The organism is Pseudonocardia sp. ZF1 (genome assembly GCF_056835605.1).
Map to the genome: position 1 here is coordinate 4,258,994 of NZ_JAJNBY010000001.1, position 56,154 is coordinate 4,315,147.

The following is a 56,154-nucleotide window of genomic DNA, read 5'->3' on the forward strand; positions in this document are numbered from 1 at the left end:
CGCTCCACCGGGGCCGTTCTGGCCGAACGGGAAGGCGAGATCCTCGCCCCGTGCGGCAACCGCCGCGCGAGCGTGTGCCCCGCGTGCTCGGACCGCTACGCCTCCGACGCCTACCACCTCCTGCGCTCCGGAATGGCCGGCGGCAAGGGCGTCCCCGACACCGCCGCCACCCACCCGCGGCTGTTCGTCACGCTCACCGCGCCCTCGTTCGGACCGGTCCACACCCGCCGGGTCACCGCCCGCGGCCTCGTCATCCCCTGCCGCTGCGGCGACAAGCACCACCGCGACGACCCCCGCATCGGCTGCGCACTCGATCCTGAGTCGCACGACTACGTGGGTGCGGTGCTGTGGCAGGCGCATTCCGGGGTCTTGTGGAACCGGTTCGCCATCCGGCTCCGCCGCCTGCTCGCCCAGGTCCTCGGCGTCCGGGTCCGCGACTTCCGGGATCACGCGCGGCTGTCCTACGCCAAGGTCGCCGAGTACCAGCGCCGCGGACTGGTCCACTTCCACGCCGTCGTCCGCCTCGACGGCCCCGACGGCCCGTGGACCACGCTACCGGCCGGGATCACCGCCGACGCACTGCACGCGGCCATACGGGACGCCGCCCACGACGTGTCGCTGACAGTGAACCGGCCCGACGGCTCCCCGCAGGTGCTCGCATGGGGCACCCAGGTCGACACCCGACCCATCACCAGCACCACCGCGGCCTCGCTGGAGAACGACGACGGCGAGATCACCGACTCAGCGCTGGCCGCCTACGTCGCCAAGTACGCCACCAAGGGCACCGGCAAGTCCGAGGCCACCGACCGACCGATCCGCGATATCACCCACCTCGACCACCTCGACATCACCCCGCACCACCGGCGCCTGATCGAGACAGCGTGGGAGCTCGGCGGACGCGAGGAGTACGAGGGGCTGAACCTGCGCCGGTGGGCGCACATGCTCGGGTTCCGCGGCCACTTCCTCACCAAGTCCCGGGCGTACTCGACGACCTTCGGTGCGATCCGCGGCGACCGACGGACCTACCGCCTTGGGGAGACCCTCGCCGCTCTCGACACCCCCACCGACACGGGGGCGGTGCTGGTGGTCAACGACTGGGCCGTCGTCCACATCGGACACCGCAACGACGCCGAACGAGAGATCGCACTCGGCATCGCCGAACGCCGACGCGAACAGTGCACGACGCGATCCCGGAAGGAGACGTCATGACCGCGCACTACCTGACCGTCCCCGAGGCAGCGGCCTACCTGAACACATCGGTGCGCTTCGTCCGGCGGCTGATCGCCGAGCGTCGCATCGCCTTCCACCACATGGGCAGGCACGTCCGCCTCCGTGTCACCGACCTGGAGGCCTTCGTCCAAGCCGGACGGGTCGAGCCGGTGGACGTCTCCGCCGTCCGTCGACAGCTTCGGAAGGTGAGCTGATGGCACGCGGCAACCGCCCCGGACACCGCCGATTCGGCCTGATCAGAAAGCTGCCGTCCGGGCGCTACCAGGCCTCCTACCTCGGCCCCGACGGTCGACGACGAACCGCACCCGACACGTTCGCCCGCAAACGCGAGGCCGAGCAGTGGCTCTCGACGGTCGAGACCGAGCTGCTGCGTGACGACTGGACCGACCCGGCTCTGGGCAAGATCCCGCTGCGTGACTTCGCTGAGCAGTGGATCGCCGAGCACAAGATCAGCCGTAGGACCCGCGAGGAGTACGCCAGTCTCTGGGCGCTGCACCTGGCCCCGTACCTCGGCGACTACCCGCTCGGCCAGATCAGCACCGACCGCGTCCGATCCTGGCGTTCCGCTCTCCTGAACAACGGACGGTCAGAGGACCGGACCGCCAAGGCCTACCGGCTCCTGCGCGCCATCCTCAACACCGCCGTCGACGACGGACTGATCAAGCGCAACCCGTGCCGGATCAAGGGCGCGGGCCAGCACCGGACCCCGGAGCGACCGACAGCGACGGTCGCACAGGTCAACCGGCTCGCCGGGCTGGTGCCTCCGCGCTTCCGGGTGCTCGTTCTCGCGGCCGCGTTCACCGGACTGCGCTGGGGTGAGCTGGTGGCGCTGCGGCGCTGCGACATCGATCTCGACGGCGCAGCGATCCACGTCTACCGGCGCCTGGCCGAGCACAAGAACGGAGAGATCGAAGCGGGGCCCACCAAGTCCGTGGCCGGGGCCCGCACAGTCGCCCTGCCCGACGTGCTGGTGACCGAGCTGCGCGAGCACATCGCCGAGTACGCCGAGGAAAGCACGGAGGGCCTGGTCTTCACCGGCGACCGCGACGGCCCGCTACGCCGGAGCAACTTCCACCGCGCCACCGCCTGGACCCGCACGGTCGTCGCGGCCGGCCTGCCGACTGGCTTCCACTTCCACGACCTGCGCCACACCGGCAACCACCTCGCGGCCACGGCCGGGGCCAGCACCCGCGAACTGATGCACCGCATGGGCCACGGCTCGATGCGGGCCGCCCTCATCTACCAGCACGCCACCAGCGAGCGGGACCGCGCCATCGCGCGACGCCTCAACGACCTGGTCCAGTACGACGAGCACGACGACGGCTAGTTGCACGCTAGTTGCACGACAACGACGACGGCGCCCCTCCCAAGATCGGGAGTGGGCGCCGTTTTCGCTGGTAGACCTAGCTGAGCGGGCGACGGGAATCGAACCCGCGTAGCCAGTTTGGAAGACTGGGGCTCTACCATTGAGCTACGCCCGCATGCCCCGATCTCGTCGATCAGGACCCCCGCAGCGTATCCCACTCCGCCCCTGTGAACACCCCCGCCCCCGGGTGCGTACACACCGGGGACAGGGACGTTCAGGAGGTTCGCAGACACCGATGAAGGCGCCCCACCGCAGGTTGCGCTCCGTCGACGCGCGCCCCGCCGAACCCGGGCTCGACTCCGAGCCGGGGCTCCGCGCCGCGTACACCGCGCACGGAGCCGAGCTCTACCGCTATGCCCTGCGCCAGCTGGGCGACGAGGGTGCAGCCCAGGAGTCCGTGCAGGAGGTCTTCCTGCGCGCCTGGCGTCGTGCCGACTCGTACGACCCGTCGGTCGCCAGTCTGCGGGTGTGGCTGTTCGCCATCGCCCGCAACGTGGTCATCGACGAGATCCGTAGGGTCGCGGCGCGGCCCTGGCGCCGCGGGCTCACCGACGAGCCCGAGACCGGGAACGACTACATCGGCCCTGCCGACGACGCCCTCGTCGACGGTTGGCTGGTCGAGGAGGCGTTGCGGCGGCTCCGTCCGGAGCACCGGCAGGCGATCGTCGAGGCATACCTGCGGGGGCGTCCACACGCCGAGATCGCCGCGGAGGCGGGGGTGCCCGTCGGGACGATCCGCAGCCGGGTCTTCTACGGGCTGAAGGCGTTGCGACTGGCGATGGACGAGATGGGGGTGGAACCGTGACTCCGGACGAGCACCGGGCGATGCGGGAGTCGTTGGGTGACCACGCGATGGGCTGGCTGGAGGGCGACGAGCTGGCGACCCTCGAGGCCCATCTGCAGGGCTGTCCGGCGTGCCGCGAGGAGCTGGCCGAGGTCTCGAGTGTGCTGCCCGCGCTGGGCCGGGTCGCCCCCGACCGGCTCGACCACACTCCCGCTCCCCCACCGGATCTGGGCGACCGGATCGTGGCGGCGGCGCGGGCCGAGCGCGCGGCATCGGCCGCGGCCCGGGCACGGAACCGGTGGGCCCCGGTCGCGGCGGCGGCCGCGGCGGCGCTGCTCGTCGGCGGCGTCGCCGGGTACCTGGTCGGCGACCACGACGGGATCCCCCGCGAGCCGGTCGCGGTCCAGGCGATGGATCCCGCGGTGCAGGCCACGGCGGTCGCGATCCCGCACACCTGGGGCGTGGAGATCGTGCTGGACGGCGACGGGTTCCGCTCCGGTGCGACCTACCGCGTCGTCGTCGAGGCCGAGGACGGGCGTGAGGTGAGCGCGGGCGAGTTCATCGGCACGGGCACCGCCCCGATGGTGTGCAACCTCAACTCCTCGGTGCTGCGGGCCGACGCGGAGGAGTTCCGGGTCGTCGACGGCGCCGGGTCCACGGTGCTGCGCGGCAGCCTGGCTACCTGACGCGGCGGGCGGCGTTGGCGACCAGCCCGAGCAGGAACAGGGTGCTGACCAGCGCCGTCCCGCCCGCCGACACCAGCGGCAGCTGCTGACCCGTCACCGGGAGCAGACCGACGACGTAGCCGACGTTCATCACGGCCTGCACGACCACCCAGGTCGCGGTCGCCGCCGTCACCAGCCGCAGGAAGGTGTCCCGGGTGCGGGCGGCGACGCGCAGCCCGACCCAGGCGAGCAGCAGGTACAGCGCCAGCACGGCGAGCCCGCCGACCAGCCCGAGCTCCTCACCGATGACGGCGAAGATGAAGTCGTTCGCGGCGTTGGGCAGGTAGTCCCACTTCGCGCGCCCCTGGCCGAGGCCGGTGCCGAACAGGCCGCCGTCGGCGAGGGACAGCAGCGCCTGGCGGGACTGGTAGCCGGCGCCGAGCTCGTCGCCGGCGCCCAGGAAGGTGCTGATCCGGTCGCGGCGGTAGTCCGCGGTGAGCCCCAGGACGGCGACGCCGAGCAGCGCCCCGCCGGACAGGCCCGCGAGCAACACCAGCGGCGCACCGGCGAAGAACAGCAGCGACAGCACGATGACGCCGAGCGCCACCGTCGTGCTGAGCGCGGGTTGCAGCATGAGCAGTGCCCCGGCCAGCAGGGCGACCGGCACCAGGGGGAGGACGGCGTAGCGGCCGTGGCGCACGGCGCGCCCGCGCAACGCGAGCACGTGCGCGCCCCACAGCAGGAGCACGACCTTCGCCGCCTCGCCCGGCTGCACGGTGAACCCGGCGACCGAGATCCACCGGCGGGCACCGCCGCGGACCTCGCCGATGCCGGGGACCAGCACCAGCACCAGCGCGGTGAGACAGGCGAACAGCAGCCACGGTGTCCACCGTCGCAACCGGGCCGGTGACACCCACATCCCGAGTGCGAACGCGCCGATCCCGAGCAGCAGGAAGATCAGGTGGCGGACGAAGACGGTGAGCACCATCCCGTCGGCGACGGTCCGCCCGCCCGCCGACGCCGACAGCACCATCACCACACCGACGGCCAGCAGGGCCCCCGTCGCGCCGAGCACGAGGTGCAGCGGCGGTACGGAACGCAGCCGGGCGAGCCGCGACGCCGGACGGCGCCGCGGCGTCCCGCCCGCTGCACGCGCGTCGCGCTGTCTCGGCACCGTCACCCGATCAGTGTCGCGCCGGACCGGGCACAACGGGCGGAACCGGACCGCACGGCGCGTCGGGCAACGGTCAGAGCATGCGGGCGTGCACGACGAAGTTGTCGACGTAGCTGCGCTCGCCGCGGTCGAAGTCGCCCGCGCAGGTCACCAGGCGCAGCAGGTCCGGGGACGCCGCGCCGAACACCTCGAAGGTCGGGAACGCGTCCTTCGGAACCTGCTGGGTCCGCTCGATCGCGTAGCGCAGGGTCGTGCCGTCGCTGCGACCGACCTCGACGACGTCACCCGGTCCGAGGTCGCGCAGGTCGAAGAAGACCGCGGGCCCGCTGCGCGAGTCGACGTGTCCCATCAGGACAGTCGGTCCGGGATTGCCGCCGCGGTCGAACCAGCCGACACGGTCGAAGTCCTGCGGGACCTCGGCGGTGTTGTCCGCGGCGACGCCGAGACGCACCAGACCCGGCTCGTCGACCCCGATGGCCGGGATCCGCACCGAGGTCGGCACCGCGGCCTCCCCCGGCTCGGCGACGACCGGCTCCTGCGTGACCGGGCCTGCCGGGCGCTCGGGCGCGGCGGGTGCGGCCGGCGCGGCGCAGCCTGCGAGGAGGAGGAGCAACGCGACGACGCCCGGGAGCAGCAGGGCTCCCGGGCGCCGGTCACGCGCGGTCTCAGCTCTGCGCACGACCCCGGCGGACCATCACGACGCCCGCACCGGCGGCCGCGGCGACGCCGGCGGCGCCGATCGCGTAGAGAGCGGTGGAGTCGGACGCGCCACCGGCGCCGGTCTCGACGCCACCCATCGGGACCTCCTGCAGCTGCCCACGGACGGTGCCCGCGGCGAACTCGGCGGTGTGCGTGTCGCCGGTGAACCCGGCCGGGTTCGCCTCGATCTGCTTGAGCGAGAAGCCGGTGCCGGTGTCCTGGCCGTTGTCACCCTCGAGCCCGGTGGTGAAGGGGCCCTGCATGCAGCCGGACGAGGTGCGGACGTCGCCGTCACCCTGGGGGTTCGGGAAGGAGATCCGCGGCGGGCCGGGCTGGCCGGCGGCCGCCTCGTGGATGTGCGTCGCGGTCGCGGCCGGGCTCTGGTACTCGCCGGTCACGCCACGCAGCGTGATGTCGTAGCAGATGACCTCGTCGTCGGAGTTGATCCGGAAGTTGAACTCTCCGGTGGCACCCGGCTGGCCGGGGACCGACGCGCCGTCGTTGTTGATGATGGTGTCCGGGGTGGCCATCACGGTGTACATGCTGGTGAACGAGTCCGGCTCGGGCACGTCCGCCTGCTGGGCGAAGGCGACGCCCGCGGTCGCGGCGAAGCCGAGGGCGGTCGCGGCGGTGACGGCGGCGAGACGGGGCAGGGTGCGACGCATCGGGGTGGGTCCTTTCCGAGAGTTTCACGAGGTTCGTCGTTCTTGCCCGTCTCTACGGACCTCGCAGTGGCCGCGTTCACGTCTCACCCGATCGTGGGTGCTCGATCACCTCAGGCATGGAGCGCTGCGCCCCGGGGTATAAAGCGTAGTTAGACTGCGGTCGACGGGGTGTGGCGCAGCTTGGTAGCGCACTCGCTTTGGGAGCGGTTTACGTGCTTCTGCCTACTACCCAAGATCGTCTTCTACGTCATACATGCTGGTCAGAGCCCACATTGACCAGGTGACCGTAGCACGCCGCAGAGCCTCAACAGCTCGTTAGGGCATTCGCTTCTACATGCTGTGCCGTCCACGACGTGATCTACCAGGCCGCATGGACCATGAGCCGTGTACGGGCCTCTGAGGCTTGCGCCTGCCCACGAGGTACCCGAGACACCAGGCCATCACGATGAGCGCGCTACAGGCCAATACAGACGTCCACACTCCCGTGACCTTACGGGACAACTGAGCCAACTGAGCCATCCCGGCCAGCTCGGCATACTGAGCCATCTGAGCTATCTACGCTGCACACGTGCCCGAAGACCTGCTGTCGACCACTGAGGCTGCCAAGGCCATAGGTGTCAGTAGGCGCACGCTCGCCCGGTGGGCAGCCGACGGAACGGTGAAGCCTGACCTTGTGACCGCAGGCAATCATTATCGCTTCAATGTCGAATCTCTACGAAGACAACTCAAAGATCTACAGCAGAAATAGAAAAAGAGCCACGCCCAAGTAATTAAACCTGAGCGTGGCTCTTCTGTTGTTCGAGAACAACTATATTATAGCACTAAACGTTACCCATCCATCTAACATTCAGATAGTTCTTACCGGCTACGTTAGATGCGTTAACTACCTTAGAGTTTGTAGCACTCTGTGCGAATCTTAGTCTAATGTAGTCGCCCGGTGTGCAATAGATCGTACCGGCGATAGCCATATTAAGACCACCGCCATATGCACCACCAGCGGGAATGTTGTTAATAACTTCAAACCCGCCATTCTTCCAAATCTCGATAGCACGGAAGTTTCCTACTGTCGGATCAGGATCACTAAACGCAAGACTTCCCAAGACTAAGTACACGCCGGCCGTGTTAATCGTTATTCTTGACGGCGCTCCTGTAAGGTCAGACATGTTATCGCTGTCCTGTAGAACAGTGTCAAAGTTAATGTAAGCCGACTGACCCATAGTCTGTGAAGCTGTCGCTGTAACTGTTAACCAGCATCTAGGTGGATTGTTAGCAAAGTCTGCTAGCGCACCCATCTGGTTTAGCTTTTGCGCGGTTGGAATCTCACCGGCGCTAAAAGTTGGCAATGAAGGTACTGTTGCCACTTCATATCAAATCCTTTCGTTTAATAAGCAAGACGATTAGCTCCGTCCAAAGCTCCATACTGAGAGTCTTCTAGAACCCACACTCTTTGATTAGCTGCCGGGCTGATATTGACACTTGTCTCCCATTGAAGAACGTCACCATCTCTAAAGATAGAGTGGTTCACCGATTCAACGTAGGCATCAATACTTCCTCCGTCAGCTCCATTCTCAAATACCAAGCTTCCGCTCAGTTTGTCTGAGATACGAACTGCTTGACAGAACTCCGCTGTTGCATCATTAGCCGTAGCCATGAATGTCAGCTCTGAGTAACGCGGGAAAGGTCTATTGCTTGTCGCTACGATCCACTCCCCTACTGCCTGAGCGTCAGCTAAGTTATAAAGATCAGTCGACTTATTCGCGCTGTGCCTTCCCCATCTCTTTACTGATGCTCTATCTATGATGTTAATCTTCTCTACTGATGATTCTACTGTCATTTCGTTGATAACCTTTGCATCATCGATTACCGCGGAAAAACCAGGCTCAGGCTGCAATGCCAACTCTCCGCCAATCTGCCATGTCTTAGCAGTGTTGCTTAGGCGCTTATCCTTCGACTCAAAGACAAGTGAGCCATTGCGACCATCGAATAGCAATCCGTTACCCGACGCAGCTGTTTCTCTTAGAACACTTTGAGCAGCTGTGTTAGATGACCAATCAAAGCCACTAACATTCAAACCGCCCGGTGCTGCATAACCATCTTGGTCTTGACAGTACTTCCTAACACCAGGCTGGTCAGTAATATTCAAGACAGTATTCAAAGCTCCTACTTCTTTAGAGCCGTAAATACGTCCCGTTCCTACGTTGTAATGAGTCTTAATCTCTTGCTCGGAAAGCACATGATCATACATAGCAAAATGCGCCATGTTTCCAGAGAACATGCTGTAGAAAAACTTGTCACCTATGTACGTTCCGATCAGCGTCTCATCAAAGTAGGGAACCTGTGGACCGCTGATAAAGTCCGGCATCTTGTTTCCATTAAGCCAGATCTCTACAATACCGGGCGTAGCAGTAATGACAAGATGATTAGGTAGACCATGAGTAACATACTCATCACAAGTAGCAACGAACTTTCCACCGCTAAATACAATCGTTCCTGTGTTAGTAATTCGCGCGGTGAATCCGTCAGCAAACAAGTTGTTTGACGTATCTCTCTGATTGAACAGAATCTCCGCACTTGTCGGTGGCAGTAGACGACTGAACCAAACCTCAGTAGTCCAGCCTAAAGACTTAGGCCATGTTTCCCAATAGTAGGGATGGCTTATGTCAATACCACGGGTCTTTACGGCTTTAGAAGCTGTACTCTCTGAGTACCACTTGTAGCTACCGCCCTCATCACTTCCGGCTAGAGAGACATCACTATCAGGCTTAATTCCCCATGTATCACTTGGAATACCGTAGCCCTTGAACTTCGGCTTAACGTCAAGCCTTCCTGCCAGCTCGGTAATTGAACCATCTGACGGGTTATCGTTCATTGGTAGATAGACCAGCGGGTTAGAAGCCATGACTGATTGTTCGTATGGACGTGCTAGCTCCACTCGGCTAAGAGCACCAAGCGGACCATAGCAATTCAATCTAACTTCGTAGTTTCTCTTACCGCTAATGGCCTGGCCGGCCCCTTTATCTTCTCTCTTTTCTACCCATCCAGTAAAGACCGGATTCTCTTGGATACCGGGCGTTGCCTGATATCCGTCAGGTCCAATGTATTCATCAGTGAACTTGTATCCGAATGTATGATATCCGGCCGGTAGATTGATAGACAAAACAGGAGCTACCGCACGCCACGGAACATCAGGACCAAGCGCTTCTACTGTGATTGATCCTGTCTCAGGAAGAGTAACGACTGTCTTGTAGTCATAGGCAGGAGAAGCCAAGAAGCTTCCATCTGGACCCGGATACTCACCTGTCGTAGAAGTCCACACGATAGCGGCAGTAGTTCCGGCCGGTACGTTCTGACCGATACTTGTAATCGTCGCCTTATAGCGTGTTCTTATCTTTCCACTGTGATAGCACTTGTCCATGATGTACTTACTTCTAGTCTTATCCCATCCGTAGTTGATCCACACTTCCTGACCTTCTGTTACAGCCTCAGTTGTGTAGACCTGCGTTCTACTTCTGTTAGGAGTATCGAACGATGATGAAGTCAGCTCCGCTCTTACCTTACGGAATCTGAAAGACTTGATCTGTAGGTTCTGCACACCGCTAGATGTACCTGTAAGTCTCACACCTATAGAAGCCGCTGAGGTTCCTGTAGGCACTTGAACAACGAAGCGGTATGTCTGCCACTGAGTAGTCAATGCAAGAGAAGGAGCGAGCGTATAAGCCGTTCCAAGAGCGCTCACATTAAACTTGCTCAGCAAAGCCACTGTTCCTGTAGATGTTGAAGTCTTACGTGCTTGTATCAGAACCTCGTAATAGCGTCCCGACTGAACAGGAGCGTTGTACTGATCAGTGAAGTAACTAAACAGAAGGTCAGCCGTAGATGACCCGTTTGCCTTAGTCAGCTGATAATACTTGTCAAATGAACTATCAGTACCGGGTTCGTAGTCCACAATAATCTTGCTTGTGCTGTACCCGAACTTCACCAAATCAGGAGTAGTCATACTGAAAGGATTGAACCAACCAAGAACGTCATCCTGCGGTTCAGGCTGGTCTACAGTGACTTGAACATTATCTATGGACAAGCTGTAACCAGCGGCACCCATACGGAATGTAAGCGCACCAGAACTAAGCTGTGCAGGTGGTCTCACGTCAAATGAGTAGTAAGTCCATCCCTGGTTAGCAGTCATAGTCAATGAACCGATACCAGGCTGAGCGCCACCTTCCGAATCAAAGAACAACGATACTGACGGCGCAGTACTGTTGTTATTGCGCATCCAAAAGCTAACTCTCAGCTCAGCATTGTATGACGTAGCTATCTTATAGAACGGAATGTTGCGGTACTGAAAGCTGGTAGACAGTCTGACGTCACGGGCATTAGCTGTGTTGGTATTGCTTGTGATTGTTAGACACTTAGTACCGGCCAATGGCGCGGAAGTGCTGATAGCAAATGCTACGTTTCCATTGTTGGATATGTAGTTACCTTCCTGGCCGGCCGTTATCTCTTCAAAGTTGAACCAGCTAGGTTGCAATACCCAACCATATGCACCGGCGAAATCTGTACCTCCACCTGTAACAAGCTTTGGATAGTCTCGCTCCATCTTGTACTGATTGCCACGAAGACCAGTCTTCACCGGTGTTCCTGCTTGTGGAGAGCGTCTAGATAGATCGTCAAGCGCGAACGGCTTCACCATCGTTCCGTTAGCAGCTTCGTAAGCCGCATCGTACTTATGAATCTGGAACTGATTCCATCTGAACTGTCTGTATCCCTTAGCTGTAGAAGCATATGGATACACGGAGTTTATAGACGATTCATTACCGATAGAAGCGAACGCAGCTCTTGCAGGAGCCTTAGCCTTACCGAATCTTCGGATAGCCGCTGTCTGTCTGTTCATCCACTGCTGATTGATAACTGTTCTACCGATGAACGCACCGGATTCGTCATACCAGTAAGCAATGAGTATGTCTAAGAACTGAGGCTCTGTGACAGTTATGTCTACCTCTTGGTAGTAATAGCTAAAGACATAGTCGCTGTACTCCTTTACCGGCGCGAACAGTGAAGAACCTACGTAGCGTGGACCAGGTCCAAGACGCCACGGTGTCACTCGATAGTTGGCAGTATCCGGAAGACGGAAGTTAATCATCCCTCTTCCCTGTACCAGCTCGACTGATGTGCCGGTGTAATGCATAGCCTGGTCAGTAGTAATCAGATAGTCCTGATTGGCTCTTGTTAAGCCGTTCAAGTAGTTATCTGTCTGCTGTTCATATACTGAGTCAAAGTTAGTAGCGAACATCTGATTGCCACGTTCAACGTCAAGCTGAATGTCACAGTCAGAAGCACCGAACTCATCACGCTCATAATCTCTACCGTTCTGAGTATCAATGGACACTACGTTTGCTAGTGATCCTTCATAAGCAGGGAACTGCATTATCTTGTCTGATCTATCTAGATCGATGAATAGTCGTGATTCGTCAATCATAATTCCTCCTATACCGGCGCCAATCTGCCGTTGTTTCTGTTCTTACGGTAAATATTCTGCTCGATAGAAGTAGTCAGCTCCTTCTCAGTCACAACACTTCCCTGCACTGTCACATAGACATTGCCGTTGTTGCCGCTAAGACCTGCTGTTCTACTTCCTCTTCCGTTCATATAGCTAGAAGCGTTAGCTGCTGCCATTAGAGGGTCAAGCATGTTCAGTGCAGCACTACTTACTACACCGGAGTTACCTTCAATACCTTGCGCTAGACCGGCTGGAATCCACTTACCAATACCTCTGAATAGCTTAGAAGGTGAGGCGATGCCCAGGAACTTCAATACCGGGCCGGGTACGAAACTGCGAATAAAGCCAAGGATGCTGTTCTTTAGGAACCCACCCATTGACTTAATACCGTTCCACAAACCTTGGATTACGGCTTTACCGGCACTAACTAGAAGATTACCGAGATTACCTATTCCAGAACGGATTTGTCCTGGCAAAGCTCGTACTAATGCAAGCACAGTTTGTATTCCGGCTTGCACTGTTGCCTTTATTCTTGTCCAAGCTGAACTAAAGAAGCTAACTACAGCATTCCAACCAGAACGGATAGCATTGCCGATAGCAGAAGTTACAGAACTTACTGTTGACTTAATCCAATTCCAAGTAGCTGCCGCTGCTGCCTTTATTCCATTCCAACAAGCAAGTAGGAAAGCCTTGATCTTATCCCAATTAGCAATGATCAAAACTACGATAGCTATAATCGCCGCTGCGATAAGAGCAATAGGATTAGCCGCTAACCAAGCTGCTGCAATAATAGCTGCATTAACTACTGCCGCTGCTGCCATTGCTATCCAACGTCCAATAGCTAGAGCAGCCTGACCTACCATTACCGCGCCGCTTGCTACGGCTCCTGCTGCCATAGAGGCCCAAGAAGCCAAAGTTGGTCCTACTGCTGCCGCTATAGAAGCGACCATAGGAGCTACAGCCATTCCGACCATAGCCAATGAACCAGCTATTGAAATAGCCTGTGGACCAAATGCACTAAGAGCGGTACCGAAAGTACCTATGATGCCCGGTGCTTGGGTTATATCCATAAGGAAGCCCTGCATACCGCGCTTCATTGCTTCTATCTTTGCTTCTGGTGCCTGAGCTAGAGAAGCGTTCATCGCGTCAGTAGCACCTTTAACGTTTCCTAGGCCAGAAGCCATAGGATCAAAGGCAGCAAGAGCAGTACGGGCAGTGTCTTCCCACTGAGTACCGAATAGCTCTACACCAATGCGGTTCTGCTCTACCGGGTCTTTCACGCCTTGAAGCGCTTGTACTACCTGAGACATAGCCTGCTGAGCACCAGGCCCACCAGCGGCAATTTTTGTCATCATCTGCTCGGCATTGAAGCCAAGAGATTGATAAGCATCAATGGTTGTCTTAGAGCCATCGATAGCTCTAATACCGAACTCCTTCATAGCGTCTGCCCACTTGTCAGTGTTCATAACGCCAAGCTCGATACCCTTGCTCATCATTCCGAAAGCAGCGGCACCATCTACACCAAGTGAAGATAGATAGGGTGTGTATTCACCGATGGTCTCTAGCATGTCGCCAGAAGCCACACCAGCCTTCTGCATTCCGGCTGTAATCATGTCCATAGCGGAAGTCATGTCAGGAGCCATGCCAGACTTGACTAGCTTTCCTGCCGCTGCAATAGATTCGTTTAGATCAGTGCCGAAAGCTTGGCTTAGACCAAGAGCACCTTCTGATACTTTGCGCAGCTCGGCTTGGCTGACGTTTCCGAAGCCGCCCATTTGCTGACTAACGTTAGCTAGAGCAGTAGTTACGTCTTCCATATTGGCGCCGAAACCGCTTTGATAAAGGTCACCTGCTAGCTGGCCGGCCCTTCCGGCTTCCTCTGTTGTAAGACCTAGCTGTGCCTTTAGTTTGGCTGTTCCGTTGCCTATATCCATAGCGCCAGATAGCGCGTTGCTTAGTGCAGCTCCAATTCCAGCACCGGCGATCATCGAACCAATGCCTGAGAAGGTTCCCTTTAGCTTGTTACCGAAACCAGCAAGACCCTTCTCTGACTTACCTACTGATCCATCAAGATCATTGAAGGCACCCTTTGCCTTATTCGCATCACCAGCGATTGTTACCCTAAGTGTTCTATCGTTTGCCACCCATGTTCAACTCCTTAATAGACTCCCTTTTTTAGTAGCTCATCCATCTTGGCTGACAATGAGCGCATCTCATACATTTTCAATGACTTCACGTCGTCGAGACCAATGCCGTAGAACCACATAAGCTCTGCCATTAGTTTCAGACGTTTTTCGCGTCGTCTTCTTTTGGGTCAGGGGTGTTCTCCATGACCAATTCGCTTACCTTCGTGTCACGCGCATCATCTAGCGTGAAGTCCGGGTTGTCTTTACGACCAAGAATCCATACAAGTGCCACCAAGTCTGTTGCTCGGTACTTGACGTGCATCTCTGGTCTTCCTCTTTCGTCTAGCACCTTCTTGCCGTCTACCATTACGGGTACGGGAGTGAAGGCTTCTTCCATTGTCTTTCCTGTGTGAGTCTCAAAGTCCTCTAGGTCTCTGAATGTCAACTCATCCTGATTTAGCACTAGCTTCATGTGTCTAGCTCCTTTTCTATGATTTACTTAGGGAACGCATCTCTTACGATCTTCTCTAGAGACTCCCAATATTGTTCTATGATTGCGTCTTCGTTCTCTCGGATAGCAGGAAACAAGTAGTAACCTGCTGATCCACTAAAGACGTCTTGTGATGGATTACCGCGCCATTGCTTGAACTGTCCGTACTTCAACGAACCCATCTCAGAACCGATGGCATACGGCGCTCTTGCTCCACCAAGCTGTACTGTTGCCTTTGAGGCTGCCTTACCGGCTTTGATAGAAGGTGAAGCCTTAGCGGCTGTAGAACCTTGTCCTCTAGCCTTACTGCTCGCCTTCTGTGCTACCTCGTTCGCTACTGCAAAGTTGGCATCCTTCAAGTCCTGCAAGTCACCTGCTGCTTGTTTCAGTGCCCTGCGGAACTGCTTGCCGCCTTCAATCTCTACACCAGCCATATATTCCACCTCTAGATAAAAGAAAAGGCGGGTAGCTACACGAGCTACCCGCCTAATCAGTAGTATTTTGTTATGCAGCGTCAGGTGTCTTGTAGACCGCTGTGATTGGGTTACCAGAAGCAGGGTGCATTACCTTTGCAGTAACTTCCTGCTCGATGATGCCCATGCCTTCCTTACCGTTGGTTACTTCATCGAAGCGAACCGCTGGCATAGTAATAAGCAGCGAACCACCGGAAGGGCTTGCCCATTCTAGTGCTACTTCTGCTACCTGACCTGTAGCCATCAGTGCGTAAGTTGTTAGACCGCTAAAGTCACACTTGAAGCTTAACTCTGCTTCTCTGTAGTCGTTTTCAATCTGCTCTAGCTTTGAGGCTGAGCCTGCGATCTTGTAACGGTCATCCTTTAGACCGCTTGTCACCTTTAGCGATACTTCGTCTACAGGGTTCAGAACACCATTGATCTTTACTGATCCACCGATGAAGCTAAGAAGCTTTCCGTCTGTATAAACAGGAGTCTGCTTAGCCAACGCACCCGCGCCGGCCCCCGCTACTTCCTTAGCGAAATCGCATGTCAGCGTGATCTTTAGCAATTCATCTACTGAGTTAGAAAGCTCCCACTCAGTTACCTTGCCGCCTGACCAAGTGAAGATGTTATCTGAACCATCTACACCTACTCGGTTAGACTGAACTGTAAAAGACTTACCGTCTAGGCTACCGATAGCAAATGTCTGTGGATATAGACCACCTACTGCCGCGCCGATTGTGGCAGTACCACCAAACATGTGAGGCAACCAGAACTGGAATCCCTGATCTAGAACCTCTAGCTCGATGTCTCCACTAGCACCCTTGGCGTTCTTTACGAATCTGTTAGCGCGAACGAATCTGTTACCAGCACGCAAGCCCTCTGATTCGATGTTCTCATAAGAGCCTTCAATGCCTTCACTGGTAAACTCGAAGAACTTATTAACTGCTACAGGTGTGCCGAACGTAGATTCATTGGCAGCACCTATGTACCCGTCATTAATCTGAGTCATTACTTACTCTCCTTTTCTGTTTCGTCACGCTCAAAATCTTCTCTTGAAAGCAAAGACTTAGCGTCATCGCCTGTTGCTTCAAACACGTCACCCTGATTCACATACACACCAAGTGACGGAATATCTAATGGGCTAGTGCCTACATACTTTATCTTCATTGTTTCTCCTTAAGTACGGCACATAGCCGTTAGATTAGCTTTGATCTCACAGGCTGAACCTTCGTCAGTGGAGAAAGCTTCTATAGTTTCAGGATTAAGCTTTGCGCTTACTACCTGTCCGTGGTCAAACTGCCCTAGCTGTGGGTTCTGTCTGACTAACTTCTCGATAGCTGCTAGATGTGCTAGAGCCTGAGCCTCAGACACCACCGCATCACGGTTCTTATTAATGAGCGTGATGTAGATATCTATCGAGATAGTTTCTTTCATTTGTTTGTTGCCTACTGCGGCATGATCGTGCTCAGGCCAGTTGATAGCGCCGATTGCGACACGTAGGGGTGGGAAGACCTTGCTGCCACCCACGATCACCTGAGCACCGGGCACGGCCTGCTTACACAGGCTCAGGAGCACGTCTCTGATCTCGATGGCTAGAAGCAGCACCTACGCCACTCCCCCACCGGGCACCGTGTAGCGCGCTAGTACGGCGTCTACGGACGGAAGCCCTGTCTCACTACCGGCACGCCCAGGCGTTGCCAGACCTACCGTCATGCCGTTGGCGTCTGACGTGTAGCCGATCGCTCTGTCAGGGATGCCGCTGTAGGGCTTGCCCACGACGCAGCTGGCGTAGGCCAGAGCCGCACGCTTGACGTCTGCCGGTACCTCCAACATGCCGTAGACGTAGTAGATCTTCACTGGACCGCTCGCCAGGCCAGTCACGAAGCCGTGCTTGGAGACGCTGACTGAGTCGTCGTGTGCGGTAGCACCGGTGATGCGCTGTACGTCTAGCTCAGGCAGCCACAGAGAGCCGCTGCGTGTGACGTCGCTGTAGAACCCTGGCTTGCTGATGAAGCTGCGTCCGGCGATGCGCTCGAACTCATCCTCCACAACCTGTAGGACCGCTAGAAGCTTGTCCGGGCTCTGCTCGGCTAGGACCGTGTCGTAGCTGCGTGCCTCAGGCACCGTGAACAGGCGTGTCCCTGCTACCTCTAGTAGGTCTGCTGCTGCCAGTCCGTCCCACGTGATCCAGTACAGGTCCTCATCCGCAGGTGCTGTGGCCTTGAAGCTGTGCACTCCGTTGGCGAATACCGCTGTGCCAGAACTTAGAGTTTGGTTCTCTATATCTTTGATTGTGTAAGGCACGTCTTGTGTAGTTACTAAGTCACCGGAAGTATCTGTTAGTTCCTTTAATACAGTGAACTGTGTTCCTCTAAGTGTTCTCACTCAAATTACGCCTCCTTTGGCTTGCGTGTTCTCTTTCTTGTCTCTACCGGCTTCACCGAGGCTGTCTCTTTCTCTTCTGTTACCGGGATAGCTCTGCCTGAGTTAAGTACGATCTGAACAGTCTGCTCGTCTAGTTCTTCTGTGTCGTACTCTTCGTCAATCTTTAGCCATGCCGCGCCGGAAGCTGTTCCACCGTAGTTCTTTGTCATTCTTATCTTCATAGATTGTCCATTCCAGAAAGCAGGCCAGGGCTCCGAATGAAGCCCTGGCCGGCCGTCTTAATAAGTTGCTCTAAAAGCTACTTCTCTTATGCGTGCTGTACGTACTGCACTAGCTCGTCATCAATTACTGCACCATCGGCGCGAACTGTTACACGAACACCTGTCTGGTTGTACTCAAAGTAGCGGTCGTCAGACACGTCTACCTGAACTCCACCAACTAGACGGAAGTAGTAACCGTTGGCAAAGTCACCTAGTAGTACTGACTTCTTGCCTGTCCCGATTGTTGGCATACCGTCGTCGATAACAACAGGCTTACCGAATAGAGTTGGTAGACCTGTAGCAGGGTCGCTGCTCCATAGACCACTTGCACCAAGGGCAGTAATTACTGCACCCCATGTGCTTGTGTGCATGATCCAAGCTGTAGCAGATGGAACACGAGCGGCTAGAGTTACTAGCGCTGCTTCTGTAATAGATGTTGCTGGCGCGTCTGCACCCTTAGATGCTCCGTTTAGAGCACCATTTGGCTGGTTAGTACCTGTACCTGTTAGAAGGTAACCGTTTAGGTCCTTAGATACCTTGGCGCCACCCTTAGCAGCTACACCGCCAACTACATCCCAAGATGCGTCGTTGATTAGCTGGTTGTCGATTCTTACGATTCCACCGAATAGGTAGGCGCCTAGCGTTACGTCGCTACCAACTGTTGTGTCAGGTAGAGCGTTACCTCTTGGTGTAAGCGCTGTCGCAATGTCGTCAACAACTACTGCTGAGATAGCGTTACCTGTTGAGTCTGTCTGTGCGATAGCACCGGCGCGGCCCATAGTTGTACGGCTATCGATAACCTGTAGCATCTTGCTACCGAAGTTAGCGTTTCCGTAGTTCTTTCCGGCTGAACCTAGAACTGCTCTCTGCTCAAAGCCAAATGACTTTGTGCCCTTACCACCCTGTAGGTGTGAGCGTAGTTCGTCTGCATCATCTGCAACCTTTGCGCGCTCGGCAACCTGAATACCGGCTACCTTTGATGCAAGCGCTGCATTACGTGCTTCTGCTTCTGCGTCTGCTACGTAACCGTCAGCCTTAGCTTCTAGCGCGTCCATCTTTGAACGAAGCTCGTCTAGCTGTGCGGCTGTCTCTTCTGTCTGCTCTTCTGCGGCACGTAGTTCGTTGAACTCTGCTAGAAGTGCTGATCTTTCTTCAAGGGCCTTCTCTGCGGCCTTCTTGTAATCCATGTTTCATGAAATCTCCTAATTGAATTTACCGTTGAGCACGGCATCGGCTTTGATGAGTGTTTTCTACGGCTCATCCAATTTGGCGTAGCTTGTAATGAGCGTTTGTCATCTTTGCTACATAAGGGGCGGAACGAAGAGTGTCTACTGACGGCCCTACTGTCTCGCCACGAATTACTGACGCTAGGTTGTGCTGAACTACTTCAATGTCAACACCGCGCTCTTCTGCAAGAGCCTCTAGCGCGCGTACACCTGAACTTGTAGCCAAGTAAGCAGGGTAAGTTACTGGACTGACGTCAAATAGCTGTACTTCCTGCAAGGTGCGTAGTGGGAAATCATCATCAGTGAAACCCCAGTCATCATTGATGGTTCTAAAACCAAAGCTGGATTCTGTGATGTCCCCTCTGCGCATGCTCTCGGCTAGATCTCTAGCGTACGAAGTGTTCGGTAGGTCTATTTCGTAGTGAAGACCTGTTGAATCTTCTGCGAGTCTCAAAGTACCGGCGCGATTGCGACCAAGCACCATGTTTGCATCGTGATTCAGCAAGCCCTTTACGTCTGCTTCCTTGATTGTCTTCTTGAAAGCACCGGACGCGATTTGCTCTACGAAGCCGCCTAGGTTCTGACTTCTAGAATTGAACACAGCGGCGTAACCGTCAATGATTACGTTTCCTGCGTCATCCTTACGCACTTCAAATTCTGATGTGATATTCGTTCTGCGTTCTTCTTGACGCATTATGTTTCCTCCGTATCTGCCTGTGGCTGAGTGCCAGGCTCAGGCAACTTATTGATATCCGCCATGTTGGATTGAACTAGTGTTTTATCTCCACCGGCGATTGGCTCTAGGTCTTGTAGAGCACGGGCTTCATTGACGGTATAGATGCCGTACATGATTCCCTTGGTGATGACGTCCATACGTTCTGACTCTCTAGCTCTTAGGTAAGCAGCTAGGTTGAACTTCATGTATTCAGAGTCACGAAGCAGCCATCTGTTGAAAGCTGTCTCCACCGTGATTGCCCACGGCTGCAATGTGTACTGAATGAACGCCTGGTTCATCTCGGACACACCGCTACCCCAACTAGAAGTAAGTGTTGGGTCTAACAGATGCGCAGGCACTCTAAAGAACTGAGCTATATCTACCTTGTTGAATCGGCGTGTGCTTAGGAACTCTGCATCTACGTTGCTGATAGATACCGGGTTGAACTTCACCCCGCCATAAAGCACACCGATGACTGAGCCTCTGTCAGTACCGATGAACTGATCACGCATGCGTCTGATCTTCTGGTCAACACCGTCTGAGTCTTTGCTCTGTGTCTGACCTGCTGCCGGTACCTCTAGAACACCCTTCAACGAAGAGCCGTTCTTAAAGAAGCTCTCTGCGTGTACTTCTACTGCGTTGCTTCCTGCGACGCTGCGACGTGCTGATTCAAGTGGACTGATGCCCTTTAGTTCACCGGGCGCAGTCAGACCTTTGATGTGGACAATGTCTTTCTCAGTGAAGTACTGATCCATGCCACGAACCGTGTAGATAATCTTGTCGTCTTTAAGCTCGATCTCTACTAGCTGTGGATTGATCGGATGAACTTCTGTGATCTCGCCTGCTCTGTTTGTCAGCTTCAAGATGTACGCGTTGCCGTGCCCAACCAGTGAGTAGAAGATCTGAGAGAAGAACTCTCGCTCTGTCATTCTGCTGTTTGGGTTCTTAAGCCATCTTGGCTTATCGGTTTGCTCTCTCTTGCCTGTACGTCTGTTGACGAATATGTCTACCGGTGCGGAGCACAGCGACTCTACGATGATGTTCATGCAGAAATGCACTGCGCTTAGCTGCATAGGATCAACGTTGCTGCTTTCTCCTACACCTTTCCAGTCAGCGGCATAGGACGGTGACATCGGTCACGTCCGGCGGAGTGGTGTATGAGATCGACTCCGCGTGATCTTGGTTCGGGATTCTAGGCGGTTATTGCCTCGGTTGTCATGAGTGCCTCGCTGCCGGTCGGTGCGGCTTCGGTGGTGACGATGCGGATGCGTGAGCGGGCCAGTAGATCGAGGCCCATGTAGCGGCGGTTCTCGGTCCACTCATCACTCTGTTCGGCCAGGACGGCGCCGACGAGGCGGATCAGGGAGTCGCGGCCGGGGAAGATCCCGACCACGTCGGTGCGACGGCGGATCTCCTTGTTCAGTCGCTCTTGAGGGTTGTTCGACCAGATCTGGCGCCAGACCTCGCGCGGATATGCGGTGAACGCCAGCAGCTCATCGCGGGCGTTGTCGAGGTGCTCGGCTGCGTCGGGCCAGCGCGCGGTGAGAGTGTCGACCACGCGTCCGTACTGGGCTGTGACGGCGTCGGCGTCGGGCTGGTCGAAGATCGTGCGCACCTGCGTAGCGACATGCGGCTGCGCCGACTTCGGAACACGGGAGAGCAGGTTACGCAGGTAGTGGGTGCGACACCGCTGCCACGCCGCACCCGGCAACGCCGAGGCGATCGCCGCCACCAAGCCGGGATGGGCGTCGGAGATGACGAGCTGGACCCCGGACAGGCCGCGGGCGACCAGACCGCGCAGGAACGCCAACCAGCCCGCTCCGTCCTCGCTGGAGGCCACATCCAGGCCGAGGATCTCGCGGTGCCCGTCGGCGTTCACCCCGGTCGCGAGCAGCGCGTGCACGTTGACCACCCGGCCGTCTTCGCGGACCTTCACCGTGAGCGCGTCGACCCACACGAACGTGTACGGGCCCTGGTCGAGCGGGCGCTCGCGGAACGCGGCGACCTGCCCGTCGAGGTGGGTGGCCATCTCGCTGACCTGCGAACGCGACAGCGACTTCACCCCGAGTTGTTCGGCCAGCTTCTCCACCCGCCGGGTGGAGACACCGAGTAGGTAGGCCGTGGCCACGACGGTGACCAGGGCCTGCTCGGCGCGGCGGCGGTGGGTCAGCAGCCAGTCCGGGAAATAGGAGCCCTGGCGCAGCTTCGGCACCGCCAACTCGATCGTGCCCGCTCGGGTGTCCCACTCCCGGGCCCGGTAGCCGTTGCGCTGGTTCGTCCGCTCGCTGCTGCGCTCGCCATAGCCGGCCCCGCACTGCTGATCGGCCTGCGACGACATCAACGCGTTCGCCATCGTCGCGATCATCGTCTGCAACAGATCCGGCGACACACCCGCCGAGGCGAACTCCTCGACAAGCTGGGCAGGGTCCACACTGTGTGGTGCGGCCATCGTGGTGGTCCTTCCTGGAGTTCCTTGGTCGGTACTCGAGAAAGATCACGCGGTGGCCGTCTCACGTCACGACGCCACGCCGCTCACCAGCGACGAACCCGTACACCACCTCCGCGGACGTAACCGTGACATCTGTCCCGCCGGCCCTGATCTAAAATCAAAAAACCCCATTAGTCACGGGTCAACTCCAATCTCTCGGCAATCAGACAGATAGCGGCTCCTGCTGCAACTACTCCTAGTGGGAGCCATGCCAGGAACAGGCCATACGCCATGAGCGCCATGCCTACTAGCTGTACTACTGCTGTTGTCTTTCTCATAAGTTTTCCTTCCTTACCAAGGGACGAAGCCCCAATCTTCTTCTTGTACTTCTTGCACGTTGACAATCATCAAAGCGTTGATCAGAGCTGCTACGCCATCGATCTTTCCTAGTGAATTCTTTCTAGAGATCTTCACACGATCGAAGTTGTCTGAGTCAATCTTGACATTCTCTACGTTCCAAGTAAGTACAGGATTGAACCCGTGATACAGGTTCTTATCGGCAACCAGAACTTCTAGCTCTTTGGTTGGTCCGTCTAGTCTTTGCACCTTCTGCGGAGCATCGATGACTAGTAGACCTTCTAGTTCTAGGTTCTCTGCCATCTGTGCGCCATTCCAGCTATCTATAGATACCGCGCGCACATCGAACTTCTGCGCATCGGCTAGTACCTGGTTCTGCACCGTGTTGAACTGGATTGACTCACCATCGAATAGGTGTAGCCATCCCTCCTGTGCCCACTGCTGCATCTGCGCCTGTAGGTAGTCGTCTCGACTGTCCACGCTGTACTGAGTGCCCCAGGAGCGGACCAGCACCGTGTAGCCGGGCGCCTCTGCGTCTGTAGGACTGCCAGGGAACACCAGGGCTTCCGCTGTCAGGTCTCTCTTCGAGCTGAGGTCTAGGCCGACGAAGCACGTTCTGCCAGCAAGCAGGTCTTCTACGACCGGGCCGCCTGCGGCTCCTGTCTCGTGCCAGCGGTGACTATCGATCCAACTTGACTCACTGTCGACCCACTGGCACAGCTGGAACGCTCGGAACTCAGGCACACCGCTCGGAAGACGCTTGGCGTCTTCGTACTGACGTCTAAGAGTCTCTAGAGACTTGGCTGATCCAAGAGAAGGGTTAGCAAATCGCCATACCTCTTCTGCTGTCCAGTCCATGTCTTCTTTGACCGGGCGCATAGAAACTAGCTGGAACTTGTTTCTAGACTGATCTTCAAAAGTCTTTTCTGCGTCTTGCCATATCTCATAGCACAGCTTTGACTTGTTCTTGAAGCCTGCTGTAGTGATAGTGAAGAACAGCGGTTGGCTTCTAGCAGCCTGTGAACCCTTTAGGGCTCTGTATAGTTCATCGTTCTTCTGAGCTACTAGCTCGTCTAGAATTACTACCGTCGGATTTAGACCAAGAGCATTGCCACCATCAGCAGAAATTACTTTGATCTTACCGCCTGACTTCTTATGAGTCAGACATTTGATAGAAGCCTGAACCTTGAAGGCTCTAGCCAGAAAAGGATTAGTTGTGACGAAGCTTAGCATAGCGTCAAATAAGATAGAAGCCTGCTCACGAGTAGCAGCGGCAATAATGATGTTTGACTTCTCGCCGGTATTATCGAAAGCACAAAGGTAGATACCTAAAGCAGCGCAGAAGGTTGTCTTACCGTTCTTACGGCTGATACCTACGAACACGTCTGTGTATTGTCGTACGTAGCGCTGTAGCTCGTCTGACCAACGAAGAGTGCCAAGCAGCTTCTCTACGATCTCTCGTTGCCAGTCCAGCACGGTCATCTTCTGACCAGCTAGCAAACCTTCCGGCAGAACAATCGCATCTTCAATGAAGCCAATAGCGTTAGCTGGTATCGATGGATCGTAGTAGAATTCGTCAGCCTTAGCGTTAGCCGGCCTCCACTCTGCGTATTTCAAGCATCTTCATCTCCTGTTCTGTTAGATATTCTTTGCCCAGGCTGGAATCTCTTGCTCTTCTTTGTCCTCTAGTTTCAAAGCTTTGAGATCACCGGGCGAGAATCCGAACTGAGCACTTCCTGTTTTGATTGCTGCTCTAGCCTCAGCAAGAATAGTGAAGCTTGGATTCTTTACCAGCGACTCATTGCGACCACTGACTACCAAACCTTCACTATTGATGTGCTCAATGGCGTCTTGATACTGAGATACAGCCTGGCAGTACAGTGCGAACGGCACTATGTACTGCTCCTGGCAGAAACCCTTAGATTTCATGTAGGGAATCAGGCGTAGCCACTCAGCTAGTGCTACTTCGTTCAAATACTCTGGTGCTTCAAAATCCATATCGGTTCTTTCCAATCTGTAGTGGGGATGGTTGGCAGGGAAACAGGAGTGAAACCCTGCCAACCAAACTTGAATCTCTGTGAAACTCGCTGAACTAATCTGAACAGTAACCAAAAGGCTCCGAGGCCAGTTTTCTCACAGAAAAGGGAAGGGGGGGTCCACAAGCTGTGTCGGTTGTAGACTTTTGACCCGACTTTCCCGAAAATTTCTTCGTCGTCTGAATTATTTTTCGACGAACGATCGATCATGCTCGTTCATTATTTTGTTGAGCATCATGCTCATGATCTTTGATGAAGAGGACGACCAACAGGCAGGCAGTTAAACAATACTTGCATCGTCTTCACTGACTCGCCGACTTCGTTGATCAGTTGTATCTGTGTTGTATAGACTCCTTGTCTATTGAACACTGACTCACTTGTAGGCCAACGTAGTCTTTGTTCGTAGTCATCTACATCTATGAGTGCATGACCAGTCATATCTACCGGGCGATTGTCGGGATCAAAGAGCAGGACGCTGACCACGTACTCACTCAGGTTGACTGGCGTACCGTCTTCCTCCGTTACCCTGATAGGGGTAGGTCTAGGGATATCCCCTACGAATACCGCATTAGGGTAGTCGGTATAGTCCTTCATCTGTTATCTCCTTAGTTGTTATGTGTTGGCTGGGTAGAATGAATAATCCATCCCACCCCGGCAATACCGCGCCGATCTGCTGATCATGCAGTGATGCTGTTACTGATTGAGCTGGCAGTATGAATGTGATCAACTGCCCTGGTTCTGTATCGCCATGAAGATCTACTATTACTTCATTAGCTGTAGATCTAGAACCTGCTGTTGCTACCAGTACTGAACGGATAGCTTTGACTACCGGCGCAAGAGCGTGAGACTGAGAACCAGAAGGAACTATCTCCACTCTTGCCAGTGCCTTGACTGTTGGTGCTACTGCATGACTACGGCTAGAAGCTGTAGCTACTTGAATAGCATGAACTGTCTTGACTACTGGTGCATTAGCTGTGCTTGTACTACTTGCTGTCTGTGCTGATACCGGCGCGAACGGCTCTACGTCCGCAGGTGTCGAGCTCGACTCTGAACCAGCCGTAGGTACTGACACTGCCGCTGTCGGCTGTACGTCCGTCTCCCCTGCATCCGAGCTGCTTCCTGCCGTAGGCACCTGCACTGAGACCTGAGTCTGTGTGTCTGGCGTACCTGCTGAGCTTGTAGACCCAACGGTTGGTACCTCGACTACCAGTGAGCTGTAGCTGTCCACGTCTGGCGCGATGGCCTCTGACGTACTGCCAGCGGTAGGAACCTGTACCGGCGCCTGTGCTGCCACCTGGACTGCCTGAGCCTCTGAGCTGCTTCCTGCCGCCTGTACGGCTACCTGAGCCTGTGCCAGGACCGTAGGAGTGCCAGCGTCCGAGCTGCTTCCTGCTGTGGCCGCTGTGACCGGTGTAGCTGTACCCACGGTGGCCGCTGTCGCTGTGCTCTGTGAACCAGCCGTAGGAGCCGACACAGCACTGACTGCCTGGACCGCCGGCCCCGCTGCGGTTGATCTTGAACCCGCTGTTTGCGCAGCTACGGGCACTGTTGGCTGCACTGCCGGTGCGTTCGCTGTGCTGGTGCTCTGAGCCGTTGGTACGGCCACGGAGACCTGAGTACCGACTACCGGCGCCTGGGCACTGCTGTTGCTTCCCGCTGTAGGGACAGACACGGACGTCTGAGCCACTGCTGTAGGTGCTGAGGCTGTAGAGCGTGACCCTGCCGTAGGTACGGAGACCTGAGCCTGAGCCGTAGCCGTAGGAGCGTTCGCACTGCTCTGTGACCCTGCTGTAGGCACGCTGACTGCCGCTCGGCTCACTACCGAGGCTGCCTGAGCAGTAGAGGCTGATCCGGCCGTAGGGACGTCCACCTGTACACGGGCAACTGCCTCTGTGGACTGAGCCTGAGACGTGCTGCCTGCTGTAGGGCTGTCGACTGCCGATCTTGCCTTTGCATCTACTGCGTTGGCTGCCGATTGGCTTCCTGCTGTAGGTACGTCGACAGGACTCGAATTAACGCCTTCTGCTGTACCAGGACGAATAGCCAAAGACATAGCCGCCCAAGTAGCGTTCGTACTGTTAGTCGGAACACCCGTGTATTGAGGCGTTGGCGCTGACTTTGGATCTACGTAGCAAAGAAGTGAGTGCTGCCATACAGAAGTAAGGTCATGCAGCTCAGTTACTCCGGATACTGTGTTATAAGTAGTCGCTCTGTTAGAAGTCCAGAATAGAAGCTGTCTTACGTCTTCTCTTGTAGGGCTAATAGCGGGTGTTACGTGTGCTTGTGATGCTGTAGTGCTTCCTGCGAAAGTTGTTACTTCTACCGGGCTCGCTGCGTCATACTTGTTGATTGCAAGCATTGAGAAGGTGTTAGACGCGCCGCTGTTCAAGCTGACTGCATAAGTGTTACCTGTTCCATTGGCGATATCGTTGGCACCGGCCACTTTTCCTAGAACCTTGATCCAACCACCGAAAGCAGTAGTTGATTCAGCTAGTGTAGAGAAGCCTGAAATACCGATAGCTGATTGGCTTGTTACGTCATTGTCTGTAGCAATAATAGCTAGTAGATAATCGTTAGTTAAGACGTTCGCCGGCCCTGTGAAGTTGTAGCTTGTTACACCTCCACCACTGCTACCTCCGCTATAGCTCCTGATTTCAGGCTGAACGAATAGATCATCTATTGCAGTGCCGTTGAACTGAATCCACCCTGGGTTACTTGTGTTTCCGATCGCAAGATCAGTAGCTCCCGTACCTCCATATCCGATAGTAGCTGTACCACTGACAGCCATGTTCCATCCGATTTCAACAACTATTCTGTCACCGGCCGAAACGCTCAGGGCAGAAGGAATAGAGAAGGAACCTGACGTAGCAGTAAGCGTAGTTGAAGCTTGACCACCGTTGTATGAGTGACCACTAAGGACACCACGAACAGTGTTAGTGTCGCCTGCTGTTACATAAGCATAGAATCCTATGTTTGCGGTAGTTCCAGTACTGATTCGCGCAAGCAACATAGTATTTACTGTTCCAGCTGGAATAGTGCCACTTCTCACGAACGGATCTGACACGTACCTAATAACACAAGGATTATCATTAGCACTTGAAGACGGAGCATGAGCCACAGTAGTAGACGTACCGCGCTTCAAGCTCAAAGAACGAACAACTGACGAAGTAGTCTCCCAGCTTGGTCCTTTTTGGGTTGGACTAAAGGTTGGCGCTCCGTTAGATACGTAGAATCTTGTTGCCACTCATGTTCACTCCTTATACGATTACTGATGGTACGTTCCAGTAGATTCCGTTTGCTGGAATAGTTACTGGTATCTCTACGTTTGTTCCACCGCGTACCGCGCCGAAATCTACGCAAGTAAGAAGCGTGCTTGTAGACGCTGTTCCTGTTGCGACGTAGAAAACAATGAATCTTGGCGAAATGCTTACGTTTGACAGAGTGAAGTTGCTTCCGCCTAGCGTACTTACTCTTGTAGTTGCGTTGTAAGTGTAAGTAGTAGCTACTGTTGGGCCGCCTGCTGTATAGCCTGCGCCTGATACTTCACTTGCGTTGACGTCGCTCCAATACTTGTGTGTTCCCTGGTTTGGCGTGTAGCCAGAACCTAGGAAGCCTGCCTTGATAACGGCAGAGTCAAAGTTGATGCCACCCTTGTGTGCTAGGAAATCTGCGTTTCCATACTTGAATGCTGTCTCACCAGCCATAATTATCTATCTCCTTTGTTAAGTGATTAAGCTGCTGAACAGCTCTGTTTGCCGGGCGTCTTCTGACACACCGGAAGTCTTCTAAGTTTGCGCCTAACGACTAACTAAGCTAGTCTCTCGCCTAACCCCAAACTAGGAGGAAGCAAGATGGCACGGGTTTCTAAGATCGTGGATGACCTGGATGGCACCGAGTTGGATGAGCAGGATGCTGTTCATGTGGCCTTTGCCTACCGTGGCAAGCACTACTCGATGGACCTCACGCAGAAGAACGCTGAGGCTTTCGACAAGCACATGAGCAAGTACATCGATGCCGCGCAGGAGGGCTCTGCCTACACCGCGACGCTGAGGTCTGCTGCTACCTCGTCTGCTCCCACAACGGAGAAGTCCAAGTGGCTCGCTCGCGTGCGTGAGTGGGCACAGTCCAACGGGCACCAGGTTGCCGACCGTGGCCGCATCGCTCAGCCGGTGAAGGATGCCTACGTGGAGGCCAACCCTGAGGACACGGAGCCTGACGCCTGAACAGCTACGTAGAGTGACCCGGTGCCTACTTGGTGCCGGGTCTTTCTGCTTTTCGGGCCTGAGCTGGCCTGTAAGACGTTCAGGCTGCTCGCCGGTGTCCTGACCCTCAGCTCATGGCGTTCGTGCGTCAGCGTTCATCTCAGCCGGTCTATATAACGGTCTGAGGCTTTAGTTTGTTAGATACTAGGCTCTGTACTAGGTAGATCAACGGGTCTTAATAGCTCTTGTACTTTGATCCTACGTACTGCTGCGATAGCCGCTGATCTTTGATCTAGCTGTTCTAGATTCATACCAAGAAGAACCTCTAGCTCGTCCATTGTTAGTCCGTAGTCTTCGTACGCGACTCTGATATCGTCCATTTGAACTCCTTAAGTGTGTATCGGTAGATTAGCGCACCGGCCGAATAAACGCAGATAGCAAAGTCATCTTCCGTTATCGATATTCTCCCGTCTCGGTAGGCTTCCACTCTCGCGCTCCTTATCCCACTGCTCTATCTGTTGGCGCATTCGCTGAGCCATCATAAGAAGCTCCATAGCTTCCATAAGCATCTTCTGCTCACTCTTCTTCATTAGTTTCTCCTGTTTCCAGCAATGTTGCTATTTCAGTATCAATGTTTTGCATCTCGTGTGCAATGAACTCTTCTATGAGAGCAGATAATCTTCTGTTCCAATCTTCTGGGTTCATTGCCCCACTCCTTACGTAAGCAGGTCTTCAAGTTCTCCGTCTATGTCTGCCATCAGTGCGGACACTAGACTGTCTTCAAACAATTTGTCGTTGAGCATCTGATTGATGCCTGCTCTTAGTCTTTCTTCTTCTGACATACTATCTCCCGTTTTCAAAGTACCGGCGCTTTTTGCGCTCGATCTCTAGTTCTAGTTCGATCTCTCTTTGCCGCAATGCTGCAATCTCTTTCTCTTGTTTGGATATCTGCTCTTCAAGAGCTATACCGCGGCCTGTTAGATGGCCTAGCTCTACTCCGATCGCAAGCATTTGCTCTCTCGCTAGACGAAGCGCAATGTTTGTTGTCTCTACTATCCCACTCTCTGTGGGATCAGGTTTGACTTCCCTCTTACCGCGCTCGGCTATCCATATGACGAACCACGTAGCGAGAACCAAAGCCACTGCTACCGGGCCGCCCAATTCTAACAGTTCTAACCAGGTCATCGAATATTTCTAGCTCGGTTACAGCTACCGCAAAGAACTCTAAGATTGGACAGGCTGTTGTCTATTCCGTGACGAAGTTCTTTGATGTGGTCGACTTGCAGATCTTCTTTAGTGCCACAGAACTCACAGCTAGGATTATTGGCTAGGAGGATTGCACGATTACGTCGATATTCTGCGTTGTATCCTCGCTGGCCGGCCGTGCCACGCTGCAATTCTTTACGATTATCTCTCGCTGTCGTACATGATGGACAACGGCTTTTCTCAGATAGTCGATTGCATTCAAGGCATAGTTTTAGTGGCATATTAAGTTCTCCTGTTATTACAAAGCGGTGGCTGCCGTAGCAGCCACCGCCTATGAGTTGACCCTGTAGGTCGTCAATGCCGCCTGCATTGATGTTTGAATCCTGCCGACGAAGTAACCTTTGGTGAAAATTACGTGCAATGGGTCGGCAGGAAAATTAGGATACCCAGGAATGATCAGCGATAAGGGAGGGGCTTGATCATTCCTGGGTAAGTTAACCGTAGAAGAGGTTAAGTTGTAATACTGGCACTTGTCTGCCTATTGCTTGATAGACTTGTTGTACTTAGGGGCGACACTCCATGTACAACAATAATATTACCATAATGGATGAAATACTATCTATAGTATTTTTAATATTAGTTGTGATCTATTTACCGCCAAGAAGATAAATCATAACGCAAGTGGAAGAAACCCTCTAATATATATACTGTGCGTACGAAGCTCGAATCATACGCACCTTTCTTAACTATTTCTATTAAACAATGGATTCTTAAGTACCGGCGCGAATTGAAGTCTACTGCGCATCTCTTCTATAAACATGATGATGCGTTCGTGCGGTGTATCTAGTCTTCTCAGCTCAGTCAAGCACTCTTCAACTGTCTCTAGAAGCGCTTCAATCTTTGCTGTTTTCTCTGCTTGCTGTATCGTTTCCTTGGAGTATTTAACCATCAGAATCTGCCTCTTCTATGTAGGCTTCTTTCCCACTTCACTATTCCAAGCTCGTTGTCCACGATGTCTAGAGCGTCTAGATATATCTGCGGCTCCTGAGCTAGGGCACGAATCTTGCGCTCCTTTGGGCAGTCACGAAGTAGTCTCTGACGACGTGTAATGCCGTTGTGCCAGTCTTCAATAGTTACCATGATAGTTCTTCCTCCACCTTCGGTTCTGGAATGCTAAGGGTGTTTGCTTCGTACAGTGTTTCTAGAGAAATAGGATCAGTAAACTTGTTACCCGGCGCGATGACGCCATAGTGATTACGAAGTACAGCCTCTACTCTTGCCCACTCTGTACTGAACCCCTTACGTAGTCCTAGTGCAGCTCTTGCTTCCTGCACCGTTGAGACTGTCTTTTCAGGGTCATATGCCGGTCTCTCGCTGACTTTTATTTCTTCCTCGTGCATCTTTACTACCTCCTGTGATTCTTTTTGCTTGATAACTTCTGTATCTTCCTTCACCGCGCCGATTGCGTTATCTAGGAGTGCCTGCTTGCGCTCTGCACCCTTACGGCGTGATGGTCCTTGACGAAGGTTGCTAAGAGAAGCCGCTGACATGGCGCGTGGCTCCTGCTCCCAAGACTGGCCCACTGTCAGGCGGTAGAACGTCTTGCGTCCCCCTGTGGTTGTCTCGACTACCTTTTCTATCCAGCCGTACTTAGCTAGCTCTGTAGTCAGCTCGGAAACGCGAGAGTTGCTGTCACCTGTCTCTTCAGTTATCTGTGGGACAGTTGGATACGCCCAACCGAAGCGGTCACTGTCTTCCCTGCAATCCACTCTGTTTGCTAGGAACCAGGCTACTGCTAAAACTCTCTTTGGTGCTCTAATCTTAACTAGCTGGCCGAACCAGCTCATTCTATCTACGAAATCTGTAATCAATTTTATTCATCTCCATATAATAAAGTAACCGCCCCAGGAGACTCTGACCTCATCCTAGGGCGGTTACCAGTGTTACTTTTTTATTTGGAGACCTGCGAACTCTTGGGTAGTAATGGTCAGAGTCATACCGTCTTGGTTCTATATCTATTATGAAGGAATGTGTAGAGAATGTCAAACTAGGCTAAAGAGAAGGCTCTGCAAAGATGCAGGTCAGAGAGGTGCGCTAGAGAAGCAGCAAAGAAAGTTGAGAATCTTTTTCGTGGCTAGAGGAATCTGTGCACCGGGCGCGCTGCGCATGCCTGGCCGGCCCTTTTGCGCCGGAACATTTGATGACTGTCTTCTTAGCTTCTTGGAAAGAAAGAAAGAGTTATAGCACTTCGAGCGATAGCGAGAAGTGCAGGAGCGGAGCGACTGTTACTGATTCAGTTATTGATTAACTTACTGATTCAGTTACTGATTATTCTTCGATAGTATCGGAGTAGCCCATTCGATATTATCGGAGTAGCAAGTTCCAGATTATCGGAGTAGCCCATTCGATATTATCGGAGTAGCGGAGCTGACATGACCTAAGAGGGTCATTCGATACTATCGGAGAAGGCTCATGCTAAGCACAAATAGCATTGTTAGGCCATTCGAGTGATCTTGAAATTAGTCTCCGGAAAACATTCAATATCATGCAATTTGATGGAATCATATGTTATAGTTATTACATCAGAGCAAAGCAGCATCGCTCTGAAATAACATTTGGAGAAACATTGATTAATGAACGAGATTTGGAGAGTAGTGGAAGGAACTACTTACAAAGTTAGCAATACAGGTAAGGTAAGAAATAAGCACGGTCGTCAGATAGCTAGCAGATTTGACCGCTACGGATATGAGAAGCTAGAACTAAGTGTCGATAGTAAGACCCTGAGAAAGTACGTTGCCCATCTAGTAGCAGAGGCTTTCATCGGACCTCGTCCGGCCGGTATGCAGGTCTGCCACAACAACGGAATCAAGTCAGACAACACCGTTGAAAATCTTCGATACGACACACCAAGAAACAATGTTGCAGACAAGAAGAAGCATGGATCGTACGGCCCGTATAAGCGAATCAGTTACGGCGAGAAGCAAAATATTCTAGCTGCACTTCAAACTATGTATATGCCAGAAGTGGCGGATAAGTTCGGAGTATCAGTAGACACACTTAAAAGACTAAAGAGAGAGGTAGCATAATGGAAAAGAAGACAGAAAGAGTGACAGCCCTTCTAACACCAACCGAACTACAAGAGTTCAAGAATTGGCTAGAGGCTCGCGGACTGAACCTATCATCAGGTGTCAGATTCATCATTAAGAAAGAGTTGAGCAATAGATAATGACAACAGCTGAGTTGACCTTTGACATATTCCGCTTGTACCCGCTAATCAAACAGTACAGCGCAAGCATCGTAGGCAAGTTTGGCCTAATGCAAGACAGAGAAGATATAGAGCAGGACGTAGCAGCCAAGCTGTTTGCAGAGATTCAGAGCAACAGCCTAGCGCTAGAGAAGATTAAGGATGAGCACACGTTGCAGAAGGTGATTCGTGCTCAGATTAGACGAGAGTGCCGCAAGTACTTCAACGAACGCAATGCCAAGTCTTATGTGTATCACTACAGCAAAGACTTTATTCTAGAAAACTGGTTCGAACTCAGTGCAGGTCTCAATGAGTCGCTTGTAGATGAGTTTGCCTGCGGTACAGGGATCAAAGGCGTAGATGTTCTAGCTGACTTTTCCAGCGCGGTAACTAAGCTTACAGACAAGCAAAGAGAAGATCTCTTCCGTATAGATTATCAACAACTTACCCCGGCAGAGAACACAGCTCGTCACAGAGCAATAGATGCACTGGTTAAGAAATTGAACGGTCATCTGCCGTTCGTACCAAGATACACACAATTACAGGAGGAAATATGAGTAACCACAGAAAGCCGCAAGTAGAGCCTGGCAAAGCAACACAGTTCTTTAGCGTGCTCTTCGTTCTTATGGCCTTAGTCGCCGGTATCGGAGGATGCACCATGCTTGTCACAGAGTCAGGCAAGCCACCAACTCAGCAAGTCACAGCTCTACTAGATCAGTCAGCCATCAGTGCATGTGACCTGGTCTACTACGAAGTCAACCGCAAAGGCATGCACTCGACTCAAGAAGAACGTCAGGCATTCGCAGTAGACTTCCGCGCGGCATCGGAGACAAGCGCTAACGATCTCATCAGACAAGCAGCGAACGCAGTAGACAACTCAGCTCTTGGTAATAACGAAGCCTGGAAACTAGGTCTAGGAACAGCTTACGTACGTTGCAACGAAGCCGGGTATGACTTTGGAGATAGAGACTGATGGAGATAACAAGACAGCACGTAATAGACACACCGATAGAACAGATCGTCTCGTTCTACTGGCAGCTAGCAGAAGAGCAATGGTTCAAGGATGAGTGTGAGTACTATTGGATTGAGAACGGATGCAACTCACTCGACACACAAGAAGTTATTAAGCGTATTAAGGAAGAGGGAATGAGATCATGGGGCTCTCAGTAGGAACGTCAGGAGTCAACGTTAATGTGACCGGGCGAGAGATAAACAACGCAGCAAAGAGCGCGGGTAAGGGTTTCGCCGGCCTTCTTACGATCATGCTATTGGTGCTATGGCTACCTATTAAGTGGACCGTTCTAGCAACCTACTACGTTATCAAGTACTCATGTGTAGTCGCGCCGGTATGGCTATACAAACACTACGCCATGACAGCTTCAATCGATAATACTACCCATTCTCGCCATTAGAAAAAACCTGCTTTCAGCAAGTTCTGTCAGTCGTTCGTTATGTTTTTTTAGCTGAGCTTTCTGTTTGCTTGTTAGATTGCTAAGGGCTTCCAGTTCTTTAATTTCTTTGCTCACTATTTTTTCGGAACCTATCACTCTAGTTAGTTCCTTCCGGTTAACCGGCCTACAGTTATAAGACATGACCCATCCCTCGCTCTCCGCGTCCTTGAAAGTGAGGTAAAGACGATTCTCGCTCCGGAAGGACCAAGGAGAAGCACATTCAGAGTTTGGCTTTAGGTAACCGGCAATGTAGGTAAAGTTTGGATTTGCGCTGGTAACCCACTGGTCAGGGACCTTGTCATATAACCAGATGTTCGTAACAGGCTTATCTGAGTTGTTATAGACTATAATGTTATCGTCTTCGTCAATTGTCCAGCTTATCCTTTTGGCTTGATCCTCCGTCATATCTGCTCGTTGCTGGTCTATTTGTGCCTGCTGTAGCTGTAGTGCTTGCTGCTGTGCTCGGTTGGTCTTGACAGTCGCCCAAGCAGCCACCGCAGCAACTATGAAGGCCAGGAAAGCCACACCTGCGGCAAGCCAATCAGGCCAACTGCCCAAGTCAGGCATCGTAATCGTCTCCGTAGTAACTGCTGAGATAGAGGTTATCGTAGTCATCTTGCAGGATAAGGAGACGGAACTTAGCCTCGTTCATCAACGATTCTGCTGCATCAATTCTCTGTGGAATATCAGGCTCAGAGCTTCTCGAATAAAGATCCAGAAGGTGTTCTTGGTGTCTGATCTTTTGTTCAACAGCAAACCATCTGTCTAGATTTAGAAGCTTGCCTGATTTACTTGTCAACCAGAACATCTTAGATGCGTCCCGAAATACTACACATGAGTCGCTATTGAACCACTGAGGCTTAGCAATTGTTTGAGTCTCACCGGGCGCGAGATATGAGATAACATGCTTCCTGGTTATGGAATCGAACCAGGGAGGCGCGCTCCACAAAACAACAGAAGTAGAAGGCAGTTCAGAATGATTCAAGATGTAGATGTTTTCCTTATCTGTGTACCAGCTAAGACGTCGAATGTGATGCTCTCTCTTCTCTTCTTCTAAGGCGTTTAGCTGTTCTTGTTGCTGGGCAAACTGCTTCTGCTGGAGTCTTAATGCTTCTTGCTGTGCTCGGTTAGTCTTGATTGTTGCCCAAGCTGCTGCTGCCGCTACGCCTACGGCAAGCACTCCTGCTCCTGCTGCAACCCAGTCAGGCCAGCTACCCATGTCTGGCATACCGCTTGGGTCCATGACGACACTAGGAACACCTGTAGTCGTTGGTACGGCCGTAGGCGTAGGCACGACGGTCGGTACAACCTCAGCGGACGGCAGAGGCGTAGGAGTCGGTACAGGCGCAGGAGTCGGCACAGGCGGCTGCATGATCGGAGGCTACACAGCAAAATGCCCGGTACCGAGTTGATACCGGGCATCTGCCTCTAGAACCTGTCGCCTAAGCCTGCCTTCCTATGGGCCTCTCTAGCCCTATCGGCTGCAACGCTTGCTCCGTAGCGGCTAAGCATCTCTCTGGACCGCCACCCGGCAATATGCATCAAGTCTGTCTCTGAGCCACCGTTACGTAGCCACGTATCGGCCAGGGTGTGCCTGAACCTATGCGGGTTTACATGTCCCACACTAGCCTTCTTAGTTCTCTTATCTAAGACAGAACGAAGACCAGTGATAGACAATGCACCCTTGGTTCCGAGTAGCAGCATGTCGGTTTGATCGGCAAGACGATGCTTAGCTCTAGCACGAAGATAGCGACGCATAGCTAAGGCAGTCCTCTGGCCGAAAGGAATGATGCGTGGCCTCTTGTTCTTACCGATAACGACGATGGCATTAGGGCTGAACTGAATGTCTTCAAGTCTGAGATTGACTATCTCTGCACGCCGCGCGCCGGTATCCATAAGTAGCCTGACAATCATCATGTCTCTACGATCAGTAAACCTACTACCCTCACATGCCTTAATAAGAAGTCTCATCACATCTTCTTCAATGATCGGAACTAACTTCTCAGGAACAGTAGGAGCAGGAACCTTATCCATAGGGTTGCCGTCTAGCTCATCTTCTACATCTGTTAGCCACTTGAAGAGTTGCAGAAGTCCACGATAGACATTGTTTACATACCCGGGCGAGACAGTCTGACCAGGCTTGTAGTGATGTGGTCGGCTAGAGAACTCAACTAAGAATCTCTGCACCGCTCGATGATTGATCTTGCATGCCGGGCGATCTTCACCGACATGAGAGGCCAGCTCCCGTGCGCTCCGCATGTACGTAGCAACCGTGTTGGGTGACTTACCCGCCGCTCGTAGGTACAGCTCGTAGTCCGGTAGCAGGTCAGACAGGGTCTCTCGGTACATCAGGTTGCACCCCTCGCCTCAGTAGGTTCAGGGCTATGACGAAGATGTAGAGTCGCAGGTCGACGGGGTGTGGCGCAGCTTGGTAGCGCACTCGCTTTGGGAGCGAGGGGCCGTGGGTTCAAATCCCGCCACCCCGACCAGCGGAGACGTCACCGTGCGCGGCGGTCCGGAAGCGGTCGACAGCGGCATCCGACAGCGTCCGGCAACGGCCGGTGGTCCCGGCCGGCGCCCGCACCGAGCCGTGGTCCGGCCGTCCCCCGCAGCGGCGACGTGCTCAGTGGGAGCCGCCGTGGCGGTGGTACCGACGGAACTCCGAGGGCGACAGGCCGTAGCGACGGCGGAATGCGGCTGCGAACCGGCTCGGACTCGAGAACCCCAGTTCGCCGCGACATCGCTGACCGAGGTCGACGTCCGGCTCTCCAGGTCCGCCTTCGCCCGTTGCAGGCGGACGGTCGTGAGGTGCTCCATCGGGGAGCATCCGATCCACTCCTGGAAGCCCTCCTGCAGCCGTCGCACGGTGGTGCTCCCGAGGACCGCCATGTCCGCCACGGTCCACGGCCGGGCCGGGTCGTCACGGACCGCGTCCACGACCCGGGACACCGTGCGCGGCCGCGCGGGCGACCCGGTGCCCAGGTCGGGGCAGCTCGTCAGCAGGAATCCCGCGGCCACCGCGCCGGCCAGCTGCTCGGAGACCACGGGAGAGCCGGCGAACAGTGACGGGCGACGAAGGTGGCTGGCGAGACTGCTGACGAGTCTCCGCCAGTCCTCACCTCCGCCCCGGTCGAGATCGAGCTGGTCGGGCAGGACGCCGGCGACCCGGACGGGGTTGCTGCCCAGTACGCGTTCCGCCTCGCGATCGAGCCAGGTGCGGTCGAACTTGACCCCCAGCACGGTGCACGTCGCGTCCCAGTGCGTGATCCGGCACGCGCTGTCGGCCCGGAAGACCGCCGCCTGGCCGGAGACGGAGGTCATCGATCCGCGACGGGTCTGGCTGACGAAGTGACCGGTCAACGGGATGTTGACCTCGTACGCCCCGGGATAGTCGCAGTCGATGGCGATGTCGGCTCCCCAGCCGACGTAGCCGAGGAGAACCGGGCCGAGATCGAGTGTCTGCAGGGTGAGGCGAGGCCTGCTCCCGGGACCGATGGGCGTCAGCTCGTGCGGGAAGTACACGTCAGCGACGCTCTGCGACACCTGGTCCCAGTCCCGAGGTGGCGCACCCCTGTGTGCGGCCATGCCCTCGATCGTATCCGACACCGATCACGTTCGAACTCCTCGCGCGATCGGTACCGAAACCGCGCGATCGGTGTCGTCAGCCCCCGACGACCCCGCCTACCTTCTCGCCGTCCCGAACCGACGCAGTGAAGGAGCCACCCCCATGACGGCGGTGAACGACGCCCGCACCCCGGACCTCTCGTGGCTGGACGACGTGACGATGTCCGACCTCGAGCGGAACCCGTACGCGACCTACGAGCGTCTGCGTGCCGAGGCACCACTCGCCTACGTCCCGGTACTGGGCTCCTACGTGGCGTCCACCGAGGAGGTCTGCCGCGAGGTGGCCACGAGCGCCGCCTTCGAGGCCGTCATCACCCCGGCGGGCGGGCGCACCTTCGGCCACCCGGCGATCATCGGGGTCAACGGGGACGTCCACGCCGACCTGCGCGGGATGGTCGAGCCCGCGTTGCAGCCGGTCGAGGTCGACCGCTACGTCGAGGACCTCGTCCGTCCCATCGCCCGCCGCTACCTGGAGAGCTTCGAGAACGACGGCCGCGCCGAGCTGGTCGCGCAGTACTGCGAGCCGGTCAGTGTGCGGTCCCTCGGTGACCTCCTCGGGCTCCGCGACGTGGAGTCCGACGTCCTGCGCGACTGGTTCGCGAAGCTCAACCGCTCGTTCACGAACGCGGCCATGACCGAGAGCGGTGAGTTCGCCAACCCGGAGGGCTTCGTCGAGGGCGACCGGGCGAAGGCCGAGATCCAGGCCGTGGTCGACCCGCTGATCGACCACTGGATCACCCACCCCGACGACAGCGCGATCTCGCGCTGGCTGCACGACGGCATGCCTCCCGGGCGCACCCGCGACCGCGAGTACATCTATCCGACCGTCTACGTGTACCTGCTCGGCGCGATGCAGGAGCCCGGACACGGGATCGCGTCCACCCTCGTCGGGCTGTTCGGCGAGCCCGAGCAGATGGAGCGGGTCGTCGACGACCCCGCGTTGATCCCGCGAGCGGTCTCGGAGGGGATGCGCTGGACGTCGCCGATCTGGTCGGCCACCGCACGCGTCTCGACCCGGCCCGTGACGGTCGCGGGCGTGGACCTCCCGGCCGGCACCCCGGTGATCCTCTCCTACGGCTCCGCCAACCACGACCACGACCGGTACGAGGCGCCGACCCGGTTCGACATCGACCGGCCCCCGCTCCCGCACCTGGCCTTCGGGGCGGGCAACCACGCCTGCGCCGGGATCTACTACGCCAACCACGTCATGCGCATCGCGCTCGAGGAGCTGCTCGAGGCCATCCCGAACCTGGAACGCGACACCTCCTCCGACGTCGAGTTCTGGGGCTGGGGATTCCGCGGTCCGACCACCCTGCACACCGTGTGGGAGGTGTGAGGGCATGGCCTTCACGGCGACCGTCGCCGGGCGGAGGGTGACGTGCGGGCCGGACCAGTCGGTCCTCGACGCGTTCCTCCGCGCCGGGGCGTGGATGCCGAACTCGTGCAACCAGGGCACCTGCGGCACCTGCAAGGTGCGCGTGCTGAGCGGCGAGGTCGACCACCGGGACTCGCCGCTCGGCACGTTGACCGAGGACGAGCGGTCCGCCGGTCTGGCGCTCGCCTGCCAGGCCCGGCTCCGCTCGGACGCGGAGGTCGCACCGTCGGGGCCGGGCGGCGGGAGCGCGGGGCGTCGGACCCACCCCCTGCGCGATCTGGACGCCGTCGTCGTCGACATCGAGGACATGGCGCGGGACACCCGCCGGGTGCGGCTGGGTCTGGCCGACCCGCTCGCTTTCCACGCGGGCCAGTACGTGGAGCTCACGGTCCCGGGCTCGGGTGCTCGTCGGCAGTACTCGCTGGCGAACGTCGCCGACGACGACCAGGTCCTGGAGTTGCACGTACGGCTCGTCCCCGGGGGCACGGCCACCGACCGCTGGATCTTCGACGGGCTCGCCGTCGGCGACCGGGTACGGGCCGCCGGGCCCCTGGGCGACTTCTTCCTCGACCCGGAGGACGACGGCGGCGAGCCGATGGTGCTGATCGGGGGCGGCACGGGGCTGGCCCCCCTGCTGGGCATCGTGAGGACCGCGCTCGCCGGCCGACCGGGCCGCGAGATCCTCCTGTACCACGGGGTCCGCGGTGCGGCCGATCTCTACGACCTGGACCTCCTGGCCCGTCTGTCCGAGGCCCACCCGAACGTCAACGTCGTTCCGGTGCTCTCCCACGAGAGCCCGCCCGACGGCACGTTCCACCGCACTGGACTCCCGACCGACCTGTTCCTGGACGACGTCGGATCGGCCCGGGGCTGGTCGGGCTGGCTCTGCGGGCCGCCGGGGATGGTCGAGGCCGGGGTCAGGGCGTTCAAGCGGCGCCGCATCGCCCCCCGCCTGATCCACCGGGAGACGTTCACCCCCGCCGACGCCGGCTGAGGGCCGCCCCACTCAGGACAGCACGCGCAGCTGGAACGGGTAGTCGTAGGGCCGGTCGTTCGACGCCCGCACCGCGCCCTTGATGTGGCACCACGCGGACACCACGAACAGCACGAGCATCAGCGGCAGCGCCACCACGATCCCGACCACGGTGAAGATCAGGATCCAGCAGAGGATGAACAGCACCCAGAACGACAGGTTGAAGTTGAACGCCCCGGCGGCGGCCCGGCGCGCGAACGGGTCGTCCTTCTTGACCAGCCAGACCAGCAGCGGGCCGACCAGGCTCAGCAGCCCGGCGCTGAGGATCGCGGCGATCGGCGCCGAGAGGTGCGCGAGGATCGCGGCGATCCGGCTGGAGTCGGAGGGGTGCGGCTGCGACATCGAGGTCCTTTCCGGGTCCGGTCGGCTCAGCGCCTCTGGGCCGACCACCCTGCCAGGCATCGGGCCGGCCGGCGGGAGCCGAGCGGCACGCCGGGCCCCGACCACCCGGACGGGTGCGCGGGCGCCCCGGTCACGAGCACCGCGAGCCGTCCGAGCATCCGCCACGTCATGACCGCGCTGACCACGCCGGTCAGCCGGACCGCCGCCCGCTCCACGAGACCCCCGGTCTCGTAGCGTTCACGCAGGTGCAGCCGGGTGCCCGGCGTGCCGTCGGGCAGCGCGACCGGCCACACCTCGGCGGGCGGCGCGGCGAGGGTGCGGGCGCGGTCGTACTGCAGGTCGGCACGGGGCAGCAGGGTGTCGCCGGGCCGCGGCACGCGCGCCTCGGCCGGGGACGCCCCGGTCCGGCGGGCCATCCGTGCGGCGAGCACCGTCATCATCGCCGCGACCGCGAGCACCACCGGGACCGTCCGTCGGGTCGTCATCGTCGGCCACCTCCTCGCCGTCGATCCTCGTGCGGCGGCGCCGGTCCGCTCAGGGCCGAAGGACCGTGGGCCCGCGCGGTGTGACGGCGGGAACACCCCGCCCCGCGCCGGCGTTCCGGTCGTCGAAGCGTCCGTGGGGGTGCGTCCGATGCCGTCGACTGCGAGACCGTCGTTCACCGTCGGCCTCGTCGTGCCCTCGGCCGGCTCCGACGGCATCTACGGGCCGTCGTGCATCCTGTGCGCCCGGCTGGCCGTCGAGGAACTGAACGCGGTGGGCGGGGTCCTCGACCGCCCCGTCCACCTGCGGATCCTCGACGGGTCCGGGGCGCCGGAGCAGGTGGCGGCGGCGGTCGCGCAGGCGGCGCGGACCGGGGCGATCGACGCCGTCGTCGGCTGGCACATCTCCCCGGTGCGGGTGCGGCTCGCGTCGGCGCTGCGCGGACTGGTGCCGTACGTGTTCACCGCGCTCTACGAGGGCGGTGAGACCACGCCGGGTGTCGTCCCGATCGGTGAGACACCGGACATCCAGCTCACCCCGGCGCTGCGGTGGATGGCCCAGGAGATCGGCGTCCGGCGCTGGGCGGTGATCGGCAACGACTACCGCTGGCCGCACCGGTCGATCGCGCGGACCCGGGCCGCGCTCGACGGGTCCGGCGGGCCGACGCTGGACCACACCCGTTTCGTGCCGCTCGGCACCTCGGACCACCGGCCGGTGCTGGACGACCTGGCCGACCTCGACGTCGACGGGGTCCTGACGCTGCTCGTCGGCTCCGACGCCGTCGCGTTCCACCGCGAGTTCGCCCGGCGCGGGCTGGAGAGCCGGTACGCCCGGTTCTCCCCGTTGATGGACGAGAGCATGCTGGCCTGCGCCGGGGCCGGGGCGTCGCAGGACGTGTTCACCGCCGCCGGCTACTTCGAGGCCCTCCCGACCGCGGAGAGCCTGGCCTTCGGCGCCCGCTACGCCCGCCGGTTCGGCCCCGGCGCACCGCTGCCGTGCGCGCCCGGCGAGTCCTGCTACGAGGGCGTCGGGGTCCTCGCCGCCCTGGTGAACCGGGTCGGCACCACCGACGCGGTCCGGCTGTCCGAGGCCGCCGGACGGTGCCGCTACGTCGGCCCGCGAGGACCGGTGACCGTACGCGACGGCCGGGCCGAGCAGCGGATCTACATGGCCGTCGCCGACGGGTCGGGTTTCGACATCCTCGCGTCCCTCTGAGCCCTCCGGGCGATCACGAGCGCGGTCACGACCGCGACGAGGACCAGGATCCCGGCCAGCGGCAGCCCGAACAGCAGCATCAGGCCGCCACCGATGTTCGCGCCGATCGACGCCGCCGTCACGACACGTCCGGCCCACCCGACCAGCAGGCCCGCCACCACGCACAGCACCACCGGTGACGCCACGGCCCACCGGCGGACGACCGCGGCGACGCAGCAGACCAGCCCCGCCCCGGCGAGCACCCCGACGGGCCACGGCAACGCGGGCGGGTCGTACGCCCGGATCCCGTCGGCGAGGTCGGATGCCGGGCTGACGTCACCGATCAGGTACCAGGCGACGACGGTCGCGCAGAGCCCGGCGACCAGTCCCACCGGGATCGCGCGCAGAGCGCTGTGCACGGGGGTCTCCTTCCCCTCGGGTCCCGCCACCCTGCCCCGGACGTCGTCGCCGGGCCTCCGTGGAACCACGCAGGTCAGTCCGCCGGCCGCCACGGCCGCGGCGGCAGCGTCGGCAGGCCGCTGGGCGCGCACTGCCCGCCCCGCTCACCCGCCAGCCGGAACACCAGCCAGCCCGACAGCGCGGCCAGCACCGACCCGGTCAGGATCCCGATCTTCGCCTCGGCGACGAGCAGCTCGTCGGTGAGCGCGAGCTCGGTGACGAACAGGGCGACGGTGAACCCGATGCCCGACAGCGCCGAACCGCCGAGCAGCTGTCCCCAGCGCAGCGTGTCCGGCACCCGCCCGATCCCGGTGCGCAGCGCGACCCAGGTCCCGACGGCGACACCGATCGGCTTGCCCACCACGAGACCGAGCACGATTCCCCAGGTCAGCAGGGAGGTGGCCGCCGCGGACAGGGTCTCGCCGGAGAGCACCACCCCGGCGTTGGCGAGCACGAACAGCGGCACGATGACGTAGCTGCTCCACGGCTGGATCGCCTGCTGGAGCCGCTCGTTCGGGGAGACGGCGGCGACCGCGACCGCGCGGGCGGTGCGGGCCCGCTCCGGGGTGGGGTCGAGCAGGAAGTTCTTCCCGATCCGGACGGCCTCGACCATCTCGGTGCGACGCGGCGCGTAGGCGTTGACCAGCAGCCCGAGCGCGACGCCGACGACACTCGGGTGCACCCCCGACCGCAGCACCGCGACCCAGCACAGGATCCCGACGACGGCGTAGAACGGCGTCCGCCAGAACCGCACCCAGCGCAGCGCGAGCAGCCCGGCGAGCAGCACCACGGCGACGAGCAGCGCGAGCAGGTCGACCTCGTCGGTGTAGAACAGCGCGATCGCCAGCACCGCGCCGATGTCGTCGACGATGGCCAGAGCCAGCAGGAACACCCGCAGCTGGTCGGGGCAGCGCGGCCCGAGCAGCGCGAGCACACCCAGCATCACCGCGGTGTCGGTGGAGATCGCGATCCCCCAGGCGCCCGCCGCCTCGCCGCCGGCGTTGAGCGCGAGGAAGAACAGCGCGGGCACGACGAGTCCGCCGAGCGCGGCCGCGGCCGGTGCGGCGAGGGCGCGGAACCCGCGCAGCTCGCCCAGCGTCGTCTCGCGGGCGATCTCGAGCCCGACGGAGAGGAAGAACAGCACCATCAGGCCGTCGTTGACCCAGTGCCGCAGGTCCAGGTCGAGCGCGGACTCCCCGAACGACACGGCCAGCGGGGTGTGCCAGAACGTCTCGTACCCGCCGCCGAGGTTGGCCCACAGCAGCGCGACGACGGCCGCCCCGACCAGCAGGACCGCCGATCCGGACTCGGTCCCGAGGAACCGCCGCGCGGCATCGGAGAGGTCGCCGCGCTCGGCTAAGGTCATCACCGCCATGTGCTGATCCTGCCCCGCCCGTCGCGGGACGCAACGAGGAGGCCGTCATCAGCCTGGATCCACCCGTCGGACCGTACGACCACGTCCTGGGCCCGCCCGAGGCCGAGCTGACGCTGGTGGAGTACGGCGACTTCGAATGCCCCTACTGCCGCGACGCCGCACCGGTGCTGGAGGAGGTCCGCGACCGCTTCGAGGGGCGGCTGCGGTTCGCGTTCCGGCACTTCCCGCTGCACGAGGTGCACCCGCACGCCATCGCGGCCGCCCTCGCCGCCGAGATGGCCGGGTTCGACGGCCGGTTCTGGGAGATGCACGACACCCTGTTCGCCCCCGGTCCGCCGCGGCTGCGCCAGGACGACCTGCGGGAGCACGCCGTCGCCGCGGGGGTGCGGCCGGACCGGGTCGTCTGGCCGGCGACGCGGCTGGCGGAGGACCGCGTCGAGGCCGGGTTCAACGCGGCGGTGCGCTCGGGCGTGCGCGGCACGCCGACCCTGTTCGTCAACGGCGAGCAGTACCGCGGCGACGTCACGGTCGCCGCGCTCACCGCCGCGCTGGACCCCGCGCTCCGGTCGTAGCCGCTCAGGCCGTCGCGGCGGGCCCGACCAGCATCACCGGGCAGTCCGCGCGCTGGACCAGCGCGAGCCCGGTCGAGCCGAGCAGCAGCCCGGTGAACCCGCCCCGCCCCCGGGTGGCGACGACGACCAGCCGCGCCGCCCCGCTGCGCTGGGCCAGCACCCGTCCCGGCTCGGCGCGCTCGATCACCCGCTCGACGGCGACGTCGGGATAGCGTTCCGACCAGCCGGCGAGCCGCTCGGCCAGCGCCCGCTCCTCGGCCTCGCGCAGCCGGTCGAACGCACCGGTCGCGCGCAGGGCCGGGGACCGGCCGTCGTGCCAGGCGTGCAGGGCGACCAGCCCGGTGCCGTGCTCGGCGGCCGCGGCGAAGGCGTGCTCCAGCGCGACGTCGGACAGCGGGCCGCCGTCGATCCCGACCAGGACCGGCCCGTCGGACGACGTGCCGCGGACGACGACGACCGGGCAGCCCGCGTGCGAGGCCACGGCGAGGGTCACCGACCCCAGCGCGGTGCCCATCGCCCCGCGCCCGGCGGACCCGAGCACCAGCAGCTCCGCCGTGGCGGACCGCTCGACCAGTGCCGTCGACGGCGCCCGACGGTCCTCGGCGACGTCGACCGCGACCTCGGGTGCGGCCTGCGCGGCGGCGTGCCGGGCCGCGTCGAGGGTCGCTCGGGACTCCTCGCGGATCGACTCCTCGACGTCGTCGAGCAGGGGGGCGACGGCGGCGTCCGCGTACAGTCCGGCCACGTCGAAGGCCTGCACGAGCAGCAGGTCGGCGTGCCGGGCGGCGGCCTCGCGGGCCGCCCATGCGACGGCGTCCAGGGCCGCGTCCGATCCGTCCACGCCGACGACGACGGTGCTCATCACTGTGCTCCGTTCCCGGCCGGCCCGGTGTCGGCCGTTCACCCTCCACTGTGCTCCCTCGCGGGCCGGGTCGCACGGCCCCGTCGTGTGAGGTCGGAGACGGCCCGCACGGGCCGGGACGGGCACCCGGGGCCCCGGGCCGCATCGCTACGGTGATCGCTGCTGCATTCCGGAGACAGGGAGGTCCCGTGCACGCACCGAGCGTTCTCGTGGTCGGCGCCGGGTTCGGCGGCATCGCCGCCGCGATCGAGCTGCGGGCCCACGGCATCCGCGACGTCACGATCGTCGACGCCGCCGACGGCATCGGCGGTACGTGGCTGCACAACACCTACCCGGGCGCCGCCTGCGACGTGCCGAGCCATCTGTACTCGTACTCGTTCGCCCAGCGCACCGACTGGTCGCGGCTCTGCTCACCGCAGCCCGAGATCCTCGCCTACCTGCGGGGTGTCGCCGCCGAGTTCGGGGTCGACGAGCTCGTGCAGACCGGTGTGCGGATCGTCGACGCCCGGCGCGACGAGGCCGACGGACCCTGGACGGTCACCGCCGACGACGGCCGCACCTGGACCCCCGACGTGCTGATCGTCGCAACCGGTCAGCTGAACCGGCCGGTGTCCCCCGACCTGCCCGGCGTCGACTCGTTCGCCGGGACGATGTTCCACTCCGCGCGCTGGGACCACGACCACGACCTGCGCGGACGTCGCGTCGCCGTGATCGGGACCGGAGCCAGCGCCGTGCAGTTCGTGCCGGCGATCGCCCCCGAGGTGGGGCACATGACGGTGTTCCAGCGGTCCGGGAACTGGTTCCTGCCGCGACGGAACCGGAGGTTCCCGGCGTGGTGGCGGGCCGCGATCGCGCGGGTGCCCGGCCTGCAGGCCGCTCGGCGCCGGTTCATCACCGAGTACTGCGAGGCGCTGACACTGATGATCCGCCACCCCGCCACCTGGGGCAGGCTGGGGCGGCTCTACGCGACGCTGTTCATGCGGGCCCAGCTGCGCGACCCCGAGGTCCGCCGCAAGGTCTGGCCGGACTACACCTTCGGCTGCAAGCGCATCCTGTTCAGCTCGCACTGGCTCCCCGCGCTGCAGCGGCCCAACGTCGCGGTCGAGACGTCACGCATCACCGCCGTCGAGCCGACCGGGGTGCGCACCGAGGACGGCACGCTGCACGAGGTCGACACGATCATCTGGGGCACCGGGTTCGCGGCGACCGACTTCATGTTCCCGATGAAGATCAGCGGCCCGGGCGGACGGTCGCTGCGCACCGAGTGGTCCGACGGCGCGCACGCCTACCTCGGCATGACCGTCCCCGGGTTCCCCTCGCTGTTCGTGCTCTACGGCCCGAACACCAACACCTCCGGCGGCTCGATCATCCGGTACCTGGAGCACCAGGTCCGCTACGTCCGCGAGGCCCTGCAGGAGGCGGCCCGCCGCGGCGCGTCCGGCGTGGAGGTCCGCCCCGAGGTCGAGCAGGCCTACGACGAGGAGGTCCAGGCCCGCTTCCCCGGCACCGCGTGGACCCGCTGCGACTCCTGGTACCGCGACGACACCGGGCGCATCGTCACCAACTGGCCCGGCTACATGCGCGAGTACGACGAGCGCACCCGCCGCGTCGAGCCGTCGGACTACGTCTTCCACTGAGCCCCGGCCGGCGCCGGGCAGGACGGAACCGCCCCCTGCGTCCCGTGGCGGCGGGAGGCAGGGGGCGGAGGTCGTCGTCGGGGGTCAGTCGCAGGACGTCGGGTTGTCGCGGTTCTGCGCCGCCCCGCCGCCGAGGATCCCGAGGACGTTGCCGAGGGCCGCGTTGACGCCCGGGCAGATGTTGGCGTTGTTGAGGACGTTGACGTCGTCGAGGTTCACCAGGCCGAACTGGTCGCCCCGGGTGTTGCCGACGTCCTGGACGAAGGAGTCACCGTCGTCGTCCTTCGGCGCGGGCGCAGCCGACGCCAGCGGGCTGAAGGCGACCATGGTGGCGATGACGGCGACGCCGGTGACCGCAAGCTTCCTGCGCATGTCTTTCTCCCCGATCGTGTCCGGTGGGACGGACGTGTCTCACGATTCCCGTGAGCACCACCGGGACGCCTGTGCGTCGCGGCAAGCGGACAGTAGGCAGCCGCTCACCGGCGGGGATACGGCAGCGACACCAACGGCTGACCCGGTCACCACGGGTACCAAAAGTGTGGTGTGAAACGGACGGAACCGGTTCCCCCAGGACGCCGGACACCCTCCGTCCCCACGTCCGGGGCGGCCGATGCGAAGGGTGATCGACCGACCGGACCGTGGGCGGGGGGCGACCACTCGCGGGGGTGAATCCGTGACCGGCGTGTCGCGGGACCCGGCGTGTCGCGGCGGGACCGTGGCGTCCGGGGCTTGCACCTGACGCGACGTGAGGCGGCACCGTCCATCATGCCGCCACGACGTGGCGGCCCGACAGGAGGGGATTCCGGTGAAGGTGGGCGAGCTGGCCCGGGTGACCGGGCTGACCGTACGGACACTGCACCACTGGGAGGAGCGGGGGCTGGTCGTGCCGTCGGCGCGGACGGCCTCCGGCCACCGGGTCTACGACGACGGCGACGTCCGCAGCGTCTACCAGGTGGTCGCCCTGCGGGAGCTGGGCCTGCCGCTGGAGGCGATCGGCGGGCTGCTCTCGTCCGGGTCGTTCGCCGACGTCCTCACCGCGCACCTGGACCAGGTCGACGCCCGGCTGGCGGCGCTGCACGCCCTGCGGGGCACGCTCGCGGCGGTCGTCGACCGGCTCCGGGACGCGCCGGACCCCGACCCGTCGGACGTGTTGATGATGATCGACGAGGTGAGCAGGGTGAACGACACCTTCGCGCAGTACTTCACTCCCGAGCAGGTCGCCGAGCTCCGTGCGCGGCGCGCCGAGGGCGAGACGGCAGCGGCCGCGTGGCCCGGGCTGATCGCCGACGTGCAGGCCGAGATGGACGCGGGCACCGACCCGGCGGAGCCGCGCGTGCAGGCGCTCGCCGCGCGGTGGTCGGAGCTGCTGGCGACCTTCCACCGTGGTGACGAGTCGTTGCAGCGGCAGCTGTACCGGCTGCGGGACGAGAACCCCGACGAGGTGACCGCGGCGGGTGGCCCGGACCAGGCGATGATCGACTACATCGCCCGGGCCGGGGTCACCGGCTGAGCCGGTGGGGCGGGAGGGCGGGGGTCAGACCGACCCGATACCCCGCACGACCGCCCCACCCACACCGGCCGCCTCCAGCAGCCCCGCCAGCACCGGGTTCACCGCACCGGCCTTCCACGCCAGCGCCAGCGGCACCTCCGGCGGGTCGGTCAGCGGCACCAGCACCACCCCCGGCGTGCGCAGCTCCGCCGTCGCGTCCAGCGCCAGCCCCACCCCGACACCGGCCCCGACCAGGGACAGCAGGGTGTGCGTCTCGGGGGCCTCCTGCTCGACACGCGCCAGGAATCCGGCGTGCAGGCAGGCCGCGTCGACCGACGTGCGCATGACCGCCATCCGCCGGGCCGGGTAGGTGACGAACGGGTCGTGGGCCAGCTCCGCCAGGTCGATCACGTCCCGCCCGGCGAGCGGGTGCTCCTCGGGCAGCGCGGCGACGAGCCGGTGCCGGTCGATCTCGTGGACGACGAGGCCGTCGTCGTCGACCGGGGTGCGGATCAGCGCGGCGTCGACCCGGTCGGTGCGCAGGTCCTCGGCCAGCTCGCCGGAGAACCGGCCGGTGACCAGCACCAGCCGGGCCTGCGGCCGGTGCGCGCGGAAGCGGCGGGCGGTCCGGTACAGCCAGGCGTTGGAGCTGGGTCCGGCGAACCCGAGGCGGACCGAGCCGGTGCCGCCGGCGGCGGCCTCGCGCGCCGCCTCGACGGCCTCGTCCGCGGCGGCGAGGGCACGGCGGGCCCGGGGCAGGAACGCCGCACCCGCCGGGGTGAGGGCGACGGCGCGGGTGTGCCGGTCGAACAGCGTGGCACCGACCTCGCGTTCGAGCCTGCGGATCTGCTGGGACAGCGGCGGGCCCGAGACCTGCAGGCGGGCCGCGGCCCGGCCGAAGTGCAACTCCTCGGCGACGACGACGAACGACTCCAGCTGCCGTAGCTCCACCCTCAGATCATGTCGATCCGACGACAGGAATGGAAGCAAGAGAGTCCCGATGGCGTCCCAATGCTGTTCTACCGTTGCGTGGCGGTGGTCACGACGGCGTGGTCGCGACCGTCGCTCCACGACGAGTGCAAGGGGGCACCGGGTTGAGCACGAGCACACCGTCGATGCGCCGCAAGGTGGGGATCGCCTCGTTCGTCGGCACCACCATCGAGTGGTACGACTACTACATCTACGGCACCGCCGCCGCGCTGGTGCTGGGGCCGCTGTTCTTCCCGAACGCCTCCCCCGCCGCCGGCGTGCTGGCCTCGTTCGCCACGTTCTGGGTCGGGTTCCTCGCCCGGCCGATCGGCGGGATCGTCTTCGGCCACCTCGGTGACCGGCTCGGCCGCAAGACCGCGCTGGTCGCGACGCTGCTGCTGATGGGCGTCTCGACGCTCGCGATCGGGCTGCTGCCCGTCTACGACGACATCGGCGTCCTCGCCCCGGTGCTGCTGGTCGTGGCCCGGCTCGTGCAGGGGCTCGCCGTCGGCGGGGAGTGGGGCGGCGCGGTGCTGATCGCCTCGGAGCACGCGTCGAAGAACCGCCGGATCCTCTACGGCGCCTTCGCCCAGCAGGGCAGCCCGGCGGGGCAGATGCTCGCCACCGGCTCGTTCGCGCTCGTCGCGATGCTGCCGGAGGACGCCTTCCTGTCCTGGGGCTGGCGCGTGCCGTTCCTCGTGTCGGCGGCGCTGGTCGTCGTCGGGCTGGTGATCCGGCTGCGGATCGAGGAGAGCCCGGCGCTGGTCGCGATGCGGTCGCGCGGCACGACGGCGCGGTTCCCGCTCGCGGAGCTGCTGCGGGAGCGGACGATGCTGGTGGTCGTCTCGGTGGGCGCGTGCGCACTGGTGGCGGCGGCCGCGTACTTCAAGAACACGTTCGCGCTGTCCTGGGCGGTCAACGACCTCGGCTTCGACCGCCAGGTGTTCCTCAACGTCGTGCTGATCAGCTCGACCGTGCAGTTCTTCACCCAGCCGCTCGGGGCGTTCATGGCGACCTGGTGGAACCCGCGGAAGGTCGTCACCGCCCTGCTGCTGATCGAGCTTCCGCTGTTCCCGGTGATGTTCTGGCTGATCTCCACCGGCAGCTTCGGGCTGGCCGCGCTCGGCATGGCGCTCGCGACGCTGCCGCACACGATGTACTACGCGATCCTCGCCGGGATGCTGGCCGAGGCGTTCCCCGCGCGGATGCGCTACACCGCGATCTCCCTGTCCTACGCGCTGGCGGGCACGCTGTTCGGCGGCACCGCCCCGCTCGTCGGGCAGTCGCTGCTGGCCGCGACCGGGTCGATCGTGCCCGTCGTGGGGTACTCGCTGGTGATCGTGCTCGTCTCGCTGCTGGCGGCCCGGTACGTGCTGGCCCGCGGACCGGTCCCCGACGACGAGCGTCTCGACACCGCCGTCACCGGCACCACCGGGAGGACCGCATGACCGCACGACTCCGCGAGCCCCGCTTCCCCGAGCCCGAGGTGCCCGCCGGCGCGACCGCGCTCGCCGCCCGGCTGCGGGCGCTCGTCGCCGCCGACCCGGACCGCCCGCTGGTCACCGAGGACACCGCGGACGGCCCCGGTGTGGTGCGCACCCGCGCCGAGTTCGACGCCCGCACCAACCGTCTGGCCAGGGCGTTCGCCGACCGCGGGGTGCGGCGCGGGGACCTGGTGTCGATCGCGCTGCCGAACACCGCCGCGCACCTCGAGTGCTCGGTCGCGGCGTGGAAGGTCGGCGCGGTGCCCCAGCCGCTGTCGGCCCGGCTGCCCGCCGCCGAGCGCGACGCGGTGCTCGCCGTCGCCGCGCCGGCACTCGTCGTCGACACCCCGGTCGACGCGGGCTCCTACGACGACGGCCCGCTCCCCGACGTCGTCGGGCCCAGCTGGAAGGCCCCCACCTCGGGCGGGTCGACCGGTACCCCGAAGGTGATCGTCGCCGGTCAGGCCGCCTGCGTCGAACAGGTCCTGGCCCGCGCCGACGGGCTGCGCATCGACCGCGACGGCGTCTTCGGCTGCACCGCGCCGCTGCACCACAACGCGCCCTTCATGTTCACGCTGATGGCGTTGCTCCAGGGCCACCACGTCGTGCTCATGGGCCGGTTCGACGCCGCCCGCGCGCTCGCGATGATCCCCGCGTACGGCGTCACCTGGCTCTACGCGGTGCCGACCATGATGAGCCGGATGCTGCGCCTGCCCGACGCCGACTGGGCCGCCTGCGACACCGCGACCCTGCGGACCGTGCTGCACGTCGGCGCGCCCTGCCCGCCGGAGGTCAAGCGCGGCTGGATCGACCGGGTCGGCGCGGAGACGGTGTTCGAGATCTACTCCGGCACCGAGTCGCAGGCCGGCACCGCGATCGACGGCCACGACTGGCTGGCCCACCCGGGGTCGGTCGGGCGGGTCACCCGCGGCGAGATCACCGTCCGCGACGACGACGGCCGCGAGCTCGGCCCCGGTGTCACCGGTGAGATCTGGATGCGGTCGGGCGGGGCGCCGACGTACCACTACCTGGGCGCCTCCGCCCGCGAGCGCGACGGCTGGGAGTCACTCGGCGACATGGGCTCGCTGGACGCCGACGGCTACCTCTATCTGGCCGACCGACGCGCGGACATGATCCTCGTCGGCGGCGCGAACGTGTACCCGGCGGAGGTCGAGGCGGCGCTGACCGCGCACCCCGGGGTGCGGGACGCCGTCGTCGTCGGGTTGCCGGACGCCGACTACGGGCACGTCGTGCACGCCGTCGTGCAGGCCGAACCGGGCATCGAGAACGATCTTCGCGAGTTCCTCGACGGGCGTCTGAGCAGGGCGAAACAGCCACGGAGCATCGACGTCGTCGACCACCCGCTGCGCGACGACGCCGGGAAGGTGCGCCGCTCGGAGATCGCCGCGCGCGCCGCGGACGCTCGACGGCGCGCAACGGCGGACGGTGCGACAGGATGACGTCCATGACCGACCTCCTGGACCGTCTGCGCGAGCTGCAGGTGTCCTCCATCTGCGACGCCGACAAGTCGCTTCCCGTGGTGGACCCCGCTATCCGGGCCCTGGTGCCGGACGTGTCGATGGCCGGGCCCGCGGTGACGGTGTCCTGTGTGGACGACCACCTGCCGATGTTCGCCGCGCTGTCCGCGGCCCGCCCCGGCTCGGTGCTCGTGGTCGCCGGGGCGGGTGGTCACCGCGCCGTGTCCGGTGAGCTGTTCGCGACCGAGGCGAAGCGGCGCGGGCTGGCCGGGATCGTCGTCGACGGGCTGGTCCGCGACGTCCGCGGGCTGCGCGGGATCGGGCTGCCGGTGTTCGCCCGCGGGACCTGCCCGGCCTCGGGCAGCACGAACGACCCGGGCACCGTCGACGAGATGGTGTCGTTCGGCGGGCTCGTCGTGAGCCCGGGCGACCTGGTGTGCGGCGACGACGACGGCCTGCTGATCGCCGCGCCGGACCGGCTCGCCGAGGTCGTCGACACCGCCGAGGGCATCGAGGCCGCCGAGCGCGCGCTGGTCTCGGCCATGCGCAACGGCCACGACCTGCACTCGCTGACCACGGTCGTCGAGCACGTCGCGGCGCTGCGCCGGGGCGACCCCAGCGCGCTGGGGTTCAAGGTCTGAGCGGGCCGCTCAGGCCGCGACCGCGTCCCAGCTGAACTCCTCGGTCATCGAGCCGGGGCAGTCCGGGCACGGGACGGCGACGCCCGCCGTCTCGTCACCGGGGAGCTCGGCCTCCGCGCCGCAGCCGGCGCACCGCTGCCAGGACACCAGTTCTCCGTACATGTGTTCGAGGGTGAACCACATCGGTGTAGTTCGCAACCCCGCAGGTCCGGGCCGGGTCAGACGTCGTCGATCAGGTCCGCGACCGAGGAGACGACCCGCGTCGGCCGGAACGGGAACCGGTCGATCTCGTGCTCCTTGGTGATGCCCGAGAGCACCAGGACCGTGCGCATCCCGGCCTCCAGCCCGGCGAGGATGTCGGTGTCCATCCGGTCGCCGATCATGACCGTGGACTCCGAGTGCGCGCCGAGCCGGTTGAGCGCGGCCCGCATCATCAGCGGGTTCGGCTTGCCGACGAAGTACGGGTCGACCCCGGTCGCCTTGGAGATCATCGCGGCGACCGAGCCGGTCGCGGGGAGGATGCCCTCCGGGGACGGGCCGGTCGCGTCGAGGTTGGTGGCCACGAACCGGGAGCCCTGCTCCACCAGACGCATCGCGGTCGCGATCGAGGAGAAGCTGTAGGTGCGGGTCTCGCCGAGCACGACGTAGTCGGGGTTGCGGTCGGTGATGACGTAGCCGATGTCGTGCAGCGCGGTGGTCAGCCCGGCCTCGCCGATCACGTAGGCGCTGCCCTGCGGGCGCTGCTCGCCGAGGAACGCGGCGGTGGCGAGCGCCGAGGTCCAGATCGACTCCTCCGGCACGTCGAGGCCGGTGGCCTGCAGCCGGTAGCGCAGGTCGCGGGGGGTGTGGATGCTGTTGTTGGTCAGGACCAGGAACGGCACGCCCTTGTCCCGCAGCCGCGACAGCAGCGTGTCCGCACCCGGGACGATGCTGCCCTCGCGGACGAGGACACCGTCCATGTCGGTCATCCAGCACTCGATCGGCTTCTGCTCCACGGGGCCGACCCTAGACCCGCGACGGTTGGCAGGCCGGGCACCAGAACAGGTTGCGGTTCTGGTGCTCGGCGTGCCGTACCGGCGTCCCGCAGACGAGGCACTCCATCCCGGTGCGGCGGTAGACGTAGACCTCGCCGCCGTGCCGGTCCTTCCGTCCGGCCCGACCGCGCCGGCGTGGGTCGTGCTCGGGACGCACGGTGTCGATACGGCCGGTCCGCACGCCGTCGCGCATGAGCGCGACGAGGTCGGCCCACATCGCGTCCCACGTCTCCCGGTCCAGCGACCGGCCCGGGAGCTGCGGGTCCAGGCCGTGCCGGAACAGCACCTCCGCGCGGTAGACGTTCCCGACGCCGGCGAGCACCTTCTGGTCCATCAGCAGCGTTGCGAGCGGGCTGCGCGAGGCCGAGATGCGGGCCCAGACCGTGTCCGGGTCGGCGTCGGGACGCAGCGGGTCCGCACCCAGCCGGGCCCGTAGGGCGCGGGCCTCGGCCGAGGTGAGGAGCTCACAGGCGGTCGGGCCGCGCAGGTCGGCGTAGTGGGTCTGCCCGACCAGGCGCATCCGCAGCTGCCCGACCGGTTCCGGTGCGGGCAGCGGCTGTTCGACGAACGTGCCGTACAGCCCGAGGTGGACGTGCACGACGCGGTCGCGGCCGTAGCGGTGGAACAGGTGCTTGCCGTGGGCCTCGGCCCCGGTCATCACCTCGCCGTCGAGCAGCGCCGCAGAGGCTCCGAAACGGCCCTGCGGGCTGGACACGCCGACCGGCCGGCGCACGAACAGCTTCCGGTGCAGCCGCGCCAGCCGGTGCAGCGTGTGTCCCTCGGGCATCCCGGCTCCGGGTCAGGACGCGGGGAGCGCGATCTCGCCGGTCCGCTCGTAGTCGAGGACCTGGTCGATGCGCCGCTGGTGGCGCGCGTCGCCGGAGAACGGGGTGGCCAGGAAGGCGTCGACGATCGCGACGACCTCGTCGAAGCTGTGCTGCCGCGCGCCGACACCGATGACCTGGGCGTCGTTGTGCTCGCGGGCGAGCTTCGCGGTGGCCTCGTTCCACGCCAGCGCGGCGCGGATGCCCTGCACCTTGTTGGCGGCGATCTGCTCGCCGTTGCCGGATCCGCCCAGCACGATGCCGAGGGACTCCGGGTCCTCGACCACGCGCCGCGCGGTCTCGATGCACCAGGCGGGGTAGTCGTCGAGGGCGTCGTAGGTCGGTGCCCCGACGTCGATCGCCTCGATCCCCTGCTCGGTCAGGTACTCGACGAGCTTGCCCTTGACCTCGAAACCGGCGTGATCACTGCCCAGGTAGACGCGCACGGGGCACGATCCTCCCCCATGCGGATCAGCGGCGTGGACGGGGTCCCGGGTGGCTGGGTGGTGTGCGTGCTCTCCGGCAGCGGACGGACACGTGAGGTGACGTGGACGGTGGTCCCCGACGCGGCGTCGGTGCTCGCCGCGACGGCCGGGTGCGACGCCGTCGGGGTCGACA

At 60.7% G+C, this 56,154-nt stretch carries 56 protein-coding genes, 2 tRNA genes and 1 pseudogene (2 of these 59 only partly in view); 20 read left to right on the plus strand and 39 right to left on the minus strand.

Annotation, left to right across the window (positions count from 1 at the left end; genetic code table 11):
- The 3 genes in view from ZF1_RS20545 to ZF1_RS20555 are tightly spaced (each overlapping or abutting the next) and all read left to right on the plus strand, a layout consistent with a single transcriptional unit that may run on beyond the window.
- Positions 1-1,209: the 3' portion of a replication initiator gene (locus ZF1_RS20545; protein ID WP_482638090.1), read on the plus strand. It extends 147 nt beyond the left edge of the window; the window shows 1,209 of its 1,356 coding nt (coding positions 148-1,356); the start codon falls outside the window, past its left edge; it ends in the stop codon at positions 1,207-1,209.
- Positions 1,206-1,424, plus strand: a complete 219-nt coding sequence (locus ZF1_RS20550; protein WP_208824972.1) for a helix-turn-helix domain-containing protein — start codon at positions 1,206-1,208, stop codon at positions 1,422-1,424. Before ZF1_RS20545 ends, ZF1_RS20550 begins: the two co-directional genes overlap by 4 nt.
- Positions 1,424-2,557 (plus strand): tyrosine-type recombinase/integrase, encoded by a 1,134-nt coding sequence (locus ZF1_RS20555; RefSeq protein ID WP_482638091.1) that lies wholly within the window; start codon positions 1,424-1,426, stop codon positions 2,555-2,557. Before ZF1_RS20550 ends, ZF1_RS20555 begins: the two co-directional genes overlap by 1 nt.
- An 83-nt stretch (positions 2,558-2,640) precedes the next feature.
- Here the strand turns inward: ZF1_RS20555 and ZF1_RS20560 are convergent.
- Positions 2,641-2,711, minus strand: a tRNA-Gly gene (locus tag ZF1_RS20560).
- A 120-nt stretch (positions 2,712-2,831) separates the two neighbouring features.
- Between ZF1_RS20560 and ZF1_RS20565 the strand changes: the two genes are divergently transcribed.
- Together ZF1_RS20565 and ZF1_RS20570 are read left to right on the plus strand one after the other, a co-directional pair.
- On the plus strand, positions 2,832-3,401 hold the full coding sequence (locus tag ZF1_RS20565) for a sigma-70 family RNA polymerase sigma factor (protein ID WP_073575590.1): 570 nt from the start codon (positions 2,832-2,834) through the stop codon (positions 3,399-3,401).
- Positions 3,398-4,066 (plus strand): zf-HC2 domain-containing protein, encoded by a 669-nt coding sequence (locus ZF1_RS20570; RefSeq protein WP_482638092.1) that lies wholly within the window; start codon positions 3,398-3,400, stop codon positions 4,064-4,066. Before ZF1_RS20565 ends, ZF1_RS20570 begins: the two co-directional genes overlap by 4 nt.
- Here ZF1_RS20570 and ZF1_RS20575 read toward each other — a convergent pair.
- The 3 genes from ZF1_RS20575 to ZF1_RS20585 all read right to left on the minus strand — a co-directional run bounded on the left by ZF1_RS20575 (position 4,059) and on the right by ZF1_RS20585 (position 6,583).
- Positions 4,059-5,225, minus strand: a complete 1,167-nt coding sequence (locus tag ZF1_RS20575) for an FtsW/RodA/SpoVE family cell cycle protein (RefSeq protein ID WP_405415767.1) — start codon at positions 5,223-5,225, stop codon at positions 4,059-4,061. The genes ZF1_RS20570 and ZF1_RS20575 overlap by 8 nt on opposite strands.
- A gap of 67 nt (positions 5,226-5,292) precedes the next feature.
- A complete protein-coding gene (locus ZF1_RS20580) occupies positions 5,293-5,898 on the minus strand; it encodes a class F sortase (protein ID WP_100878484.1) in 606 nt (201 codons plus the stop codon).
- On the minus strand, positions 5,885-6,583 hold the full coding sequence (locus ZF1_RS20585) for a CHRD domain-containing protein (RefSeq protein WP_062396966.1): 699 nt from the start codon (positions 6,581-6,583) through the stop codon (positions 5,885-5,887). The genes ZF1_RS20580 and ZF1_RS20585 overlap by 14 nt, the downstream gene beginning before the upstream one ends.
- A 568-nt stretch (positions 6,584-7,151) precedes the next feature.
- On the opposite strand from ZF1_RS20585, the gene ZF1_RS20590 reads away from it, so the two are divergent.
- On the plus strand, positions 7,152-7,331 hold the full coding sequence (locus ZF1_RS20590) for a helix-turn-helix domain-containing protein (RefSeq protein WP_482638093.1): 180 nt from the start codon (positions 7,152-7,154) through the stop codon (positions 7,329-7,331).
- A gap of 633 nt (positions 7,332-7,964) precedes the next feature.
- On the opposite strand, the gene ZF1_RS20595 is transcribed toward ZF1_RS20590, so the two are convergent.
- From ZF1_RS20595 to ZF1_RS20665, 15 genes are all read right to left on the minus strand, one after another.
- Positions 7,965-12,005 carry a LamG-like jellyroll fold domain-containing protein gene (locus tag ZF1_RS20595; RefSeq protein ID WP_482638094.1) on the minus strand — a complete coding sequence of 1,347 codons (4,041 nt, stop codon included), beginning with the start codon at positions 12,003-12,005 and terminating at the stop codon, positions 7,965-7,967.
- 59 nt (positions 12,006-12,064) lie between these two features.
- Positions 12,065-14,221 (minus strand): phage tail tape measure protein, encoded by a 2,157-nt coding sequence (locus ZF1_RS20600; RefSeq protein WP_482638095.1) that lies wholly within the window; start codon positions 14,219-14,221, stop codon positions 12,065-12,067.
- A 139-nt stretch (positions 14,222-14,360) separates the two neighbouring features.
- Complete coding sequence (locus ZF1_RS20605) at positions 14,361-14,675, minus strand: hypothetical protein (RefSeq protein ID WP_482638096.1); 315 nt, start codon at positions 14,673-14,675, stop codon at positions 14,361-14,363.
- 23 nt (positions 14,676-14,698) lie between these two features.
- Positions 14,699-15,127, minus strand: coding sequence for a hypothetical protein (locus ZF1_RS20610; RefSeq protein WP_482638097.1), 429 nt, complete (start codon positions 15,125-15,127; stop codon positions 14,699-14,701).
- 70 nt (positions 15,128-15,197) lie between these two features.
- Positions 15,198-16,160: a phage tail tube protein gene (locus ZF1_RS20615; RefSeq protein WP_482638098.1), complete on the minus strand. Its 963-nt coding sequence runs from the start codon at positions 16,158-16,160 to the stop codon at positions 15,198-15,200.
- Between the two features lie 167 nt (positions 16,161-16,327).
- Positions 16,328-16,726, minus strand: a complete 399-nt coding sequence (locus ZF1_RS20620; protein WP_482638099.1) for a hypothetical protein — start codon at positions 16,724-16,726, stop codon at positions 16,328-16,330.
- Positions 16,727-16,756: 30 nt separating this feature from the next.
- Positions 16,757-17,386 carry a hypothetical protein gene (locus ZF1_RS20625; protein WP_482638100.1) on the minus strand — a complete coding sequence of 210 codons (630 nt, stop codon included), beginning with the start codon at positions 17,384-17,386 and terminating at the stop codon, positions 16,757-16,759.
- Positions 17,387-17,541: 155 nt separating this feature from the next.
- Positions 17,542-17,745: a hypothetical protein gene (locus tag ZF1_RS20630; protein WP_482638101.1), complete on the minus strand. Its 204-nt coding sequence runs from the start codon at positions 17,743-17,745 to the stop codon at positions 17,542-17,544.
- 98 nt (positions 17,746-17,843) lie between these two features.
- Positions 17,844-18,983, minus strand: coding sequence for a phage major capsid protein (locus ZF1_RS20635; protein WP_482638102.1), 1,140 nt, complete (start codon positions 18,981-18,983; stop codon positions 17,844-17,846).
- A 70-nt stretch (positions 18,984-19,053) separates the two neighbouring features.
- Positions 19,054-19,716, minus strand: a complete 663-nt coding sequence (locus ZF1_RS20640) for an HK97 family phage prohead protease (protein ID WP_482638103.1) — start codon at positions 19,714-19,716, stop codon at positions 19,054-19,056.
- A complete protein-coding gene (locus ZF1_RS20645; RefSeq protein WP_482638104.1) occupies positions 19,716-20,870 on the minus strand; it encodes a phage portal protein in 1,155 nt (384 codons plus the stop codon). Before ZF1_RS20645 ends, ZF1_RS20640 begins: the two co-directional genes overlap by 1 nt.
- 59 nt (positions 20,871-20,929) lie before the next feature.
- The gene (locus tag ZF1_RS20650; protein WP_073574061.1) at positions 20,930-22,186 is read right to left on the minus strand and encodes an IS256 family transposase; all 1,257 of its coding nucleotides are present in this window, start codon (positions 22,184-22,186) and stop codon (positions 20,930-20,932) included.
- A gap of 330 nt (positions 22,187-22,516) precedes the next feature.
- The gene (locus ZF1_RS20655; protein WP_482638105.1) at positions 22,517-24,139 is read right to left on the minus strand and encodes a terminase large subunit; all 1,623 of its coding nucleotides are present in this window, start codon (positions 24,137-24,139) and stop codon (positions 22,517-22,519) included.
- A 21-nt stretch (positions 24,140-24,160) separates the two neighbouring features.
- The gene (locus ZF1_RS20660) at positions 24,161-24,520 is read right to left on the minus strand and encodes a phage terminase small subunit P27 family (RefSeq protein ID WP_482638106.1); all 360 of its coding nucleotides are present in this window, start codon (positions 24,518-24,520) and stop codon (positions 24,161-24,163) included.
- 278 nt (positions 24,521-24,798) lie between these two features.
- Positions 24,799-25,152 (minus strand): hypothetical protein, encoded by a 354-nt coding sequence (locus ZF1_RS20665; protein ID WP_482638107.1) that lies wholly within the window; start codon positions 25,150-25,152, stop codon positions 24,799-24,801.
- A 3,278-nt stretch (positions 25,153-28,430) separates the two neighbouring features.
- On the opposite strand from ZF1_RS20665, the gene ZF1_RS20670 reads away from it, so the two are divergent.
- A complete protein-coding gene (locus tag ZF1_RS20670; RefSeq protein WP_482638108.1) occupies positions 28,431-28,781 on the plus strand; it encodes a histone-like nucleoid-structuring protein Lsr2 in 351 nt (116 codons plus the stop codon).
- A 555-nt stretch (positions 28,782-29,336) separates the two neighbouring features.
- On the opposite strand, the gene ZF1_RS20675 is transcribed toward ZF1_RS20670, so the two are convergent.
- The 4 genes from ZF1_RS20675 to ZF1_RS20690 all read right to left on the minus strand — a co-directional run bounded on the left by ZF1_RS20675 (position 29,337) and on the right by ZF1_RS20690 (position 31,813).
- A complete protein-coding gene (locus ZF1_RS20675; protein ID WP_482638109.1) occupies positions 29,337-29,465 on the minus strand; it encodes a hypothetical protein in 129 nt (42 codons plus the stop codon).
- A gap of 138 nt (positions 29,466-29,603) precedes the next feature.
- Entirely contained in the window at positions 29,604-29,945 is a 342-nt protein-coding gene (locus tag ZF1_RS20680; protein WP_482638110.1) for a hypothetical protein, read from the minus strand.
- Positions 29,942-30,247: an HNH endonuclease signature motif containing protein gene (locus tag ZF1_RS20685; protein ID WP_482638111.1), complete on the minus strand. Its 306-nt coding sequence runs from the start codon at positions 30,245-30,247 to the stop codon at positions 29,942-29,944. Before ZF1_RS20685 ends, ZF1_RS20680 begins: the two co-directional genes overlap by 4 nt.
- An 852-nt stretch (positions 30,248-31,099) precedes the next feature.
- Complete coding sequence (locus ZF1_RS20690) at positions 31,100-31,813, minus strand: hypothetical protein (RefSeq protein WP_482638112.1); 714 nt, start codon at positions 31,811-31,813, stop codon at positions 31,100-31,102.
- A 786-nt stretch (positions 31,814-32,599) separates the two neighbouring features.
- Here ZF1_RS20690 and ZF1_RS20695 point away from each other — a divergent pair.
- Together ZF1_RS20695 and ZF1_RS20700 are read left to right on the plus strand one after the other, a co-directional pair.
- The gene (locus ZF1_RS20695; RefSeq protein ID WP_482638113.1) at positions 32,600-33,052 is read left to right on the plus strand and encodes an HNH endonuclease signature motif containing protein; all 453 of its coding nucleotides are present in this window, start codon (positions 32,600-32,602) and stop codon (positions 33,050-33,052) included.
- Between the two features lie 139 nt (positions 33,053-33,191).
- Positions 33,192-33,767: a hypothetical protein gene (locus tag ZF1_RS20700; protein ID WP_482638114.1), complete on the plus strand. Its 576-nt coding sequence runs from the start codon at positions 33,192-33,194 to the stop codon at positions 33,765-33,767.
- 822 nt (positions 33,768-34,589) lie between these two features.
- Here ZF1_RS20700 and ZF1_RS20705 read toward each other — a convergent pair.
- The 3 genes from ZF1_RS20705 to ZF1_RS20715 are packed head-to-tail and all read right to left on the minus strand — an operon-like array spanning position 34,590 to position 36,848.
- On the minus strand, positions 34,590-35,228 hold the full coding sequence (locus ZF1_RS20705) for a hypothetical protein (protein ID WP_482638115.1): 639 nt from the start codon (positions 35,226-35,228) through the stop codon (positions 34,590-34,592).
- The gene (locus ZF1_RS20710) at positions 35,221-36,033 is read right to left on the minus strand and encodes a hypothetical protein (RefSeq protein ID WP_482638116.1); all 813 of its coding nucleotides are present in this window, start codon (positions 36,031-36,033) and stop codon (positions 35,221-35,223) included. Before ZF1_RS20710 ends, ZF1_RS20705 begins: the two co-directional genes overlap by 8 nt.
- A gap of 56 nt (positions 36,034-36,089) precedes the next feature.
- Positions 36,090-36,848 carry a tyrosine-type recombinase/integrase gene (locus ZF1_RS20715; RefSeq protein ID WP_482638117.1) on the minus strand — a complete coding sequence of 253 codons (759 nt, stop codon included), beginning with the start codon at positions 36,846-36,848 and terminating at the stop codon, positions 36,090-36,092.
- Between the two features lie 225 nt (positions 36,849-37,073).
- Here ZF1_RS20715 and ZF1_RS20720 point away from each other — a divergent pair.
- Positions 37,074-37,150 (plus strand) — tRNA-Pro (locus ZF1_RS20720).
- Positions 37,151-37,284: 134 nt separating this feature from the next.
- On the opposite strand, the gene ZF1_RS20725 is transcribed toward ZF1_RS20720, so the two are convergent.
- Both ZF1_RS20725 and ZF1_RS20730 read right to left on the minus strand, forming a co-directional pair.
- Positions 37,285-37,488: a helix-turn-helix domain-containing protein gene (locus ZF1_RS20725; protein WP_482638118.1), complete on the minus strand. Its 204-nt coding sequence runs from the start codon at positions 37,486-37,488 to the stop codon at positions 37,285-37,287.
- Positions 37,395-38,246: pseudogene (locus tag ZF1_RS20730) on the minus strand (AraC family transcriptional regulator); the annotation flags it as partial. The gene ZF1_RS20725 and the pseudogene ZF1_RS20730, both read right to left, overlap by 94 nt.
- 142 nt (positions 38,247-38,388) lie before the next feature.
- Here ZF1_RS20730 and ZF1_RS20735 point away from each other — a divergent pair.
- Entirely contained in the window at positions 38,389-39,621 is a 1,233-nt protein-coding gene (locus tag ZF1_RS20735) for a cytochrome P450 (protein ID WP_357440612.1), read from the plus strand.
- A 4-nt stretch (positions 39,622-39,625) separates the two neighbouring features.
- Complete coding sequence (locus ZF1_RS20740) at positions 39,626-40,654, plus strand: 2Fe-2S iron-sulfur cluster-binding protein (protein ID WP_482638119.1); 1,029 nt, start codon at positions 39,626-39,628, stop codon at positions 40,652-40,654.
- 12 nt (positions 40,655-40,666) lie between these two features.
- On the opposite strand, the gene ZF1_RS20745 is transcribed toward ZF1_RS20740, so the two are convergent.
- Positions 40,667-41,035, minus strand: a complete 369-nt coding sequence (locus tag ZF1_RS20745) for a DUF4870 domain-containing protein (RefSeq protein ID WP_346107929.1) — start codon at positions 41,033-41,035, stop codon at positions 40,667-40,669.
- Between the two features lie 26 nt (positions 41,036-41,061).
- Positions 41,062-41,520, minus strand: coding sequence for a hypothetical protein (locus ZF1_RS20750; RefSeq protein ID WP_357440603.1), 459 nt, complete (start codon positions 41,518-41,520; stop codon positions 41,062-41,064).
- Between the two features lie 148 nt (positions 41,521-41,668).
- On the opposite strand from ZF1_RS20750, the gene ZF1_RS20755 reads away from it, so the two are divergent.
- Entirely contained in the window at positions 41,669-42,733 is a 1,065-nt protein-coding gene (locus ZF1_RS20755) for a substrate-binding domain-containing protein (protein WP_482638120.1), read from the plus strand.
- Here ZF1_RS20755 and ZF1_RS20760 read toward each other — a convergent pair.
- A complete protein-coding gene (locus ZF1_RS20760) occupies positions 42,682-43,131 on the minus strand; it encodes a hypothetical protein (protein ID WP_482638121.1) in 450 nt (149 codons plus the stop codon). The genes ZF1_RS20755 and ZF1_RS20760 overlap by 52 nt on opposite strands.
- 74 nt (positions 43,132-43,205) lie before the next feature.
- Complete coding sequence (nhaA, locus tag ZF1_RS20765) at positions 43,206-44,546, minus strand: Na+/H+ antiporter NhaA (protein WP_357440595.1); 1,341 nt, start codon at positions 44,544-44,546, stop codon at positions 43,206-43,208.
- An 86-nt stretch (positions 44,547-44,632) separates the two neighbouring features.
- Between nhaA and ZF1_RS20770 the strand changes: the two genes are divergently transcribed.
- Positions 44,633-45,118, plus strand: coding sequence for a DsbA family protein (locus ZF1_RS20770; RefSeq protein ID WP_308819459.1), 486 nt, complete (start codon positions 44,633-44,635; stop codon positions 45,116-45,118).
- Positions 45,119-45,122: 4 nt separating this feature from the next.
- Here the strand turns inward: ZF1_RS20770 and ZF1_RS20775 are convergent, their stop codons facing one another.
- A complete protein-coding gene (locus ZF1_RS20775; protein ID WP_208824940.1) occupies positions 45,123-45,980 on the minus strand; it encodes a universal stress protein in 858 nt (285 codons plus the stop codon).
- Positions 45,981-46,168: 188 nt separating this feature from the next.
- On the opposite strand from ZF1_RS20775, the gene ZF1_RS20780 reads away from it, so the two are divergent.
- Positions 46,169-47,617, plus strand: coding sequence for a flavin-containing monooxygenase (locus ZF1_RS20780; RefSeq protein WP_482638122.1), 1,449 nt, complete (start codon positions 46,169-46,171; stop codon positions 47,615-47,617).
- Positions 47,618-47,701: 84 nt separating this feature from the next.
- Here the strand turns inward: ZF1_RS20780 and ZF1_RS20785 are convergent, their stop codons facing one another.
- Positions 47,702-47,989 (minus strand): hypothetical protein, encoded by a 288-nt coding sequence (locus ZF1_RS20785; protein WP_062396993.1) that lies wholly within the window; start codon positions 47,987-47,989, stop codon positions 47,702-47,704.
- Positions 47,990-48,422: 433 nt separating this feature from the next.
- Here ZF1_RS20785 and ZF1_RS20790 point away from each other — a divergent pair, with 433 nt between their 5' ends.
- A complete protein-coding gene (locus ZF1_RS20790) occupies positions 48,423-49,127 on the plus strand; it encodes a MerR family transcriptional regulator (protein WP_251783821.1) in 705 nt (234 codons plus the stop codon).
- 24 nt (positions 49,128-49,151) lie between these two features.
- Here the strand turns inward: ZF1_RS20790 and ZF1_RS20795 are convergent, their stop codons facing one another.
- Positions 49,152-50,057 (minus strand): LysR family transcriptional regulator, encoded by a 906-nt coding sequence (locus ZF1_RS20795; RefSeq protein WP_482638123.1) that lies wholly within the window; start codon positions 50,055-50,057, stop codon positions 49,152-49,154.
- Between the two features lie 143 nt (positions 50,058-50,200).
- On the opposite strand from ZF1_RS20795, the gene ZF1_RS20800 reads away from it, so the two are divergent.
- From ZF1_RS20800 to ZF1_RS20810, 3 genes are read left to right on the plus strand one after another with little or no spacing between them, the layout of a single operon-like run.
- Positions 50,201-51,523, plus strand: a complete 1,323-nt coding sequence (locus tag ZF1_RS20800) for an MFS transporter (RefSeq protein ID WP_482638124.1) — start codon at positions 50,201-50,203, stop codon at positions 51,521-51,523.
- A complete protein-coding gene (locus ZF1_RS20805; RefSeq protein WP_482638125.1) occupies positions 51,520-53,019 on the plus strand; it encodes an AMP-binding protein in 1,500 nt (499 codons plus the stop codon). Before ZF1_RS20800 ends, ZF1_RS20805 begins: the two co-directional genes overlap by 4 nt.
- Positions 53,020-53,024: 5 nt before the next feature.
- The gene (locus ZF1_RS20810) at positions 53,025-53,678 is read left to right on the plus strand and encodes an RraA family protein (RefSeq protein ID WP_476652298.1); all 654 of its coding nucleotides are present in this window, start codon (positions 53,025-53,027) and stop codon (positions 53,676-53,678) included.
- A gap of 9 nt (positions 53,679-53,687) precedes the next feature.
- On the opposite strand, the gene ZF1_RS20815 is transcribed toward ZF1_RS20810, so the two are convergent.
- Genes ZF1_RS20815 through ZF1_RS20830 form a run of 4 tightly spaced genes read right to left on the minus strand, consistent with a single transcriptional unit; the run spans position 53,688 to position 55,982 of the window.
- A complete protein-coding gene (locus ZF1_RS20815) occupies positions 53,688-53,840 on the minus strand; it encodes a hypothetical protein (protein WP_168172127.1) in 153 nt (50 codons plus the stop codon).
- A 56-nt stretch (positions 53,841-53,896) separates the two neighbouring features.
- Entirely contained in the window at positions 53,897-54,637 is a 741-nt protein-coding gene (locus ZF1_RS20820) for an HAD-IIA family hydrolase (protein WP_482638735.1), read from the minus strand.
- Between the two features lie 46 nt (positions 54,638-54,683).
- Positions 54,684-55,499: an Fpg/Nei family DNA glycosylase gene (locus ZF1_RS20825; protein ID WP_405415709.1), complete on the minus strand. Its 816-nt coding sequence runs from the start codon at positions 55,497-55,499 to the stop codon at positions 54,684-54,686.
- 12 nt (positions 55,500-55,511) lie between these two features.
- Positions 55,512-55,982 carry a ribose-5-phosphate isomerase gene (locus ZF1_RS20830; protein ID WP_405415707.1) on the minus strand — a complete coding sequence of 157 codons (471 nt, stop codon included), beginning with the start codon at positions 55,980-55,982 and terminating at the stop codon, positions 55,512-55,514.
- A gap of 18 nt (positions 55,983-56,000) precedes the next feature.
- Here ZF1_RS20830 and ZF1_RS20835 point away from each other — a divergent pair, with 18 nt between their 5' ends.
- Positions 56,001-56,154, plus strand: partial view of a DUF429 domain-containing protein gene (locus ZF1_RS20835; protein ID WP_465878260.1) — the start only. The gene runs 521 nt beyond the window's last position; 154 of the gene's 675 nt are visible here — the first part of the coding sequence; it begins with the start codon at positions 56,001-56,003; its stop codon lies beyond the right edge, outside the window.

What these genes read in the sequence shown, in the direction of transcription:
- ZF1_RS20785 (WP_062396993.1), bottom strand. Translation starts at nt 47,989, where the DNA reads ATGCGCAGGAAGCTTGCGGTCACCGGCGTCGCCGTCATCGCCACCATG.
- ZF1_RS20755 (WP_482638120.1), top strand. Translation starts at nt 41,669, where the DNA reads ATGCCGTCGACTGCGAGACCGTCGTTCACCGTCGGCCTCGTCGTGCCC.
- ZF1_RS20660 (WP_482638106.1), bottom strand. Translation starts at nt 24,520, where the DNA reads ATGGATTTTGAAGCACCAGAGTATTTGAACGAAGTAGCACTAGCTGAG.
- ZF1_RS20775 (WP_208824940.1), bottom strand. Translation starts at nt 45,980, where the DNA reads ATGAGCACCGTCGTCGTCGGCGTGGACGGATCGGACGCGGCCCTGGAC.
- ZF1_RS20825 (WP_405415709.1), bottom strand. Translation starts at nt 55,499, where the DNA reads ATGCCCGAGGGACACACGCTGCACCGGCTGGCGCGGCTGCACCGGAAG.
- ZF1_RS20650 (WP_073574061.1), bottom strand. Translation starts at nt 22,186, where the DNA reads ATGGCCGCACCACACAGTGTGGACCCTGCCCAGCTTGTCGAGGAGTTC.
- nhaA (WP_357440595.1), bottom strand. Translation starts at nt 44,546, where the DNA reads ATGGCGGTGATGACCTTAGCCGAGCGCGGCGACCTCTCCGATGCCGCG.
- ZF1_RS20710 (WP_482638116.1), bottom strand. Translation starts at nt 36,033, where the DNA reads ATGCAGCCGCCTGTGCCGACTCCTGCGCCTGTACCGACTCCTACGCCT.
- ZF1_RS20690 (WP_482638112.1), bottom strand. Translation starts at nt 31,813, where the DNA reads ATGAGCTGGTTCGGCCAGCTAGTTAAGATTAGAGCACCAAAGAGAGTT.
- ZF1_RS20585 (WP_062396966.1), bottom strand. Translation starts at nt 6,583, where the DNA reads ATGCGTCGCACCCTGCCCCGTCTCGCCGCCGTCACCGCCGCGACCGCC.
- ZF1_RS20635 (WP_482638102.1), bottom strand. Translation starts at nt 18,983, where the DNA reads ATGGATTACAAGAAGGCCGCAGAGAAGGCCCTTGAAGAAAGATCAGCA.
- ZF1_RS20645 (WP_482638104.1), bottom strand. Translation starts at nt 20,870, where the DNA reads ATGTCACCGTCCTATGCCGCTGACTGGAAAGGTGTAGGAGAAAGCAGC.
- ZF1_RS20630 (WP_482638101.1), bottom strand. Translation starts at nt 17,745, where the DNA reads ATGACAAAGAACTACGGTGGAACAGCTTCCGGCGCGGCATGGCTAAAG.
- ZF1_RS20675 (WP_482638109.1), bottom strand. Translation starts at nt 29,465, where the DNA reads ATGAACCCAGAAGATTGGAACAGAAGATTATCTGCTCTCATAGAAGAG.
- ZF1_RS20805 (WP_482638125.1), top strand. Translation starts at nt 51,520, where the DNA reads ATGACCGCACGACTCCGCGAGCCCCGCTTCCCCGAGCCCGAGGTGCCC.
- ZF1_RS20605 (WP_482638096.1), bottom strand. Translation starts at nt 14,675, where the DNA reads ATGAAGCTAGTGCTAAATCAGGATGAGTTGACATTCAGAGACCTAGAG.
- ZF1_RS20615 (WP_482638098.1), bottom strand. Translation starts at nt 16,160, where the DNA reads ATGACTCAGATTAATGACGGGTACATAGGTGCTGCCAATGAATCTACG.
- ZF1_RS20595 (WP_482638094.1), bottom strand. Translation starts at nt 12,005, where the DNA reads ATGCAGTTCCCTGCTTATGAAGGATCACTAGCAAACGTAGTGTCCATT.
- ZF1_RS20725 (WP_482638118.1), bottom strand. Translation starts at nt 37,488, where the DNA reads ATGCTCCCCGATGGAGCACCTCACGACCGTCCGCCTGCAACGGGCGAA.
- ZF1_RS20815 (WP_168172127.1), bottom strand. Translation starts at nt 53,840, where the DNA reads ATGTACGGAGAACTGGTGTCCTGGCAGCGGTGCGCCGGCTGCGGCGCG.
- ZF1_RS20680 (WP_482638110.1), bottom strand. Translation starts at nt 29,945, where the DNA reads ATGACCTGGTTAGAACTGTTAGAATTGGGCGGCCCGGTAGCAGTGGCT.
- ZF1_RS20665 (WP_482638107.1), bottom strand. Translation starts at nt 25,152, where the DNA reads ATGAAGGACTATACCGACTACCCTAATGCGGTATTCGTAGGGGATATC.
- ZF1_RS20735 (WP_357440612.1), top strand. Translation starts at nt 38,389, where the DNA reads ATGACGGCGGTGAACGACGCCCGCACCCCGGACCTCTCGTGGCTGGAC.
- ZF1_RS20740 (WP_482638119.1), top strand. Translation starts at nt 39,626, where the DNA reads ATGGCCTTCACGGCGACCGTCGCCGGGCGGAGGGTGACGTGCGGGCCG.
- ZF1_RS20555 (WP_482638091.1), top strand. Translation starts at nt 1,424, where the DNA reads ATGGCACGCGGCAACCGCCCCGGACACCGCCGATTCGGCCTGATCAGA.
- ZF1_RS20610 (WP_482638097.1), bottom strand. Translation starts at nt 15,127, where the DNA reads ATGGCTGGTGTAGAGATTGAAGGCGGCAAGCAGTTCCGCAGGGCACTG.
- ZF1_RS20810 (WP_476652298.1), top strand. Translation starts at nt 53,025, where the DNA reads ATGACCGACCTCCTGGACCGTCTGCGCGAGCTGCAGGTGTCCTCCATC.
- ZF1_RS20640 (WP_482638103.1), bottom strand. Translation starts at nt 19,716, where the DNA reads ATGCGTCAAGAAGAACGCAGAACGAATATCACATCAGAATTTGAAGTG.
- ZF1_RS20700 (WP_482638114.1), top strand. Translation starts at nt 33,192, where the DNA reads ATGACAACAGCTGAGTTGACCTTTGACATATTCCGCTTGTACCCGCTA.
- ZF1_RS20550 (WP_208824972.1), top strand. Translation starts at nt 1,206, where the DNA reads ATGACCGCGCACTACCTGACCGTCCCCGAGGCAGCGGCCTACCTGAAC.
- ZF1_RS20745 (WP_346107929.1), bottom strand. Translation starts at nt 41,035, where the DNA reads ATGTCGCAGCCGCACCCCTCCGACTCCAGCCGGATCGCCGCGATCCTC.
- ZF1_RS20685 (WP_482638111.1), bottom strand. Translation starts at nt 30,247, where the DNA reads ATGCCACTAAAACTATGCCTTGAATGCAATCGACTATCTGAGAAAAGC.
- ZF1_RS20695 (WP_482638113.1), top strand. Translation starts at nt 32,600, where the DNA reads ATGAACGAGATTTGGAGAGTAGTGGAAGGAACTACTTACAAAGTTAGC.
- ZF1_RS20820 (WP_482638735.1), bottom strand. Translation starts at nt 54,637, where the DNA reads ATGGACGGTGTCCTCGTCCGCGAGGGCAGCATCGTCCCGGGTGCGGAC.
- ZF1_RS20565 (WP_073575590.1), top strand. Translation starts at nt 2,832, where the DNA reads ATGAAGGCGCCCCACCGCAGGTTGCGCTCCGTCGACGCGCGCCCCGCC.
- ZF1_RS20705 (WP_482638115.1), bottom strand. Translation starts at nt 35,228, where the DNA reads ATGCCTGACTTGGGCAGTTGGCCTGATTGGCTTGCCGCAGGTGTGGCT.
- ZF1_RS20750 (WP_357440603.1), bottom strand. Translation starts at nt 41,520, where the DNA reads ATGACGACCCGACGGACGGTCCCGGTGGTGCTCGCGGTCGCGGCGATG.